Origin of the sequence: Streptococcus sp. SV2 (assembly GCF_030440175.1) — a bacterium.
GTDB lineage: Bacteria > Bacillota > Bacilli > Lactobacillales > Streptococcaceae > Streptococcus > Streptococcus raffinosi.
In genome coordinates, this window is record NZ_JAQFJQ010000018.1 from 1 (window position 1) to 40,820 (window position 40,820).

Annotated in this window: 36 protein-coding genes and 1 pseudogene; 30 read left to right on the forward strand and 7 right to left on the reverse strand. The window is 38.3% G+C overall.

The genetic code is table 11. The features are described 5' to 3' along the window. The 3 genes from PCY14_RS08465 to PCY14_RS08475 all read right to left on the reverse strand — a co-directional run. The coding region (locus PCY14_RS08465; RefSeq protein ID WP_301363417.1) for a zinc ABC transporter substrate-binding protein at positions 1–276 on the reverse strand (276 nt) is incomplete at its 3' end. Positions 277–296: 20 nt separating this feature from the next. After that, positions 297–1,136 carry a metal ABC transporter permease gene (locus tag PCY14_RS08470; protein WP_037608790.1) on the reverse strand — a complete coding sequence of 280 codons (840 nt, stop codon included), beginning with the start codon at positions 1,134–1,136 and terminating at the stop codon, positions 297–299. Next, complete coding sequence (locus PCY14_RS08475) at positions 1,126–1,854, reverse strand: metal ABC transporter ATP-binding protein (RefSeq protein ID WP_293930337.1); 729 nt, start codon at positions 1,852–1,854, stop codon at positions 1,126–1,128. The genes PCY14_RS08470 and PCY14_RS08475 overlap by 11 nt, the downstream gene beginning before the upstream one ends. A 291-nt stretch (positions 1,855–2,145) precedes the next feature. Here PCY14_RS08475 and PCY14_RS08480 point away from each other — a divergent pair, with 291 nt between their 5' ends. From PCY14_RS08480 to PCY14_RS08505, 6 genes are all read left to right on the forward strand, one after another. Further along, a complete protein-coding gene (locus PCY14_RS08480; protein ID WP_285955820.1) occupies positions 2,146–2,619 on the forward strand; it encodes a hypothetical protein in 474 nt (157 codons plus the stop codon). Beyond that, on the forward strand, positions 2,616–3,008 hold the full coding sequence (locus PCY14_RS08485) for a DUF4430 domain-containing protein (protein WP_008534264.1): 393 nt from the start codon (positions 2,616–2,618) through the stop codon (positions 3,006–3,008). The genes PCY14_RS08480 and PCY14_RS08485 overlap by 4 nt, the downstream gene beginning before the upstream one ends. A 176-nt stretch (positions 3,009–3,184) precedes the next feature. Beyond that, on the forward strand, positions 3,185–6,007 hold the full coding sequence (gene ppc, locus PCY14_RS08490) for a phosphoenolpyruvate carboxylase (protein WP_295591938.1): 2,823 nt from the start codon (positions 3,185–3,187) through the stop codon (positions 6,005–6,007). A gap of 76 nt (positions 6,008–6,083) precedes the next feature. After that, positions 6,084–7,118 carry a DNA polymerase III subunit delta gene (holA, locus tag PCY14_RS08495; RefSeq protein WP_164376440.1) on the forward strand — a complete coding sequence of 345 codons (1,035 nt, stop codon included), beginning with the start codon at positions 6,084–6,086 and terminating at the stop codon, positions 7,116–7,118. Between the two features lie 94 nt (positions 7,119–7,212). Next, complete coding sequence (sodA, locus tag PCY14_RS08500) at positions 7,213–7,818, forward strand: superoxide dismutase SodA (RefSeq protein ID WP_008534268.1); 606 nt, start codon at positions 7,213–7,215, stop codon at positions 7,816–7,818. Between the two features lie 97 nt (positions 7,819–7,915). Next, positions 7,916–9,331, forward strand: coding sequence for a serine hydrolase (locus PCY14_RS08505; protein ID WP_002887646.1), 1,416 nt, complete (start codon positions 7,916–7,918; stop codon positions 9,329–9,331). A 36-nt stretch (positions 9,332–9,367) separates the two neighbouring features. On the opposite strand, the gene PCY14_RS08510 is transcribed toward PCY14_RS08505, so the two are convergent. Further along, positions 9,368–10,018, reverse strand: coding sequence for an A24 family peptidase (locus tag PCY14_RS08510; RefSeq protein ID WP_164376418.1), 651 nt, complete (start codon positions 10,016–10,018; stop codon positions 9,368–9,370). 109 nt (positions 10,019–10,127) lie between these two features. Between PCY14_RS08510 and PCY14_RS08515 the strand changes: the two genes are divergently transcribed. The 18 genes and pseudogenes from PCY14_RS08515 (at position 10,128) to ileS (ending at position 27,787) form a co-directional block, all read left to right on the forward strand. Continuing rightward, positions 10,128–10,649, forward strand: a complete 522-nt coding sequence (locus PCY14_RS08515; protein ID WP_021152040.1) for a Dps family protein — start codon at positions 10,128–10,130, stop codon at positions 10,647–10,649. An 88-nt stretch (positions 10,650–10,737) separates the two neighbouring features. Then, the gene (locus tag PCY14_RS08520) at positions 10,738–11,175 is read left to right on the forward strand and encodes a Fur family transcriptional regulator (protein ID WP_002887639.1); all 438 of its coding nucleotides are present in this window, start codon (positions 10,738–10,740) and stop codon (positions 11,173–11,175) included. A gap of 108 nt (positions 11,176–11,283) precedes the next feature. Next, complete coding sequence (locus tag PCY14_RS08525) at positions 11,284–11,508, forward strand: YqgQ family protein (RefSeq protein ID WP_008534273.1); 225 nt, start codon at positions 11,284–11,286, stop codon at positions 11,506–11,508. Further along, on the forward strand, positions 11,483–12,451 hold the full coding sequence (locus tag PCY14_RS08530) for an ROK family glucokinase (RefSeq protein WP_164376417.1): 969 nt from the start codon (positions 11,483–11,485) through the stop codon (positions 12,449–12,451). Before PCY14_RS08525 ends, PCY14_RS08530 begins: the two co-directional genes overlap by 26 nt. A gap of 141 nt (positions 12,452–12,592) precedes the next feature. After that, positions 12,593–14,443: a translational GTPase TypA gene (typA, locus tag PCY14_RS08535; RefSeq protein ID WP_002887637.1), complete on the forward strand. Its 1,851-nt coding sequence runs from the start codon at positions 12,593–12,595 to the stop codon at positions 14,441–14,443. Between the two features lie 19 nt (positions 14,444–14,462). Next, positions 14,463–14,732 (forward strand): DUF3165 family protein, encoded by a 270-nt coding sequence (locus tag PCY14_RS08540; RefSeq protein WP_002887635.1) that lies wholly within the window; start codon positions 14,463–14,465, stop codon positions 14,730–14,732. Positions 14,733–14,861: 129 nt separating this feature from the next. Next, a complete protein-coding gene (gene murD / locus PCY14_RS08545) occupies positions 14,862–16,214 on the forward strand; it encodes a UDP-N-acetylmuramoyl-L-alanine--D-glutamate ligase (protein ID WP_164376416.1) in 1,353 nt (450 codons plus the stop codon). A gap of 3 nt (positions 16,215–16,217) precedes the next feature. Further along, positions 16,218–17,288, forward strand: coding sequence for a UDP-N-acetylglucosamine--N-acetylmuramyl-(pentapeptide) pyrophosphoryl-undecaprenol N-acetylglucosamine transferase (locus PCY14_RS08550; protein WP_008534279.1), 1,071 nt, complete (start codon positions 16,218–16,220; stop codon positions 17,286–17,288). Between the two features lie 9 nt (positions 17,289–17,297). Continuing rightward, entirely contained in the window at positions 17,298–18,425 is a 1,128-nt protein-coding gene (locus PCY14_RS08555) for an FtsQ-type POTRA domain-containing protein (RefSeq protein ID WP_164376414.1), read from the forward strand. Between the two features lie 126 nt (positions 18,426–18,551). After that, the gene (gene ftsA, locus PCY14_RS08560; protein ID WP_002887627.1) at positions 18,552–19,934 is read left to right on the forward strand and encodes a cell division protein FtsA; all 1,383 of its coding nucleotides are present in this window, start codon (positions 18,552–18,554) and stop codon (positions 19,932–19,934) included. Positions 19,935–19,962: 28 nt separating this feature from the next. Further along, positions 19,963–21,285, forward strand: coding sequence for a cell division protein FtsZ (ftsZ, locus tag PCY14_RS08565; protein ID WP_008534281.1), 1,323 nt, complete (start codon positions 19,963–19,965; stop codon positions 21,283–21,285). 2 nt (positions 21,286–21,287) lie between these two features. After that, a complete protein-coding gene (locus PCY14_RS08570) occupies positions 21,288–21,971 on the forward strand; it encodes a YggS family pyridoxal phosphate-dependent enzyme (RefSeq protein ID WP_008534282.1) in 684 nt (227 codons plus the stop codon). A gap of 4 nt (positions 21,972–21,975) precedes the next feature. Continuing rightward, positions 21,976–22,557 carry a cell division protein SepF gene (locus PCY14_RS08575; RefSeq protein ID WP_008534283.1) on the forward strand — a complete coding sequence of 194 codons (582 nt, stop codon included), beginning with the start codon at positions 21,976–21,978 and terminating at the stop codon, positions 22,555–22,557. Between the two features lie 3 nt (positions 22,558–22,560). Continuing rightward, entirely contained in the window at positions 22,561–22,818 is a 258-nt protein-coding gene (locus PCY14_RS08580; protein ID WP_008534285.1) for a YggT family protein, read from the forward strand. Next, a complete protein-coding gene (locus tag PCY14_RS08585) occupies positions 22,818–23,621 on the forward strand; it encodes a YlmH/Sll1252 family protein (protein ID WP_021152033.1) in 804 nt (267 codons plus the stop codon). The genes PCY14_RS08580 and PCY14_RS08585 overlap by 1 nt, the downstream gene beginning before the upstream one ends. 52 nt (positions 23,622–23,673) lie before the next feature. Next, positions 23,674–23,844, forward strand: a pseudogene (locus PCY14_RS08590) (DivIVA domain-containing protein); the annotation flags it as partial. Positions 23,845–23,865: 21 nt separating this feature from the next. Next, complete coding sequence (locus PCY14_RS08595) at positions 23,866–24,741, forward strand: DivIVA domain-containing protein (RefSeq protein ID WP_021145623.1); 876 nt, start codon at positions 23,866–23,868, stop codon at positions 24,739–24,741. Positions 24,742–24,988: 247 nt separating this feature from the next. Continuing rightward, the gene (gene ileS, locus PCY14_RS08600) at positions 24,989–27,787 is read left to right on the forward strand and encodes an isoleucine--tRNA ligase (protein ID WP_021145622.1); all 2,799 of its coding nucleotides are present in this window, start codon (positions 24,989–24,991) and stop codon (positions 27,785–27,787) included. A 90-nt stretch (positions 27,788–27,877) separates the two neighbouring features. On the opposite strand, the gene nrdF is transcribed toward ileS, so the two are convergent. The 3 genes from nrdF to nrdH form a co-directional block, all read right to left on the reverse strand. After that, positions 27,878–28,837, reverse strand: coding sequence for a class 1b ribonucleoside-diphosphate reductase subunit beta (gene nrdF / locus PCY14_RS08605; protein WP_301363420.1), 960 nt, complete (start codon positions 28,835–28,837; stop codon positions 27,878–27,880). A gap of 146 nt (positions 28,838–28,983) precedes the next feature. After that, complete coding sequence (gene nrdE, locus PCY14_RS08610) at positions 28,984–31,143, reverse strand: class 1b ribonucleoside-diphosphate reductase subunit alpha (protein WP_008534292.1); 2,160 nt, start codon at positions 31,141–31,143, stop codon at positions 28,984–28,986. Between the two features lie 91 nt (positions 31,144–31,234). Beyond that, complete coding sequence (nrdH, locus tag PCY14_RS08615; RefSeq protein WP_008534294.1) at positions 31,235–31,459, reverse strand: glutaredoxin-like protein NrdH; 225 nt, start codon at positions 31,457–31,459, stop codon at positions 31,235–31,237. Positions 31,460–31,780: 321 nt separating this feature from the next. On the opposite strand from nrdH, the gene acnA reads away from it, so the two are divergent. From acnA to PCY14_RS08645, 6 genes are all read left to right on the forward strand, one after another. Beyond that, on the forward strand, positions 31,781–34,444 hold the full coding sequence (acnA, locus tag PCY14_RS08620; protein ID WP_301363421.1) for an aconitate hydratase AcnA: 2,664 nt from the start codon (positions 31,781–31,783) through the stop codon (positions 34,442–34,444). 1 nt (position 34,445) lies between these two features. Beyond that, entirely contained in the window at positions 34,446–35,570 is a 1,125-nt protein-coding gene (locus tag PCY14_RS08625) for a citrate synthase (RefSeq protein WP_060933972.1), read from the forward strand. A gap of 13 nt (positions 35,571–35,583) precedes the next feature. Continuing rightward, on the forward strand, positions 35,584–36,759 hold the full coding sequence (gene icd, locus PCY14_RS08630) for an NADP-dependent isocitrate dehydrogenase (RefSeq protein ID WP_293931337.1): 1,176 nt from the start codon (positions 35,584–35,586) through the stop codon (positions 36,757–36,759). Between the two features lie 259 nt (positions 36,760–37,018). Continuing rightward, complete coding sequence (locus tag PCY14_RS08635; RefSeq protein WP_002884015.1) at positions 37,019–37,282, forward strand: phosphocarrier protein HPr; 264 nt, start codon at positions 37,019–37,021, stop codon at positions 37,280–37,282. A gap of 4 nt (positions 37,283–37,286) precedes the next feature. Then, positions 37,287–39,020, forward strand: a complete 1,734-nt coding sequence (gene ptsP, locus PCY14_RS08640; RefSeq protein WP_301363422.1) for a phosphoenolpyruvate--protein phosphotransferase — start codon at positions 37,287–37,289, stop codon at positions 39,018–39,020. 211 nt (positions 39,021–39,231) lie between these two features. Next, positions 39,232–40,665, forward strand: a complete 1,434-nt coding sequence (locus PCY14_RS08645; RefSeq protein ID WP_060933975.1) for an NADP-dependent glyceraldehyde-3-phosphate dehydrogenase — start codon at positions 39,232–39,234, stop codon at positions 40,663–40,665. The last annotated feature ends 155 nt before the right edge of the window (positions 40,666–40,820 follow it).

Genomic DNA, 40,820 nt, shown 5'->3' on the forward strand with positions numbered 1-40,820 from the left:
TTCTAAATTGATACCGTTATAAAAAATCAAGTCAGCTTGTGATGTTTTCTTTACATCATCAGGAAGAGGTTCGTATTCGTGAGGGTCCTTACCAACCGGGACAATACTGTGGAGAGTGATTTTATCTTCAGCAATGTTTTTGGTGATATCGGCAATAATGGAATTAGTTGTAACGACTCGTAATTTATCATTGCTACTGCCTTGTTTATTGCTACATGCTGCTAAAGCAACTACCGCTAAAAGTAATAGTGCCATTGTTGATAGTATTTTTTTCATAATATTTCCATCCTGTTATTTTATTGTTGATAAGTCTTATTCATGCCACTTTGTTTAGGGACGATGAAAAAGCTGATGAGAAAGAGAAGGGCAGATGTTAGTACAATACTTGAACCGGCCGCAATGTTAAAACTATAGCCGATAAAAAGACCTAGAACAGATGCTAGGGCCCCAAAACCTGATGAGAGGAGAATCATGGTTTTAAGGCTATTAGCATATAGATAGGCGGTGGCAGCCGGTGTGATTAAAAGAGCTACAATAAGAATAGTGCCAACACTTTGCATAGCAGTTACAGCAACCAAGGTTAGAATAACCATAAGTAAGTAATGGTAGAAAGTGACTTTAACTCCAATAGACTTAGCTAAGATTGGGTCAAAGGATGTCAGGAGTAGAGGGCGAAAGAAAATTGTTATAGTTGTTAGTACGAGAAGGGCAACGGCAATCGTTATCCACATATCCAAGTCTTGTACAGCCAGAATATTTCCAAAGAGAATATGAAAGAGATCTGTGGAACTATTTGCGATACCTATGAGAATAATACCAAGAGCTAGAAAGCTCGAAAAGGTAATACCGATTGCTGTGTCACTCTTAATAATGGAATTGCTTTTGATATAGGTAATTATAGTAGAAGCTAAAAGACCAAAGACGATAGCTCCTATGAAAAAATTAATACCTAAGATAAAGGAAATGGCTACTCCAGGTAAAACCGCATGTGAAATCGCATCACCCATAAGTGACATGCCTCTTAGAATAATAAAACAACCAACAGCCCCCCCGACAATTCCAACAACTAAAGCCGTTATAAGGGCGTTCTGCAAGAAGTGGAAATTAAGCAAACCATCAATAAATTCAGAAAACATTTGAATCTCCTTTATAAAATAAACTGTTTCCGTAGGTTTTACGGAGATTAGCCTCATTAAAAACAAGATTAGTAGGCCCGCTAGCAATCAATTTACGATTGAGAAGGATGACTTGGTCAAAATAATGAGGGACCTTGCTCAAATCATGGTGAACGATGAGAATAAGCTTGCCTTGTTTCCTAAGTTCTCTCAAGGTGTTCATGATAATATCTTCACTAACGGAATCAATCCCAACGAAGGGCTCATCCAATAGGAGGATATCTGCCTCTTGTAGAAGACAACGAGCGATCAGAACCCGTTGAAATTGGCCACCTGATAATTGGCTTATCTGGCGATGAGCCAGATCATTTAAACCGAGTAGAGCTAAAGCTTTTGTGACCTTAGACCAATCTCTTTTAGATAGACGTTTAAAGAACTTGGTTTTAGAATAGAGGCCTAGAGAGACGCACTCTCTGACAGTAATTGGAAAGTTAAAATCAATCTCCGCCTTTTGTGCAACATAGGAAAGATGATTCAATTGCTGACGAATAGGCTGTTTGTTGAATAGGAATTGCCCAGAGTGAGGGATAATACCAATAAGTGCTTTAATTAGGGTTGATTTGCCAGCACCATTAGGTCCAATAATCCCAGTGATACTTGGTCCGTCTAGGTTTAAGGTGATATTATCTAGAGCTAATGTCTGTTGGTAAGACACATTAATATTTTCAATTTGAATCATTAGTTGCCTCCTGTTAATTAATATATCTTAAAATAAAAATTAAGTCAAGTGAATATAATAAATTAAATCTGGTTAACTAAATCGTGTTAATTTAATCATCTTAGGGTAGTGAATGAGAGTACATTTTTATATCAACTATTCTAATCGGTCAGACTGTCTGATACTTTTGAGGAGGTAAAAAAGAACAGCATTTTCCACAATTTGTACTATTTCATTCTTTTTTTCAAGAAATCATTTAATTTTTATTTTCGAAAACTAGTCATCTTTCCATATTTTTGGCATAATAGAGGTATGGAATTTACAATTCAACGAATGACACGTATTGCCATTCTAACAGCACTGGCCATTGGATTACGGTCAGCTTTTATAGGGCTTCCCAATATTCAGCCTATAACAGCTATGTTTTTTGTCGCTGTGCTCTATTTAGGTTTGGTGGATGGCCTACTCATTATGGCTCTAACCATGGCTATCTCAGGCTTTCTATATGGCTTTGGCCCTTGGGTTTTTAATCAGATTTTGACTTTTGGAGTGTTGATGGCTCTTTGGAGTTTGATTGCCCCTCGGTTATCATTAGTTTGGCAGATTGTTTTGGTAACCATTTTGTCCTTTCTCTATGGTGTTTTAATGGATTATGGTTATGGTCTTCTGTTCAAGAGTGGCTTGACCTTCGTTATCTCAGGCTTACTTTATGACACTTACCATGCAGTATCAACACTGTTATTCTATCCATTTATCCAGTCTATTTTTAGGAGGTTTGTAAAATGAAAAAAATATTGTCATATATTGTTCTTGCCCTTTCTCTTGTCACCTTAGTTGCATGTGGTAAAAGCGAAGCAGCTAAGCTCACAAGAACAAGTAGCCAGCAGTCTCAGAGTCAAGGCAAGGTAACCTTGATTTTGAAAACAGAAAAAGAAAGTAAGAAGAAAGCAGTAAATATCCAAAAAGGTGATACTGTTCTTGATGTCTTGGAAGAAGTTTATCCAGTCCAAGAAAATGATGGTTTTATTACTGAGATTGACGGTATTTCTCAAGATAAAGACAAGGGCATCTATTGGATGTTTGATGTCAATGGCAAGTTAGGTGAGAAAGCCGCTAATCAACTTAAAGTTGAAAACGGTGATGAAATCAAATTCTACCAAGAGAAATATAATTAAGATTCTGGGCTCTGTTTCAGAGTCTTTTTTTAATAAAGTTCGGAAATAGGAGCAAGATGTTTTTCAAAAAAGTCCGAAGATTCCCAAAGAACTGACGATTTACAGAAAAAATAGTTTACTTTTGTTTTAAAAGTGATATGATAAAAGGGTACTACATAAAGTAAGGAGAATACGGTTTGGCTTTTAACAAATTGGAAAGCAGTAACAACCAGGAAATCATCTCTGAAGAAGTTGGTATCTTGAAAGAATTGTTGGATGATGCAACAAGAGGCATGGCTGGAGAGCAAGGCCTCACAACTATCCGACATTTGGTTGAACTTTATGATGAAGGTGACTATGTGGCCCTTACACAAGCCATTTCAAAAATGACAAATGACGATATGGTCGTGGCATCACGCTATTTCTCTTTGTTGCCTCTTTTGATTAACATCTCTGAGGACGTTGACTTGGCTTATGAAGTTAACCACAAAAATAATATTGACGAAACCTACCTTGGTAAGTTGTCTGAGACTTTTGATGTTGTCGCTGAAAGTGACAATGCGCGTGACATTCTTGAACATGTTAATGTCGTGCCAGTATTGACAGCTCACCCAACTCAGGTTCAACGTAAAACAATGCTTGAATTGACTAACCATATTCACGAACTTCTCCGTAAGCATCGTGATGTGAAGGCTGGTCTTATTAACAAGGATAAATGGTATGCGGATTTGCGTCGTTATGTGGAAATCATGATGCAAACTGATATCATTCGTGAAAAGAAACTTAAGGTTAAAAACGAAATCACTAACGTTATGGAGTATTACAACTCCTCATTGATTAAGGCGATTACAAACCTATCGCACGAATTCAAACGTTTAGCTGTTGAAAAAGGAATTGAACTTGATAATCCAACACCTATTACAATGGGGATGTGGATTGGTGGTGACCGTGATGGGAACCCATTTGTAACAGCAGAAACCCTCAAACTTTCTGCAACGGTTCAAAGTGAAGTTATCCTCAATTATTATATTGAAAAAGTTGATAACCTTTACCGTTCGTTCTCACTCTCATCACGTTTGACTGAAGTTTCAGAAACAGTAGCAGAAATGGCGAAACATTCTCCAGATACATCAGTTTATCGTGAAAATGAACCTTATCGTCGTGCTTTCAGTTACATTCAATCTAAACTGATTCAAACGCTTCTTTTCTTCAAAGAAGGTAACTTTAACAAGGAAAGAGTTTCTAAACGTCTTTCTGAAAAGGTTAGCCTCGGTTCAGTCTCAACTGGTGAAGTTGTAGCTGATTACGTGCAACAACGTCTCAGCCAAAGTCTTCAAGCTGTCTCTCAACAAACGACTGAATTTTATGAAACAGCTGAAGCTTTCCATGATGACCTTTTGGCAATTAAAAATTCACTTCTTGAAAATGACGATGCTGTCTTGATTTCAGGTGATTTCGAAGAGCTTCTTCAAGCAGTGGAAGTCTTTGGTTTCTATTTGGCTACAATTGATATGCGTCAAGACTCAAGTGTTCACGAAACTTGTGTTGCTGAGTTGCTTAAGTCAGCAAACATTGTTGATAACTATAGTGAGTTGACTGAGGTTGAAAAAGTTGCCGTTCTTCTTAAGGAATTGCAAGAAGATCCTCGTACTTTGTCATCAACTAATGTGCCTAAGTCTGAAATCCTTGAAAAAGAATTGTCTATCTTCCGCACAGCTCGTCTTTTGAAAGACCATATTGGTGAAGATGTGATCAAACAACATATCATTTCTCATACTGAAAGTGTATCTGATATGTTTGAATTGGCTATCTTGCTTAAAGAAGTTGGTTTGGTTGATACAGAACGTGCACGTGTCCAAATCGTTCCTCTCTTTGAAACTATCGAAGACTTGGAAAATTCTAACGATATTATGAAACAATATCTTGGTTATGATATTGTTAAACGTTGGATTAAAAATAGTAACAATTACCAAGAAATCATGTTGGGTTACTCAGACTCTAACAAAGATGGTGGTTACTTGTCATCTGGTTGGACCCTCTACAAGGCTCAAAATGAATTGACTAAGATTGGGGAAGAGCGTGGTATTAAGATTACCTTCTTCCATGGTCGTGGTGGTACTGTTGGTCGTGGTGGTGGCCCATCATATGATGCCATTACTTCTCAACCATTTGGTACAATCAAAGACCGTATCCGCTTGACTGAACAAGGTGAGGTTATCGGTAATAAATATGGTAACAAGGATGCTGCTTATTACAATCTTGAAATGCTTGTTTCAGCTGCTCTTGACCGTATGGTGACACGTCAAATTGCCGATCCAGAAGAATTGGTTGATTTCCGTGAGGTTATGGACGGAATTGTTCACGATTCAAATGTTATTTATCGTGACCTTGTCTTTGGAAATGAACATTTCTACGATTACTTCTTTGAAGCTAGTCCTATCAAAGAAGTGTCAAGTTTGAATATTGGTTCTCGTCCAGCTGCTCGTAAGACTATCACTGAAATTTCTGGTCTTCGTGCCATCCCTTGGGTATTCTCATGGTCACAAAACCGTATCATGTTCCCAGGTTGGTATGGGGTTGGTTCAGCCTTCAATCATTATATTCAAGCTGAAGAAGGTAACCTTGAAAAACTTCAACATATGTTTGAAACATGGCCATTCTTCCGTTCACTCTTGTCGAATGTTGACATGGTACTTTCAAAATCAGATATGAATATTGCCTTCCACTATGCACAATTGGCGAAAGATGAAGAAGTCCGTAGTGTCTTCGATATTATCTTGGATGAATGGCAATTGACTAAGAATGTTATTCTTGCTATTGAAAAACATGATGGTTTCCTTGATGAAAGCCCATCACTTAAAGCAAGTCTAGACTTCCGCTTGCCATACTTCAACGTTTTGAACTACATCCAAATTGAACTGATTAAACGTCTTCGTAACAATGATTTGACTGATGACGAAATTAGTCTTATCCATATTTCTATTAATGGTATTGCAACAGGACTTCGTAACTCAGGTTAATCAAACAGACAAACTATTGCTCATCACTATTGTGGTGGGCTTTTTGTTATGGCAAAATTTCTGTTATAATAAAACCATGATTGCTATGGAAACCATTGAAAAGCTGTCTAAAGAATCCCTACCAACGTTAACAGTCTTAGCTGGTGAAGATTTGGGGCAGTATAGTCAAGCTAAAGAAACATTTTTAAAACAAATCGGTTTTGATCCCAGTGACTTGACCTATTCCTATTTTGATATGTCTGAGACGACCTATCAGGAGGCTGAACTGGATTTAGAAAGTATGCCTTTTTTTGCGGATGAGAAGGTGGTCATTTTTGATCATTTCGCAGATATGACCACAGCGAAAAAATCCTATCTGGATGATAAGGAGCTAAAACGGCTTGAACGTTACCTTCAGTCGCCTGTGGAAACGACTCGACTTGTTTTAATGGCATCGGGTAAACTTGATGGTAAGCGTCGCTTAGTAAAACTATTAAAGCGTGATGCCTTGGTACTTGAAACCAGTCCTCTAAAGGATGCGGAACTTAAAACGTATTTTCAAAAAAAAGCGCATCAAGAGGGACTTATTTTTGATACAGGTGTTTTTGAGGAGCTCTTAATCAAGTCAAATTTTGACTTTTCAGATGTTCAAAAAAACATGGCCTTTTTAAAGGGCTACAAAGCGGAAGGAAATATCTCATCCAAGGATATTGCCGAAGCCATCCCAAAGAGCTTGCAGGATAATATCTTTGACATGACCCAACTCCTTTTACGAGGTGACATTAATGGGGTACGTGAACTGGTTCATGATTTGCGCCTCCAGGGAGAGGATGACATTAAGTTAATAGCGGTTATGTTGGGACAATTTCGCACCTATTTACAAGTGAAACTCCTATCTGCTCAAGGTAAAAGTGAACAGCAAATTATCGTAAGCCTTTCGGATTATCTAGGACGTAAAGTTAATCCATATCAGATTCGCTATGCTCTTAGAGACAGTCGTCCATTATCTATAGAATTTTTGAAGACGAGTATCAAGAGTTTGATTGAGACTGATTATCAGATTAAAACTGGTACTTACGATAAAGAGTATTTGTTTGATTTAGCACTTCTGAAGATAGGCTCACATCGTTAATATTTGAGATTTTTCGTGATTTAGTAAGCAAATTTTTTGAAAGCTCTATCATTTTAGGGTAAAATGAAGAAAAAATGAAATGAGGACCCTTAATATGGCTATTATCCTTCCAGACCTTCCTTACGCTTATGATGCATTGGAACCATACATTGATGCTGAAACAATGACCCTTCACCACGACAAACACCACGCAACTTATGTAGCAAACGCTAACGCTGCGCTTGAAAAACACCCTGAAATTGGTGAAGACCTTGAAGCGCTTTTGGCTGATGTCGAAAAAATTCCAGCAGATATCCGTCAAGCACTTATTAACAATGGTGGTGGACATCTTAATCACGCACTTTTCTGGGAACTTTTATCACCAGAAAAACAAGAACCAACTGCAGAAGTAGCAGCTGCTATTAACGAAGCTTTTGGTTCATTTGAAGCTTTCCAAGAAGCTTTTACTGCAGCAGCAACAACTCGTTTTGGTTCAGGTTGGGCATGGCTTGTGGTTAACGCAGAAGGTAAACTTGAAGTTGTTTCAACTGCCAACCAAGATACACCAATCTCAGACGGTAAAAAACCAATCTTGGCACTTGACGTTTGGGAACACGCTTACTACCTAAACTACCGTAACGTACGTCCAAACTACATCAAAGCCTTCTTTGAAATCATCAATTGGAATAAAGTTGCTGAGCTTTACGCAGCAGCTAAATAAGCCTAGAATCATCCTCATTCTTGAGGGTGATTTTTTTGTAATAGGGCTGTAAAATCTCCTTGCTTTTTAGGGCATTATAGCTTAAACTATTATTGTTATGAAAAAAAAGAAAAAACATTCAAGCAAAAAGTATAGTGGAAGTCGCCGAAAAACTAAAGACAAGAAGAAAGATTCGCTAGAACAAGACCTTCAAAACGATATCAAAAAAGATGGCAAAAATGATATCAAGGATGATAAGAAGGATGTCAAAAAAGATGCCAAAAAGTCCAAGAAGAAAGAAACGAAAAAAGAACATAAAAAGTCTTCTAAAAAATCTGTAGATAAGAAGCCTGCTAAGGAAACAGTCGTATCAGACGAACAAAAGGAAAAGGAACCAAAAACTGAACCTTTAGCATTAAGGAGCAAGCGTTCTAAGAAATCTAGATCTAAGTCAAAATCCAAGTCATCTCGAGATGATAAAAAAGCTTACCTTATTTTGGCTTTCCTAGGTGCTTTGGTGGTTCTTTTGTTTATTGCTATGCTTGCTCTAGCAGGGCGCGGTAAGCAAGCTGGTCACTCAGGTAACTTTGGAAATATTTTTGGATCCAGTTCAAAAGTGGCTAAAAAAGATGAGAAGGAAAAAGAGGAAAAGGTCACACCAACCAACAAGTCAGCTGAAGCTAAACAAGCTGTTATGGATGCTGATGCTAACACGATGGCGGCCAATGGTTTGACTTATGACTATGCCAATATGACTTTGAACCAAGTGGTCGAAGCTTATCTGGCTGATCAAGGTATTGATGCTAGCCAAATTGCTTTCTCATACAAGAATACCAAAACTAATGAGCATTATTCCATGAATGATACTCAACCAATGACTGCAGGCTCTACCTACAAATTGCCATTAAACATGCTTGTCATGGATGAGGTCAATAAAGGTAAACTTTCTTTAACGGAACGTTTTGATATTACGAACACTGAGTATGAGTATCAAGGTGAGCATGATAATTATGTTGCTGCCTTTGGTGGTTCAATGACCATTCCAGAAATGCAAGAATATTCTCTTGTATACTCTGAAAATACTCCAGCTTATGCTTTGGCAGAACGCCTAGGTGGTATAGAGAAATTCTATGGTATGCTTGATAAATATGGTAAGTCAAAAGGTGATGTTAAGACTATCCAAATGCATGGTAATAAGACAACAACAGATTATTACATTCAAGTTTTGGATTACCTTTGGAAACATCAGGACAACTACAAGGATATTCTCCATTACATTGGTGAATCATTCCCTAATGAGTACTATAAGACCTACCTTCCTGATTTAACGATTTATCAAAAACCAGGTTATGTCCGTGAAGCACTAAACGTTGATGCTATTGTTATGGAAGACACACCTTACATGGTAGCAATCTATACACGTTACCTCGGTGGTTCGACTGAAGACTCATCGGAAATTAGTGGTTGGGGTCTTCAACAACTGGGTATGCTCTGTTATGTGATTAACGAGTGGCACCGTGTTAATATGAATTAATAAATCAAAAAGCCGAAATCATCGGCTTTTTTTGCTTTATTTGATGAAAGTGAGAAATAAAATACTTACAAACAGAAAAGGTACAAATGCGATTTTTTGCTTGAGGTCTTTACTGACTAGGAAATAAATAAGTCCCAAAAGACAAGCTATTTCGATAGCCAGTAGTATTTGAGAAAATGGGAAAATGAGTGAGGCGCTTGCCAAGTAGAGAAAATCACCTTCTCCGATATTTAGGTGTTTGAGATAAGCTAGGATAGCAAGTGAGAGTCCTAAAGTAAAGGTTAGGTAAAAGTTTCCCAAAAAAATGAGAGGCGTAGTTCCAAGTAGCCAAATAACAAGTGGGTAAGATTGATGTTTTAAATCAAAGAGTGTTAGAAAGAGACTGAAAATAATAAAGTAGGCTTCAGCGAAATCTAGAAAGTGGTGTAAAAAGAGTAAACAGACTACTCCGCAGAACAGTTCAATAAAGAGATAACGATAAGGAATAGGTTTTTGACAAAAACGACACCTAGATTTTAGAATAAGTTGGGAGAAGACAGGAACCATCTCAAAAAATCGCAATGAGTGCTTACAAAAGCTGCAGTGGCTACTAGGAGTCACTATGGATTCTTCGGGGAAACGGTCACAAACCAAGCCAATGAATGAGCCTAAGGAAGCTCCTAGAAAAAAATAAATGATACTTAACATACCTATGTATTCGAAAAAGAGTCAAAAAAATCATTATATTTGACTCTTATTTAGAAATGTTCTAAAATAAAGACGTAAACAATAGTAATTCTAAATAAGGAGAAAAAATATGGTACATACAATTAAAGAAACTATCACTGAAACAGTTAATGATCATGTTACAGCATCAACAAACACTAAAACTAAAGCAGTCTTGAATCAAGCAGTTGCTGATTTGTCTGTGGCAGCTTCAATTGTCCACCAAGTACACTGGTATATGCGTGGTTCTGGTTTCCTTTATCTTCATCCAAAAATGGATGAATTAATGGATAGCTTGAACGGTCATCTTGATGTTATTAGCGAACGTTTGATTACTATTGGTGGGGAACCATTTTCAACACTCGTTGAGTTTTCATCTAATTCAGGATTGACAGAAACTACAGGTACTTTTGATAAATCAATGACTGATCAAATCCAGTTGTTGGTTGATACATATAAATACTTGTCAGTTTTGTTCCAAGTTGGTTTGGATATTACAGATGAAGAAGGAGATGCTCCTTCAAATGATATCTTTACAGCAGCTAAGTCAGAAATTGATAAAACAGTATGGATGTTGACTGCTGAACTTGGTAAAGAACCTGGCTTGAAATAAGCATTTTTCTGAGTTAAGATGATTGTCAAGAGTTCCTTTAAAAGTGTATAATATTAACAAAATACTTTTAGAAGAAGGGATGGACGATATGTCTCAACATCGACGTAGTTTAAGCGTTTATGAAGATGTCTTGAATCAGTTAAAGGCGAAGGGAATTCGATTGACGGAGTCTCGCAAAGCTGTTATCCGTTATTTGATGATGTCTGATCAGCACCCTAGTGCAGATGTGATATATTATGATCTCCTCCCTGACAACCCAGGTATGAGTCTTGCGACTGTTTATAACAATCTAAAAGTTTTGGTTGAAGAGGGAATCGTCTCAGAAATTAAAGTAAACAATGATAATACGACCTACTATGATTTTATGGGACATGATCATTTGAATATTGTTTGTGAAAAATGTGGTCATATCACTGACTTAGACTTGCCAATTCCTTCTTTCAAGGAAGAAGTTGAATCGCAGACAGGATTCCGTATCACTCGAGAACAGATGATTTTCCATGGCATTTGCCCGAATTGCCAATAGATTAAAACCTGAGTCTTATCGGCTTGGGTTTTAAATTTTGCATTGATAATTTGTAAAGGTTTTCAATAGTCTCTTGTCATGACTGAAGCTTTTTGCTAAAATATTGCTATGAGAACTTTATATGATGTTCAACAGTTGTTGAAGCAATTTGGCATAATAGTTTATCTAGGTAAAAGACTTTATGATATTGAGATGATGAAAATTGAGTTAGAGGCTCTTTACCAGAATGGCTTAATTGATAAAGACAATTATCTATCTGCTGAAATGATTTTACGACATGAGCATCGCATTGAAATGGAGAAAGAAAATGAGCAAAAAACTCTTGGGTATTGACCTTGGTGGAACAACTGTCAAATTTGGTATTTTGACTGCAGAAGGTAGCGTTCAGGAAAAATGGGCTATTGAAACAAATACGCTTGAAGATGGACGTCACATCGTTCCAAATATTATTGAGTCCTTGAAACACCGTTTGACAATGTACGGACTCACTGCAGACGACTTCATTGGAATTGGAATGGGCTCTCCAGGTGCTGTTGACCGTAAAAATAAAACAGTAACAGGTGCCTTCAACCTAAACTGGGCAGATACTCAAGAAGTTGGATCTGTCATTGAAAAAGAATTAGGTATTCCATTCGCTATTGATAATGATGCAAATGTGGCTGCCTTAGGTGAACGATGGGTTGGTGCTGGTGCCAACAATCCAGATGTTGTTTTTGTAACACTTGGAACAGGTGTAGGTGGCGGTGTTATCGCTGATGGTAATTTGATTCATGGTGTTGCTGGTGCCGGTGGCGAAATCGGTCATATTATCGTTGAGCCTGAAACAGGTTTTGAATGTACATGTGGCAATAATGGTTGTTTAGAAACTGTAGCCTCAGCAACTGGTGTGGTTCGTTTGGCACGTCATATGGCCGAGGAATATGAAGGCGATTCAGCCATTAAGGCTGCTGTAGATAATGGTGAACAAGTAACAAGTAAAGATATCTTTATGGCTGCTGCTGAGGGAGATAAATTCGCAGATAGCATTGTTGACAAGGTGTCAGAATACCTTGGACTTGCCACAGCAAACATTTCAAACATCCTTAACCCTGATTCTGTAGTTATCGGTGGTGGTGTTTCAGCTGCTGGAGAATTCTTACGTAGTAGAGTAGAAAGCTATTTTGTACGTTATGCTTTCCCACAAGTACGTCGTACAACAAAAGTGAAATTGGCTGAGCTTGGTAATGATGCTGGTATCATTGGAGCTGCAAGTCTGGCTCTTACAATTCAAAAATAATGCGAAAAGGTGTATCTGACCAACTGGGGTCTTATTACACCTTTTTCTTATTGAAAAACGTTTACAATTGGTCTGGGTTCTGCCATTTTCTTAAAATTGTGGTATACTTGAAAAGTTGAAATAAAAATTAAAGAGGAAAAAATGACTAAATATAGAGAAGACATCCGTAACGTTGCCATTATTGCGCACGTTGACCACGGGAAAACAACACTTGTAGATGAATTGTTGAAACAATCACATACCCTTGATGAACGTAAGGAACTTGATGAGCGTGCAATGGACTCTAACGATCTTGAAAAAGAACGTGGTATTACTATCCTTGCTAAGAATACAGCCGTTGCTTACAAAGGTACTCGTATCAATATCATGGACACACCGGGGCACGCAGACTTTGGTGGAGAAGTTGAACGTATCATGAAAATGGTTGATGGGGTTGTCCTTGTTGTTGATGCCTACGAAGGAACTATGCCTCAAACACGTTTTGTGTTGAAAAAAGCGCTTGAGCAAAATTTGACACCAATTGTTGTTGTTAACAAGATTGATAAACCATCAGCTCGCCCTGAAGAAGTTGTTGATGAAGTCCTAGAACTCTTCATCGAACTTGGCGCCGATGATGATCAGTTGGAATTCCCAGTTGTATATGCATCAGCGATTAATGGTACATCATCATTGTCAGATAATCCTGCTGATCAAGAGCACACTATGGCTCCAATCTTTGACACGATTATTGATCACATCCCAGCTCCTGTAGATAACTCAGATGAGCCACTTCAATTTCAAGTGTCACTTCTTGACTACAACGACTTTGTTGGACGTATTGGTATTGGACGTGTCTTCCGTGGAACTGTAAAAGTTGGTGACCAAGTTACTCTTTCAAAACTTGACGGAACAACTAAAAACTTCCGTGTTACGAAACTTTTTGGTTTCTTTGGTTTGGAGCGTCGTGAAATTGATGAAGCTAAAGCTGGTGACTTGATTGCCATCTCAGGTATGGAAGACATCTTCGTTGGTGAAACAATCACACCAACAGATGCTGTTGAACCATTGCCAGTACTTCGTATTGATGAACCAACTCTTCAAATGACTTTCTTGGCCAACAACTCACCATTTGCCGGTCGTGAAGGTAAACACGTAACATCACGTAAGGTTGAAGAACGTCTTTTGGCAGAATTGCAAACGGACGTTTCTCTTCGTGTAGATCCGACTGATTCACCTGATAAATGGACGGTTTCAGGTCGTGGTGAATTGCACTTGTCAATTCTTATTGAAACAATGCGTCGTGAAGGATATGAACTTCAAGTATCTCGTCCAGAGGTAATCATTAAAGAAATTGATGGTGTAAAATGCGAACCATTTGAACGTGTTCAAATTGATACTCCTGAAGAGTACCAAGGTTCTATTATTCAAGCCCTTTCAGAACGTAAAGGTGATATGCTTGATATGCAAATGGTTGGTAATGGTCAAACACGTATTATTTTCCTTGTACCAGCACGTGGTCTTATCGGATTCTCTACTGAATTCTTGTCTATGACACGTGGTTACGGTATCATGAACCATACCTTTGACCAATACATGCCAGTTGTAGCGGGAGAAATCGGTGGACGTCACCGTGGTGCCCTTGTTTCTATTGATACAGGTAAGGCGACAACTTATTCAATTATGCGTATTGAAGAGCGTGGTACAATCTTTGTTAACCCAGGTACAGAAGTATATGAAGGTATGATTGTCGGTGAAAATGCTCGTGAAAATGACCTTGGTGTTAATATCACTACAGCAAAACAAATGACAAATGTTCGTTCAGCTACGAAGGACCAAACAGCCGTAATCAAGACTCCACGTATCTTGACACTTGAAGAATCCCTTGAATTCTTGGATGATGATGAGTACATGGAAGTAACACCTGAATCTATCCGCTTGCGTAAACAAATTTTGAATAAAGCAGAGCGTGATAAAGCTAACAAACGTAAGAAGAAAGCAGCAGAAGCTGAATAATTTATAGGGAGGAGAAGGGATGTTTTATCTGATTGTTGCTATATTGATTTCGTCATTTTATTTCTTTATTGCACCCAAGTCGGTAAAAAACACCATGAATCTCCTCTTTGTCATGGTTACCTCAGCATTGCTATTACTTTTAGCAGTGTTATCAATCATCAAATTTTTTAGTTTACCTGGTGAGTTTTTTGTCACGGTGGGAATGCTTGTATTGAGTTATTTTACCTTAAAAGATTTCTTTTCCATGTCAGAGCTAAATCATGAAAAAACTGAACAAAAAGAAAATTAAGTACCATGAACCTTAAAAAGTCAATCATTCAGGTTGGCTTTTTTCTGTACTTAGAAGAGGTAACTTCTTGAAATAGGTTGGGATAAAAGGTAAAATGGTTATGATACAATTTGAGAGAATGGACGAATTATGAAATCAATAACACAATTTGAAAATAAAAAAGTTTTGGTCCTTGGCTTGGCAAAATCTGGTGAAGCAGCTGCTCGTCTCTTGGCTAAGTTGGGAGCTATCGTCACTGTTAATGACGGAAAACCTTTTGAGGAAAACCCTTCGGCTCAGGCTCTTCTTGAAGAAGGAATTAAGGTTGTTTGTGGTGGACATCCTCTTGAGCTTTTGGATGAAAATTTTGAACTAATGGTCAAGAATCCTGGGATTCGTTACGACAATCCAATGGTAGCCCGTGCACTTGAAAAAGGAATTCCAGTCTGGACTGAAGTTGAATTGGCTTACCTAGTGTCAGAAGCACCGATTATTGGTATAACTGGCTCAAACGGTAAGACGACAACGACAACTATGATTGCTGATGTCCTAAATCATGGTGGTAAGTCTGGCGTCTTGTCAGGAAATATCGGCTTCCCTGCATCAGAAGTTGCCCAATCAGTGACCGCTCAAGACACCTTAGTTATGGAATTGTCTTCTTTCCAATTGATGGGAATTAACAGTTTCCATCCCCACATTGCGGTTATTACCAATTTGATGCCAACACATATTGATTATCACGGTAGTTTTGAAGCATATGTGGCAGCCAAATGGAATATTCAAAATCGAATGACCTCAGATGATTTCATTATTTTGAACTTTAACCAAGATCTTGCTAAGGAGTTGGCTACTAAGACGAAAGCACAAGTCGTTCCATTCTCAACTGTGGAAAAAGTAGATGGAGCCTATCTTGAAAACGGGGGTCTTTACTATAAAGGTGAGTTGATTATGCAAGCCGATGAGATTGGTGTTCCTGGTAGTCACAATGTTGAAAATGCTTTGGCTACAATTGCGGTTTCTAAGCTGTCAGGTGTTTCAAACCAGGCTATCAAAGAAACTTTAGCAAGTTTTGGAGGAGTTAAGCATCGTCTTCAATTCGTTGATACCATTAACGACGTGAAATTCTATAATGATAGTAAGTCAACAAACATTTTGGCGACTCAAAAAGCACTTTCTGGATTTGATAATAGTAAAGTCATTTTGATTGCTGGTGGTTTAGATCGTGGTAATGAATTTGATGAACTCGTTCCTGATATTACAGGAGTCAAGAAAATGATTATTTTGGGAGAATCCGCTCCTCGTGTCAAACGTGCCGCTGAGAAAGCAGGTGTATCTTATCTTGATGCTAAAGATGTAGCTGATGCGACACGTATTGCTTTTGATCAAGCCAATGCAGGAGATGTTGTTTTATTGAGTCCTGCTAACGCCAGCTGGGATATGTACAAGAATTTTGAAGTGCGTGGTGATGAATTTATCGCAACGGTTGAGCAATTGAAGGGATAAGCTATGGCAAAATCGAAAAAGATTGTTTTTACCGGTGGTGGAACAGTTGGACATGTGACCCTAAATCTTATCTTAATTCCAAAGTTCATCAAAGATGGATGGGAGGTTCACTATATTGGTGATAAGCATGGCATCGAACATGAACAAATCTCTAAATCTGGTTTAGATGTTACCTTCCACAGTATTGCTACAGGGAAGTTACGTCGATATTTTTCATGGCAAAACATGCTTGACGTTTTTAAAGTTGGTTGGGGAATCCTTCAATCTATTGCGATTATTGCAAAGATTCGGCCACAAGCACTTTTTTCTAAGGGCGGATTTGTCTCTGTACCGCCAGTGATTGCTTCTAAATTATTAGGAGTTCCTGTTTATGTGCATGAGTCTGATCTTTCTATGGGGTTAGCCAATAAAATTGCCTACAAGTTTGCGACTACGATGTTTACGACTTTTGAGCAACCAAAAGCTTTGACAAAGACAAAACATGTTGGCGCTATTACTAAGGTTGGTGTGGCACAAACAGGACAAAAAGATATCCTCGATAATATTAAGAAACAGTTTGATGCCAATTTGAAAACCGTTCTTTTTATCGGTGGATCAGCTGGTGCAAAGGTTTTTAATGATTTTATTAGCAATACTCCACAACTGACTGAACACTACAATGTCATTAATATTTCTGGTGATTCTTCATTAAATACCTTACAACCTCATCTATACCGAATTGATTATGTAACAGATTTGTACCAACCTCTTATGGATTTGGCTGATTTAGTAGTAACTCGGGGTGGTTCAAATACCATTTTTGAATTATTGGCGATGAAAAAACTGCATGTAATCATTCCTTTGGGGAAAGAAGCTAGCCGTGGAGATCAACTTGAAAATGCTGCTTATTTTGAACGAAAAGGTTATGCCCGCCAATTACAGGAACCTGATTTAAGTTGGGCAACTTTGAATGATGAGCTAGAACAACTTGTTGAAAATGCAAAGACTTACAAAGAAGCTATGGCAAAATCTGAGGAAATCACATCTCCTGATGATTTTTACCACCTATTAGTAACTAGTATTTCAAATAAATAAAGGAATTTCATGGCAAAAAAGGAACAAAATTCACAAGAAAAACAAGTTCTGACGGAGTGGCAGAAGCGAAACTTGGAATTTTTAAGAAAAAAAGAGAGCGAAGATTCTGAAGGTATAGAGAAAGAGAATACTCCAATCGAAAACAAGGTACCGGAAAAGAAGAAGGTTAAAAAGAAAAAAAAGGCCAAGAAGAAAAAAAAGAATAAGTTGAAATCAAGCAGTAACATTCCTATTGCACAACAAAATCTTGCTGGTCTCATTGTCTTCTCAGCTGCTATTTTAATTGTGTTTTCACTCTTCTATATCTCGCCTTGGTCTAAGCAAAAGATTATCACTGTCTCAGGAACAAAAAATGCTTTGCCAGAAGATGTGAAAGTGGCAAGTGGTATTCTTGATACAGATTATATTAGTTATGTCTTTTTAAATCAGAACAAAGTTGCGAGAACTGTTGAAAAAACAAATGTCTGGATTAAAAAAGCGAATGTGACCTATGACTTTCCAAATCAATTTAACATTGCAGTAAAAGAATACCCGATAGTGGCTTATCGTCAAACTGGCAATGGTTATATGTCAATTCTCGAGAGTGGTAAAACTGGTGGAACGGTTTCAACAGGAAATCTTCCAGATAAATTTATTACTTTAAAAATAGATGATGACAAGAAAATTGAAGAACTTGTAAAAGAGCTAAATCAACTGGATGCTAAAATCAAAAATAACATTCAGATTATTAATTTAACGCCTACCAAGGCAACTTCAGATTTGTTGACTATTGAGTTGTATGATGGCAATACCATCCGTGTCCCACTATCTCAATTAACAACCAAGTTACCATATTACCAAAAAATTAAAAAACATCTTTCAGATGGGACTATTGTTGATATGGAAGTTGGTATTTATACGACGACTCCGGAAGTTGAAGCATCAAAATCTGAAAAATCCGATAAGGATAAAAAGAAAGATAAAGACAAGACTGATAGTAAAGAAACCAGTGCTACTTCTGAAGAAGGGCAAGAGTCAGAATCGTCTGTACAAAGTTCTGGAGAGGATACTAATACCGAAAGTTCAAGTGACCAAGGAGAAAGTATTCCTGCAGTAGGGCAAGAAAACTCACATCAAACTTCCCTAGCTCAGGGTTAATATTGAATAATAAAAAACGTAAAATGCTGACATTTTACGTTTTTTTATGGTACAATAGTATCCGAATAATTCTGTTTTTATACAGTTTACAAAGATATTGAATGGAAAGATTGAGAGGTCGAGTGAATGGCTAGAGATGGCTTTTTTACAGGATTAGATATAGGAACTAGCTCGATTAAGGTTCTTGTTGCTGAATTTATTGATGGATCAATGAATGTCATCGGAGTAAGTAATGTTAAGAGTTCTGGTGTGAAAGATGGTATCATTGTTGACATTGACGCTGCAGCGAAATCCATCAAAACAGCTATTGAACAAGCAGAAGAAAAAGCTGGTATTGTTATTGAGCAAGTTAATGTTGGGCTTCCAGCTAATCTTCTTCAAATTGAGCCTACCCAAGGGATGATTCCTGTAACAAGTGAATCAAAAGAAATCAAAGATGAAGATGTTGAAAGTGTTGTTCGCTCAGCCTTGACTAAGAGCATTACACCTGAGCGTGAGGTTATTTCGCTAGTTCCTGAAGAGTTTATCGTTGATGGCTTCCAAGGAATTCGTGATCCTCGTGGAATGATGGGAATTCGTCTTGAAATGAGGGGTCTCATTTATACAGGACCAACAACAATCCTTCACAATCTTCGAAAGACGGTTGAACGTGCAGGTATTAAGGTTGAGAATATTATTATCTCACCTCTTGCGATGACACGTGCGGTCTTAAATGAAGGTGAACGTGAGTTTGGTGCTACAGTCATTGATTTGGGTGGCGGTCAAACTACCGTTGCAAGTATGCGTGCGCAAGAACTTCAGTTTACCAATATTTATTCTGAAGGTGGCGAATACATCACAAAGGATATTTCAAAGGTTTTGAAGACTTCCATGCAGATTGCAGAAGCGCTTAAGTTTAATTTTGGTAATGCTGATATTGACGAAGCAAGTGAATCTGAAACTGTTCAAGTTGAAGTTGTAGGTGAAAATTCACCTGTTGAAATCACTGAAAAATACCTTGCTGAAATTATCTCAGCTCGTGTGAAACATATCTTGGACAGAGTGAAACAAGATTTGACTCGTGGTCGTCTACTTGATTTACCTGGTGGTATCGTCCTTGTAGGTGGTACAGCTATTATGCCTGGTGTAGTTGAAGTTGCTCAAGAGCTTTTTGAGACAAATGTCAAACTTTACGTACCAAATCAAGTAGGCATTCGTAATCCGATGTTTGCAAATGTGATTAGTCTTGTTGAGTATGTTGGCCTTCTTACAGAAGTTGATATTATTGCTCAACGAGCAGTATCTGGTGAAGAGTATCTCCGTCGTAAACCTATCGACAATGAGGCTCCTGCATTGAGTTTTGACAGAACTCCAGCACCATCACCAGCGCCACGAGTGGCTCCACAACCTAACCCTATTCCAGTTGAGAATACAATCGAAGTGCCTTTGCCAGTTGAAGAAGGAAATCATGAACCAAAACAAAAACTTGGAGATCGTGTTCGTGGTATCTTTGGTAGTATGTTCGATTAATTTAATCTAGAAAAAGCGAGGAAATAAAATGAGTTTTTCATTTGATAGCGCATCTGTTCAAGGTGCTGTCATTAAAGTTATCGGTGTCGGTGGAGGTGGCGGAAACGCCATCAACCGAATGATTGAAGAAGGTCTTTCTGGTGTTGAATTTATCGCAGCTAATACTGATATTCAAGCGCTCAGCTCTTCAAAAGCAGAAACAGTTATCCAATTGGGCCCTAAATTGACCCGTGGACTTGGTGCCGGAGGTCAACCTGAAGTTGGTCGTAAGGCGGCTGAAGAAAGTGAAGAAACACTTACAGAAGCACTTACAGGATCTGACATGGTATTTATCACTGCCGGTATGGGTGGAGGTTCTGGTACAGGAGCAGCTCCAGTAATTGCACGTATTGCCAAAAGCTTAGGTGCATTGACAGTTGCAGTTGTAACACGTCCGTTCGGATTTGAAGGTAACAAACGTGGTGCTTATGCGGTTGAAGGTATTCAAGAGTTGCGTGAGCAAGTTGATACACTTCTTATTATCTCAAACAACAATCTTCTTGAAATTGTTGATAAGAAAACTCCACTTCTTGAAGCCCTTAGCGAAGCAGATAATGTTCTCCGCCAAGGTGTCCAAGGTATTACGGATCTTATCACTAATCCAGGCTTGATTAACCTCGACTTTGCTGATGTGAAAACAGTTATGGCAAACAAAGGTAATGCGCTTATGGGTATTGGTATTGGTTCTGGTGAGGAACGTATTGTTGAAGCTGCACGCAAAGCAATCTTCTCGCCACTTCTTGAAACTACTATTGATGGTGCAGAAGACGTAATTGTTAACGTAACTGGTGGTCTTGATATGACTCTTACAGAGGCTGAAGAAGCTTCTGAAATTGTTGGCCAAGCAGCTGGTAACGGTGTTAACATTTGGTTGGGTACATCAATTGATGATACATTGAAAGATGAGATTCGCGTAACTGTTGTTGCTACAGGAGTTCGTCAAGATCGTGCTGATAAAGTAGCGGGAGTGAAAGCTCAACCTCGCAAAGTGACATCAGTACCGTCACAACCAGCAGCACCTGTTCAGCAAGCAATTCAAGAAGAACAACGTCCAGTTTCTCAACCTTCATTTGAACGTCAACCAAATTTTGACTATAATGAAACACCTTCAATGCCTCAAGCAGGGGTTCGTCCTGCAGCGGCAGCATCTCAACAAGAGCAGTCTGCTTTTGGAAACTGGGACTTAAGACGTGATAATATCTCACGTCCTGAAACTGGCCAATTAGATAGTCAGTTGACTATGTCTACATTTTCAAGTGAAGTTGAGGATGATGATGAGTTGGAAACACCACCATTCTTTAAAAATCGTTAATAATGACTATAGAAGAAAATAAAAATAATGTTTATCAAGCGGTAAAGGCAGCTTGTGAGAAGGCTAATCGCTCTAGTGATGAAGTCAATATTATTGCCGTAACCAAATATGTCTCTAGTGATATTGCTGAAGAATTGGTTAAAACAGGAATTAAACACATTGCTGAAAATCGCGTGGATAAATTCTTAGATAAGTATCAAGCTTTAAACAATTATGATTTGACCTGGCACCTTATCGGTACCTTACAGCGTCGAAAAGTAAAGGATGTTATTAATTTAGTTGATTATTTTCACGCCTTGGATTCTGTAAAATTAGCAGAGGAAATTCAAAAGCGTGCCAATCATACGATTAAATGTTTCCTTCAAGTTAACGTTTCAGGTGAGGAATCAAAACATGGTTTTTCGCCTGAAGAACTTGATACAGTTCTAGACCAAATTAAAAATCTTGATAACATTTGTATTGTTGGACTAATGACAATGGCACCAATTGATGCAGATAATCAAGAACTTGATGAGATTTTCTCACAGACAAATGAACTTAGAAAATCAATTCAAGAGAAAAAAATAAAGAATGTTCCTTGTGATCAATTAAGCATGGGGATGAGTCGAGATTTTGATGAGGCAATTCAAAATGGATCAACCTTTGTCAGAATCGGCAGTGCATTCTTTAAAGAGAACGGAGATTAACCTTATGGCATTAAAAGACACAATTGATAAAATTGTTTCATATTTTGATACCGACGAAGTAACCGATTATGAAGATGCTGCAAAAGAAGAAGAGAAAAAACGTCCTGTAAAAGTGCAGAGACCAGTGCAGACACAACCTCGTCAGCAACGTCAACCTGAGCGTTCACAGGCAACAGTTCCTCCTCGTCGTCAACATGTTAACGCAGACTTGCAGGAGACACAAGTTCTTCGTAGTTTACCTTTGAGTCGTTCACAAGCAAATCAGGGACCACATCAAATGAGTACAACAAAAACAACAATTGCAATTAAATATCCTAAGAAATATGAAGATGCTCAGGAAATTGTAGAACTTTTGATCGAAAATGAATGTGTTTTGATTGATTTTCAGTATATGTTAGAGGCACAAGCTCGTCGTTGTCTTGATTTCATTGATGGTGCAAGTAAAGTACTTACCGGGAATCTTCAAAAAGTTGGCTCTTCAATGTACTTGCTTACACCAATCAATGTCGTTGTTGACATTGAAGAGATTGGCTTGGCACACGGTAATCAAGAAGCCAACTTTGACTTTGATATGAAGAGACGTTAAGCAATGTCTATATTACTATATGTTATTTGGGCACGTGTCGTTAACGTTGCAGAGATACTTCTTGTTGTCTACGCTTTGTTATCTTGGTTTCCAGGAGCCTATGACACTAGCCTTGGAAGAATCATTAGACAAATTGTTAATCCGATTCTTGCGCCATTTCGTCGTCTGAATTTGGTCTTTGCTGGTGTTGACTTTTCAATCATCGTAATCGTTCTTTTGTTGAATTTTTCTCTCACTATTCTTAGGAATATTCTATTCTGATGTCAGAAAATAAAAATATTGAACAGCATTATTCGTTAGATGAACGTCCTTTTTTAGAAAAGGTTAGGGGATTTTGCCAATTGGTTGAAGATAGGTATAGTCCTTATTTGACTGATTTCTTAAATCCCCGTGAGATTCAAATTGTTGAAGATTTAGCAAATTACTATCATTTAAAATTCTTTGTAAGTTCAAATCTTGAGACGGAGGAGTATAGAAGAGTTATTATAGCTCCGGATTATTATGAGCTCTCTGATGATGACTTTGAGATTAAGCGGTTAGAGGTTTCTTATGCAAGACAGTTTAACACCTTGACTCATCCAAAAGTTTTGGGGACTTTGATTAATCAACTTGGACTTGAACGACAAGTATTTGGTGACATCATTATCAATGACGATGGACGTATTCAATTTTCGATAGCATCTCACCTAGCAAACTATGCTATAATGACTATCAAAAAGATTGGTAATGTTTCCGTTACACTTAAGGATGTTAGTGAAGGGAATTGGATTACAAATCAAGAAAACTACTCACATTCTTTTGTTTTACTTTCTAGCATGCGTCTTGACAATGTGTTAGCAACCGTGTTAAATTTATCACGCTCTAGGGCCTTGAAGCTGATTTCATCTGGTAAAGTCAAATTAAATTATAGACAAGTTGAGAAGGCTGACCAGTTGATTACTATTGGTGATATGATTTCGGTTCGGGGTTTCGGTCGATTTCGATTGGCCGAACAAGAAGGATTTTCAAAATCTGGTAAAGCTAAAGTCACTATTAATAGCATGTTGAGACGAAGAAAAAAGTAGGTATTTAATTTAAAATCATCAGAGATGGTAATGTAAATAGAGGGGATCTGTAATGGCAATTACAGTACTTGAGATTATCGAAAAACAGTTTACAACTAAATTTCGTGGCTACAATCAAGAAGAAGTAGATGAATTTCTTGATATTATCGTAGATGGTTATGAAGAATTAGTTCATGAAAATCGTGAACTTGCTGCTCGTGTAAAAGAGCTTGAAGAAATGGTAAAAAAATAAAGGAGGCCTGTAATGGCAATCACAGCACTTGATATTAAAGATAAACAGTTTACAACTAAATTTCGTGGATACAATGAACAAGAAGTAGATGAATTTCTTGATATTATCGTTGATGATTATGAAGATTTAGTTCGTGATAATCGTGAGCTTGCTTCTCGTGTAAAAGAGCTTGAAGAAAAATTGGCTTATTTTGATGAAATGAAAGAATCACTAAGCCAATCAGTTATCTTGGCTCAAGAAACAGCTGAAAAAGTTAAAGCTTCAGCAGCTGACGAATCAGCTAACTTGATTAATAAAGCTAACTTCAATGCAACGCATTTGGTTGAAGAAGCTAAATCTAAAGCATCTGAAATTCTTCGTGATGCTACTGATGAAGCGAAACGTGTTGCTATTGAGACAGAAGAGCTTAAACGTCAAAGTCGTGTTTTCCATCAACGTCTTTTGGCTGCAGTTGAAGGTCAACTTAGCTTAGCAAGTGCTCCAGAGTGGGGTGAATTGTTGCAACCAACAGCTATTTATCTTCAAAACTCAGATGCTGCCTTTAAAGAAGTTGTTGAAAAAGTTTTGGACGAACATGTCCCAGATTCAAATGATGCAGCTTCATTTGATGCAACGCGTCAATTTACTCCTGATGAAATGGCTGAACTTCAACGTCGTGTTGCTGAAAGTAACAAGAAAGTCGAAGATTTCTCTAATCAAGAATTTGAAGAAACTAATGAAACTGTTTCGACCCCAGTTGATTTAGGTAACTCAGATTCTTTCGATAGCGAAGCAGCAGACTTTCCAACTTCTGCACCAGTAGATGAAGATTTTGATTTTCAACCTGAAACAACAGGTGAAGTAAACCTTAACGAAACACAAACTTTTAAATTGAATATTGGCGAATAAGAAAAATAAAACTTACCAAGTATATTTTCAGCGAGTGGGAGATGGTGTGAGTCCCACATTCCCTATTTGGCCGGTTATCATTTTCTTTGGTTCTGACTGAATCAAGTAAGTTAGAAGGATGGTCCTCCTTACGGACATATGAGGGAGCAATTTTATATTTGCTCTAAACAAAGGTGGTACCACGAGCTTTCGTCCTTTTTGATGAAGGCTCTTTTTATTTTGTAAATTATATTGAAGAGGAGATAGAATGAAACTTAAAGAAACCCTAAATCTTGGTAAGACAGCTTTTCCTATGCGTGCTGGACTTCCTAATAAAGAACCTCTCTGGCAAAAAGAGTGGGAAGATGCTAATATGTATCAACGTCGTCAAGAATTGAACCAAGGAAAATCGCACTTCACCCTTCATGATGGCCCTCCGTATGCCAATGGTAATATTCACGTTGGACATGCCATGAATAAAATTTCCAAGGATATTATCGTTCGTTCTAAATCAATGTCTGGTTTCTATGCACCTTATATTCCTGGATGGGATACTCATGGGCTTCCAATCGAACAGGTTTTGGCTAAAAAAGGTGTGAAACGTAAAGAAATCGAACGCTCTGAATACCTTAAAATGTGTCGTGACTATGCGCTTTCACAAGTTGACAAGCAACGTGAAGATTTCAAACGACTTGGTGTCTCAGCTGATTGGGATAACCCATATGTAACTTTGACACCTGACTATGAAGCTGCACAAATTCGTGTCTTCGGTGAGATGGCTAAAAAAGGTTACATCTACCAAGGTGCGAAACCAGTTTACTGGTCATGGTCATCAGAATCAGCGCTTGCTGAAGCAGAAATCGAATACCATGATTTAGTTTCTACATCTCTTTACTATGCTAATAAAGTTAAGGATGGTAAAGGCGTATTGGATACCGATACCTATATCGTTGTATGGACAACTACACCATTCACTATTACAGCGTCTCGAGGCTTGACAATGGGAGCTGATTTTGATTATGTAGTTGTTAAGTCCGCTGGATCTGACCGTAAATATGTTGTGGCTTCTGAGCTATTGCCAAGTCTTTCTGAAAAATTTGGTTGGCAAGATGTTGAAGTACTTGCAACTTACCAAGGGAAAGAATTGGATCAAATTGTAACCGAACACCCATGGGACTCAGAAGTTGATGAATTGGTTATCCTTGGTGATCACGTTACACTGGATTCTGGTACTGGTATCGTCCATACAGCGCCCGGTTTTGGTGAAGATGACTATAACGTAGGTGTTGCCAATGGCTTAGAAGTTGCTGTAACGGTCAATGAACGTGGTATCATGATGGAAAATGCAGGTCCTGATTTTGCAGGTCAGTTCTATGATAAAGTTGTACCAACAGTCATTGATAAACTTGGTGATCTCCTTCTTGCCAAAGAAGAAATCTCTCACTCATACCCATTTGACTGGCGTACCAAAAAACCAATTATCTGGCGTGCAGTCCCTCAATGGTTTGCATCTGTATCTAAATTCCGTCAAGAAATTTTGGATGAAATTGAAAAAGTTAAATTCCATTCAGAATGGGGTAAAGTTCGTCTTTACAACATGATTCGTGACCGTGGAGACTGGGTCATATCTCGTCAACGTGCTTGGGGTGTTCCACTCCCAATCTTCTATGCTGAAGATAAGACACCAATCATGACTGAGGAAACGATTGAACATGTGGCTAAACTTTTTGAAGAGCATGGATCGGTTATTTGGTGGGAACGTGATGCTAAAGATCTTCTTCCAGAAGGTTTCACACATCCTGGTTCACCAAACGGTGAGTTCACTAAAGAAAATGATATTATGGATGTGTGGTTTGACTCAGGTTCATCATGGAATGGTGTTGTCGTTAATCGACCTGAATTGACTTATCCAGCTGACCTTTATCTTGAAGGTTCTGACCAATACCGTGGTTGGTTTAACTCATCACTTATCACATCAGTTGCCAATCATGGTGTCGCACCATATAAACAACTCTTGTCTCAAGGTTTTGCCCTCGATGGTAAGGGTGAAAAGATGTCTAAATCACTTGGAAATACGATTGCTCCTAGTGATGTTGAAAAGCAATTTGGTGCAGAAATTCTCCGTCTTTGGGTAACAAGTGTTGATACGACCAATGATGTCCGTATCTCAATGGATATCCTTAGCCAAGTATCTGAATCTTACCGTAAAATCCGTAACACGCTCCGTTTCTTGATTGCTAATACATCAGACTTCAATCCAACAACTGATGCTGTGGCCTTTGAAGAATTGCGATCTGTGGATCAGTACATGACTATCCGATTCAACCAATTGGTTAAGACCATTCGTGACGCTTATGCAAACTTTGAGTTCTTGACTATCTACAAAGCTTTGGTTAACTTTATTAATGTAGAGTTGTCAGCTTTCTATCTTGATTTTGCTAAAGATGTGGTTTACATTGAGAGTGCAGATTCTCTTGAACGTCGTCAAATGCAAACAGTCTTCTACGATATTCTTGTTAAGATCACAAAACTCTTGACTCCAATTCTTCCTCACACTGCTGAAGAAATCTGGTCATATCTTGAATTTGAAACTGAAGAGTTTGTTCAATTGTCAGAGTTGCCAGAAGCAGAAGCTTTCGAAAATCAAGAAGCAATCCTTGAAAAATGGAAAGCATTCATGGATTTCCGTGGTCAAGCTCAAAAAGCTTTGGAAGAAGCTCGTAATGAGAAGGTTATCGGTAAATCACTAGAAGCTCATTTGACTATTTATCCCGATGCTGAAGTTAAAGAACTTCTTGAAGGTTTGAATACAAATCTTGCTCAACTTTTGATTGTTTCAGCATTGACTATTGCTGAAGGAGATGCTCCTGAATCAGCTGTGAGCTTTGAAAATGTTGCCTTCACTGTAGAACGTGCTTCAGGTGAAGTTTGTGATCGTTGTCGTCGTATTGATCCAACTACCAAGGAACGTAGCTATAATGCAACAATCTGTGATTACTGTGCTAGCATTGTTGAAGAAAACTTTGCTGAAGGTGTAGCAGAAGGCTTTGAAGTTAAAGCAAAATAAGCTAAAAAGAGTTCAGATTGAACTCTTTTTCTATTTGTTTTTCGAATATAGTATTGAAGACAAGAAAAAACTAGCTCAGCTAGTTTTTTCTTATAGTCCGTAGTTATAATCATCGTCTTGCATAGCTTCCACAGTACCTAGAAGGTAACCATTACCAACTTGAGAGAAGAAGTCGTGGTTGGAAGTTCCTGTAGAAATACCATTCATAACGATTGGGTTAACATCGTTTGCACTATCTGGGAAAAGTGGATCTTGTCCTAAGTTCATGAGGGCCTTGTTGGCGTTGTAACGAAGGAAAGTCATGACTTCTTCAGTCCACCCAACACCATCATAGAGAGACTTGGTATAGAGCTCTTCATTTTCATACAATTCATAGAGAAGGTCATACATCCATTCACGGAAGCTTTCTTGCTCTTCTTCAGGTAATTCATTGAATCCAAGTTGAAATTTATAGCCAATATAGGTTCCGTGAACAGATTCGTCACGGATAATCAATTTAATGATTTCAGCGACATTGGCAAGCTTATTATTACCCAGATAATATAGAGGTGTGAAGAAGCCTGAGTAGAAAAGGAAGGTTTCAAGAAAAGTTGATGCAACCTTTTTCTGAAGTGGTGTTCCATTCTCATAGATGTCGTTTATGATTTTTGCTTTGGTCTGCAAGTATTCGTTACTATTGGTCCACTCGAAAATATCTTCAATTTCAGATTTAGTGTTCAAAGTTGAGAAAATAGAAGAGTAGGATTTTGCGTGAACAGATTCCATGAACTGAATGTTGTTCAAAACAGCTTCTTCATGGGGTGTACGAACATCGGCACGAATAGCTTCAACACCTGTTTGTGATTGCATAGTATCTAGTAAGGTCAAGCCACCGAAGACTTTTCCGACCAAATCTTTTTCTTCAGCTGAAAGTCTACGCCAATCATCAAGGTCATTTGAAAGTGGAATACGTGTATCTAACCAGAATTGTTCAGTCAATTTTTCCCAGGTAGATTTATCAATCGCATCTTCGATTTCATTCCAGTTAATGGCTTTATAGTAAGTTTCCATTAGAAACCTCTTTCTTTATTGATATCGTTTCTATTTTATCATAATTCAAAATCATGACATAGCTTTTTGAGTTTATCTATTAAAAAAGTCGGCGAACCGACCTTTTTAATGCCCTTTATGAATAAGAACAGTGATTTTTTAGAGTGTTAGATAACACAACTTTCACACTGGTTAGAGCCAACTTCCTCACCGTCGTCTGTATAAGTACGAATGTAGTAAATTGACTTGATACCTTTGTTAAAGGCATAGTTACGAAGGATAGAAAGGTCACGAGTTGTTTGTTTATTTTCTGTTTTCCATTCGTAAATTTCTTTTGGTAGTTCACTACGCAAGAAAAGTGTTAATGACAAACCTTGGTCCACATGTTCAGTAGCAGCAGCATAGACATCAATCACTTTACGCATATCCATGTCGTAAGCTGAAGTGTAGAAAGGAATAGTGTCTGTTGAGAGTCCGTTAGCTGGATAGTAGATTTTACCAATTTTCTTCTCTTGACGTTCTTCAATACGTTGTGTGATTGGGTGGATAGAAGCAGAACAGTCGTTAATATAAGAAATTGATCCATTTGGTGCAACTGCCAAGCGGTTTTGATGATAGAGACCATCTTTCTTAACTAACTCACGAAGCTCTTCCCAATCTTTTGCTTGCGGAATGAAGTGGCCATCGAACAGTTCCTTAACACGGTCAGATTTAGGAACATACTGTCCTGTAACGTATTTATCAAAGTAAGAACCATCGGCATATTTGGATTTTTCAAAACCAACAAAGGTTTCTTGACGTTCACGGGCAATATTGTTAGATTCAACCAAAGTCCAGTAGTTCATAAGCATGAAGTAGATATTAGTGAATTCAACAGATTCAGGGCTACCGTATTCAATGTGGTTTTTAGCAAGGTAAGAATGGAGCCCCATGGCACCTAAACCAAAGGTATGAGCTTGTTGGTTACCATTTTTTATAGATGGTACAGCTTCGATGCTAGAGCTATCTGTAACAAAAGTAAGTGCTCTCGTCATAGCCTTGATAGAACGTCCAAAGTCAGGCGATGTCATCATGTTAAGGATGTTAGTAGATCCAAGGTTACATGAAATGTCTGTACCAAGTTTCACAAATTCTTGTGCATCGTTCAGTTCACTTGGTGTTTGAACTTGGAGAATCTCAGAACAAAGGTTGGACATGACAATTTTACCATCAATTGGATTATGTCTGTTAGCTGTATCAACATTGACGATATATGGGTAACCAGATTCTTGTTGGAGTTTAGAAATTTCAGTTTCTAACTCACGCGCATTAATCTTAGTTTTTGTGATATTGGGATTGGCAACCAATTCGTCGTACATAGCTGTGATGTCGATGTAGTTAAATGGTTTCCCGTATTCTTTTTCGACAGAGTAAGGGCTGAAGAGATACATTTCTTCATTCTTACGTGCCAATTCGTAAAACTTATCAGGTACGGTAACGCCTAGTGATAATGTTTTGACACGAACTTTTTCATCGGCATTTTCTTTTTTAGTAGAAAGAAAAGCTAAGATATCTGGATGGAAGACGCTAAGATAAACAACTCCAGCACCTTGACGTTGACCAAGTTGGTTTGAGTAAGAGAAACTATCTTCAAAGAGTTTCATTACTGGTACGACACCAGAAGCTGCACCAGCATACCCCTTAATAGGAGCACCAGCTTCACGTAGGTTAGAGAGACTAATACCTACCCCACCACCAATACGTGACAACTGTAGGGCTGAGTTAATAGAACGTCCGATAGAATTCATGTCATCCGTTACTTGAATAAGGAAACATGAAACAAGTTCTCCACGACGGCTACGCCCAGCATTCAAGAAGGAAGGAGTAGCAGGTTGATAACGTTGGTGAATCATCTCATTAGCAAGATCACTGGCTAGATGTTCATCGCCATCAGCAAAGTAGAGGGCATTAAAAAGAACACGGTCCTCAATACTTTCAAGATAAGCCTGGCCATCATTAGTTTTTAAAGCGTATTGTTGATAGAACTTGTAAGCCGACATAAATGATTGAAAACGAAAATTTTGAGAGTAAATTTCCGCAGACAATTTCTCAATGAAGGCAGGTTCGTATTTCCCAATGAATTCAGACTCGATATAGTCATTTTCAATCAAGTAATTAATTTTTTCTGTGATGCTGTTGAATGCCATTGAATTTGGCTTAACATTTTCAAGGAAAAAGGCATGAAGGGCTTCTTTATCCTTGTGCAAAGGTATTTGACCGTTAATTGGACGGTTGATTTCATTATTGAGGCGGAAATAAGAAACATCGCCAAGATTTTTTAAAGACATAATACTGATACCAAACTTAGTTTAATGGTTTATTAAGATTTATTCCTTAAACTAAGCAAACAAGTTCCTTTCTATAATGAAAACTTGAGAGTTAGAGAATTTCTTTAAGTTTTGCAGGTTGAAATCCTGAAAAGACGATATCACCGGATTCAATAACTGGAGCAGCTGTGAAACCAAGGCTTTTTACATAATCAATTTTCTCTGGATGCTCATCAATGTTGATTTCTTCGAAATCAGCATTCTCCTTTTCTAAGAATTTTTTTGTCATTTTGCATTGCATGCAGTTGTTTTTTGAAAACAATGTAATCTTTGCCATTGCAAATACTCCTTTTAATAATGAATTTAAGTGACTAAAGGTCACTTTTGGAACTCTAATAGAATACCCAAAATATAGGGAAAAATCAAGAGGTTGAACCGACAAAAATACAATATTTTGTGTTTAGTATTCAAACACAACCCCATATATTGTGTTTTTAAGCCTTTTTAAAGTTTTTTGACACCAGTCAATATTTATTGGAAAAAGGAGTCAACTAACTAATTATGTGAGATTTTATGACATAAAAATGCCAATTTCATTTGTATTTTAGAAGGAATAGGTATAAAATAAGAAAAACTTTTAACTAATGGAGGTTCTAGTATGCAAGAATATTGCTCAAATCTGACTGTAAAAGATCAAGACTTTACGTTTTATGATATTGAAAAAGTTGCGACAAAGCAGGGGGTTACGGTAGAAAAACTACCCTATACGATTAGAATATTATTTGAAAGTCTTTTAAGAAAAAAGGACGGTGTTGATGTTACAGAATCTCACATTAGTAGTATCTTGAAATTTCCGAATATTTCGATAAATTCGGAAGTTCCTTTTAAACCAAGTCGTGTTATTCTTCAAGACTTTACCGGAGTTCCTGTTGTTGTTGATTTGGCATCCATGCGTGATGCAATCGTAGCGAATGGAGGAAAGGCAGAACTTATTAATCCAGAGATTCCTGTGGACTTGGTGATTGACCACTCTGTTCAGGTAGATTCTTATGGTTGTAGCACGTCTCTTGAAGATAACATTAATTTGGAGTTTAAGCGTAACAATGAGCGTTACGAATTTCTTAAGTGGGCTGAACAATCCTTTGAAAATTATCGTGCCGTTCCACCTGCAACAGGTATCATCCACCAAGTTAATATTGAATTTTTAAGTGACGTTATTATTGAAAAAGATGGGCTTCTGTATCCAGATTCTATGTTTGGTACAGATAGTCACACAACTATGATCAATGGTATCGGTGTTCTTGGTTGGGGTGTCGGAGGAATTGAAGCCGAAGCAGCAATGCTTGGTGAAGCATCTTATTTCCCAATCCCAGAGGTTATAGGTGTTCGTTTGACAGGAGAACTACCTAAAATTGCGACGGCAACCGATTTGGCCCTCAAGATTACTCAGGTGCTTCGTTCTGAAAATGTTGTTGGTAAATTCGTTGAGTATTTTGGTCCTGGATTGAAGAGTTTATCTCTAGCTGACCGTGCTACGGTCGCTAATATGGCACCTGAATATGGTGCGACCTGTGGTTATTTTCCTATTGATGACGAAACTCTTAACTACATGCGTTTAACTAACCGTGATGAGGAACATATCCAGGTCACTGAAGCCTACGCAAAAGCTAGCCATCTTTTCTATGATCCTAGCAAAGAAGCTACCTATACCAAGGTTGTTGAAATTGATTTGTCATCCATTAAACCTTCGATTTCAGGTCCAAAACGCCCACAAGACTTGATTCTCTTATCCGATGCTAAACAAGAATTCCAGGATGCCGTAGTTCGAGAAGCAGGTGTCCGTGGTTTTGGCCTTGATCGTGAGGAATTAGAAAGGACGGCTCAGGTTGATTTTGAGGGTCATTCAGAGACGATTCAGACTGGTCATGTGGCAATAGCAGCGATTACGTCATGTACCAACACTTCAAATCCTTACGTTCTTATGGCTGCGGGTCTTTTAGCTAAAAAGGCTGTTGAAAAGGGGCTCAAAGTCTCTCCAACAGTCAAGACCTCTTTGGCGCCAGGATCTAAAGTGGTTACAGGTTATCTCAAAGCTTCAGGCTTGCAAACATATTTGGATAAACTTGGCTTTAATTTAGTTGGTTATGGTTGTACGACATGTATTGGTAACTCAGGAGATCTACGACCAGAAGTGGCTAAAGCTATTTCTGACAATGACTTGTTGGCAAGTGCTGTTTTATCAGGAAACCGTAACTTTGAAGGACGTATCAATCCTCTGGTTAAAGCGAATTTTTTAGCTAGCCCACCTTTGGTTGTTGCTTATGCCTTGGCTGGCAACACCAATATTGATTTGACTACTGAAGCTCTTGGGGTTGATGAAAATGGCAAAGCTGTCTATCTGGAAGATATCATGCCATCTCGTGATGAAATTGAGTCATATGTTGATAAATTTGTGACTCGTCAACTCTTCCAAGATGAATATGCCAATGTCTTTTCAGACAGTGCGAAGTGGAATGCTATTCCAACTGAGCAAGGTCAGAATTATAAATGGAATCTAGAATCAACCTATATCCAAAACCCACCTTATTTTGATTGCTTGGGAGACGACTTGTCCATTAAACCACTGACTGATTTGAAAGTTTTAGCGAAATTTGGAGATACAGTAACAACTGACCATATTTCTCCAGCTGGTAATATTGCCCGAAATAGTCCTGCAGCGAATTATCTCTCTGAACACGGAGTGGATTATCAGGACTTTAATTCCTATGGTAGTCGTCGTGGAAACCATGAAGTGATGATGAGAGGAACTTTTGCTAATATTCGTATCAAAAATGAGTTGGCAGAGGGTAAAATTGGTGGATATACTAAATATGATGGTGAAATCATTCCTATTTATGATGCGGCTATGAAATACAAGGAAGCTAATCAAGACACGCTTGTGATTGCTGGTAAAGACTATGGAATGGGTTCAAGCCGTGACTGGGCAGCCAAAGGCGCAAATCTCCTTGGTGTAAAAGTAGTGCTTGCTGAGAGCTTTGAACGTATCCACCGTTCAAACTTAGTAATGATGGGCATTTTACCAGTTCAATTTATGGAAGGAGAATCAGCTGAGTCTCTTGGTTTGACAGGACAGGAGACATTTAGCTTGGATCTTTCGGAAAATCCTGGTGTCCACGATGTTATCACCGTAACAGCTAGAACGTCTTCTGAAACAAAAACATTTAAGGTACTAGTCCGTTTTGATGCAGACGCCGATATTCGCTACTATAAGAATGGTGGTATTCTACCAATGGTTGTTCGGAAAAAATTGAAGGGAGCATAATATGACAACAGTTGAAACAAATGGTCTGAAGGATATGATTGCTTGTAATACACGTATTTCGTCTATTATTGATGATCATTTATCCTACGCAGGCTATGATATTTCAGAATTTATGGATAATAAAGCTTCTTTTGAGGAAATCATATATCTCTTGTGGAATGGGCATCTACCAACTCAAATGGAACTTAAATATTTTGAAGCGGAATTGCGTAAGAATTATGATATTTCGGATGCGGTTGAGCAATGTATTCTCATACAATCAAGGCCTCATTTGCATCCCATGAGTGTTTTGCGTTCTACAGTCTCATTATTAGGGGTATATAATGTCCATGCTGAGGAGCGCTCCCTGGAAGCCATCTATCAACAAAGTATTGAATTGATGGCTAAGTTACCAACAATTATTACAACATTCGCTCGTTTAAGGACGGGTCAGATGCCTGTGAAACCACGTGAAGATTTAGGCTTTGCGGCAAATTTTCTTTACATGCTGAATGGGGTTGAACCATCTACTATTGAAGTTGAAGCTATGAATAAGGCTTTAATTCTTCATGCAGATCATGAGTTGAACGCCTCAACCTTTGCAGCGCGTGTTTGTGCTTCAACCCTTACAGATATTTATTCTTGTGTTACGACAGCTATTGGAGCGTTAAAAGGCCCTCTCCATGGTGGTGCTAATGAGCGCGTCTTTGATATGCTAAATGAAATCCATGAATCTGGTGATGTTAGTGCCTATCTGCAAGAAAAGCTGGACTCTAAAGAAAAAATCATGGGATTTGGACATCGTGTTTATAAAAAACAGGATCCTCGAGAAATATTCTTGAGAGATATGGCTAAGAAGTTGACTGAGAATACGGACAATCAAGAGTTCTTTAATATGTCGCAAGAGATTGAGGAATTCATGAAAATTAAGAAAGGTTTGATTCCCAATGTCGATTTCTATTCAGCGACGGTTTACCATTCTTTGGGTATCGATAGTGATATCTTCACGCTCATCTTTGCAATGAGTCGTGTCGCAGGATGGATTGCACATATTCAGGAGCAACAAAAAAATAATAAATTGATTCGTCCACGTTCTCAATATATTGGACAAGAAAACTTAACTTATATTCCTTTAGAAAAACGTTAGTGAGGAAAAATCTATGGCAGAAAAAATCAAAATGGGAAATGGTCACCTAGAGGTTACTGATAATCCTATTATTCCTTATATTGAAGGAGATGGTGTTGGTCGTGATATTTGGAAAAATGCTCAAGCCATCTTCAATAAGGCTGTAGAGGTAGCCTATGATGGTAAGCGTCAGATTGAGTGGCAAGAGCTTCTAGCAGGAAAAAAGGCTTTTGACAAAACAGTAGAATGGTTACCTCAAGCTACTTTAGAAGCTATTCGAGACAGTTTGGTAGCTATTAAAGGTCCTCTTGAAACGCCAGTTGGTGGTGGAATCCGTTCTTTAAATGTTGCTCTACGTCAGGAACTTGACCTCTATGCCTGCGTTCGTCCAGTTCGTTACTTTAAAGGAGTGGTAAGCCCTCTTAAAGAACCAGAAAAAACGGATATTACTATTTTTCGTGAAAATACCGAAGATATCTATGCAGGTATTGAATGGGAAGCAGGAACGGAAGAGGTAAAGAAAGTCATTGATTTTCTGCAGAAAGAAATGGGTGTGACTAAAATTCGTTTCCCAGAGTCAAGTAGTATCGGTATTAAACCAATTTCAATTGAAGGAAGTAAACGATTAATTCGTTCAGCAATTGACTATGCACTCAAGAATAATCTCAAAAAAGTAACCCTAGTCCACAAAGGCAATATTCAAAAATTTACTGAGGGCGGTTTCCGTAAATGGGGTTACGAGGTGGCACAGGAAGAGTATAAAGAGGAGCTACTTGCTGGCCGTTTAGAGATTAACGATATCATCGCAGATAACTTCCTACAACAAATTCTTCTAAATCCAGGAAAATTTGATGTGGTTGCCTTGACCAACTTGAATGGTGATTATGCCAGTGATGCCTTGGCCGCACAGGTTGGTGGTATCGGAATTTCCCCTGGAGCCAACATTAACTATCAAACTGGCCATGCTATTTTTGAAGCGACACATGGAACGGCTCCTGATATTGCAGATCAAGACAAGGCAAATCCATGTTCGGTACTATTATCTGGGTGCATGCTCTTAGATTATATCGGTTGGTCAGAAGCTGCTCAATTAATCACTGCTGCTATTGAAAAAACATTTCAAGAGGGTATCTTTACAGCTGACCTTGCATTTGAAAAAACAGCTTTTTCAACAAGTGATTTTAGTCAAAACATCTTAAATCGTATCTAAACGCTAACTTAGCCTTTATGAAAACATTCCATGAAAATATAATGAAAAACTTTTCGGATTTATCTTTATTTCTGTAACAAATGGTTAAAAGAGAGAATAAAATCTTGAAAGGACATGACTAAATGAGAAGAAACCCTTAGGAAATTTTTCATAAAGTATGTTTTAACCTTGATAATATGAATTAGCTATGTTATAATTCTAAATTGTAAGGGTTATCATCGATAACTCAAATATTCCAAATGAAGAAGGAGAATCCATTATGGCTTCTAAAGATTTCCACATTGTTGCAGAAACAGGTATCCACGCACGTCCAGCTACTTTGCTTGTTCAAACAGCTAGCAAATTTGCTTCAGATATCACTCTTGACTACAAAGGTAAAGCAGTTAACCTTAAATCTATCATGGGTGTTATGAGCCTTGGTGTTGGTCAAGGTGCTGACGTAACTATCTCTGCAGAAGGTGCTGATGCTGATGACGCAATCGCAGCAATCGCAGAAACAATGACAAAAGAAGGATTGGCATAAGAATATGACAGAAATGCTTAAAGGAATCGCAGCATCTGATGGTGTTGCAGTTGCTAAGGCATATCTGCTTGTTCAACCGGACTTGTCATTTGAAACTGTAACAGTTGAAGATACAAGTGCAGAAGAGGCTCGTCTAGATGCTGCTCTAGCGGCGTCACAAGACGAGCTTTCTGTTATCCGTGAAAAAGCAGTTGAAAGCCTTGGTGAAGAAGCGGCAGCCGTTTTTGATGCTCACTTGATGGTTCTTGCTGACCCAGAAATGACTGGTCAAATTAAAGAAACTATCCGTGCTAAACAAGTTAATGCTGAAGCTGCTTTGACAGAAGTAGCAGACATGTTTATCGCTATTTTTGAAGGTATGGAAGACAACCCATACATGCAAGAACGTGCAGCGGATATTCGTGACGTTACAAAACGTGTGCTTGCTAACTTGCTTGGTAAGAAATTGCCTAACCCAGCAACAATCAACGAAGAATCAATCGTTGTTGCTCATGACTTGACACCATCTGATACAGCTCAGTTGAACAAAAAGTACGTAAAAGCTTTTGTTACTAATATCGGTGGACGTACAAGTCACTCTGCAATCATGGCTCGTACCCTTGAAATCGCAGCCGTTCTTGGTACAAATAACATCACAGAACTTGTTAAAGATGGCGACATTTTGGCGGTTTCAGGTATTACTGGTGAAGTTGTTATCAACCCAACTGAAGAGCAAATTGCTGAGTTTAAAGCAGCTGGTGAAGCTTACGCTAAACAAAAAGCTGAATGGGCTCTCCTTAAAGATGCTCAAACAGTTACTGCTGATGGAAAACATTTCGAATTGGCTGCTAACATCGGTACACCTAAAGACGTTGAAGGTGTAAATGATAACGGTGCAGAAGCTGTTGGTCTCTATCGTACAGAATTCTTGTATATGGATTCTCAAGATTTCCCAACTGAAGATGACCAATATGAAGCATATAAAGCCGTTCTTGAAGGTATGAACGGTAAACCTGTTGTCGTTCGTACAATGGATATCGGTGGGGATAAAGAACTTCCTTACTTCGACCTTCCTAAAGAAATGAACCCATTCTTAGGTTTCCGTGCTTTGCGTATTTCTATCTCTGAAACTGGTAATCAAATGTTCCGTACACAATTACGTGCCTTGCTTCGTGCATCTGTTCACGGTAAATTGCGTATCATGTTCCCAATGGTTGCTTTGTTGAATGAGTTCCGTACTGCTAAAGGTATTCTCGAAGAAGAAAAAGCTAAATTGATTGCTGAAGGTGTTGCTGTTGCAGACAACATTGAAGTAGGTATCATGATTGAAATCCCAGCTGCAGCTATGCTTGCTGATCAATTTGCTAAAGAAGTTGATTTCTTCTCAATTGGTACAAATGACCTTATCCAATACACAATGGCTGCTGACCGTATGAATGAACAAGTTTCATACCTTTACCAACCATATAACCCATCAATTCTTCGTTTGATTAACAATGTTATCAAAGCTGCGCATGCTGAAGGTAAATGGGCTGGTATGTGTGGTGAAATGGCTGGTGACCAAACAGCTGTTCCTCTTCTTGTCGGAATGGGCTTGGATGAGTTCTCTATGTCAGCTACATCTGTTCTTCGTACACGTAGCTTGATGAAGAAACTTGACACAGCTAAAATGGAAGAATACGCTAACCGTGCACTTACTGAATGTTCAACAATGGAAGAAGTTCTTGAACTTTCAAAAGAATACGTTAACGTAGACTAATAAGAAAAAAGTGAAAGCTTGTGCTTTCGCTTTTTTTACATAGACAAAATAATTGACTCATTGTCTTTTTAGGAGTAGAATACGTCTAACCTAGGTTAAGAACTTTAATTATTTTTTGTCAAAATTTTCTGAATAATCCTTGTTTTAATCTTGGAATATTTGGAAAAAAATGATAGAATAGGTTTTATAATAGATAAAAGGAGTTACTATCTTGGCTAAACAATACAAAAACTATGTCAATGGTGAGTGGAAAACATCTGAAAATTCAATTACTATCTACGCACCTGCAAACGGTGAGGAACTTGGATCAGTTCCAGCTATGAGCCAAGCTGATGTAGACGAAGTCTACGCAGCAGCTAAAGCAGCACTCCCAGCATGGCGTGCGCTTTCATACGCTGAACGTGCAGCTTACCTTCATAAAGCAGCTGATATCTTGGAACGTGATGCTGATAAGATCGGTCGAGTTCTTTCTAAAGAAATTTCTAAAGGTTTGAAATCTGCAATTGGTGAAGTTGTTCGTACTGCTGAAATTATCCACTATGCAGCTGAAGAAGGTTTGCGTTTGGAAGGTGAAGTACTTGAAGGTGGTGCCTTTGATGCTGGTAGCAAGAAAAAAATCGCTGTTGTTCGTCGTGAACCAGTAGGTCTTGTCCTTGCTATTTCACCATTCAACTATCCAGTAAACTTGGCTGGTTCTAAAATTGCTCCTGCCTTGATCGCTGGTGACGTTGTTGCCTTCAAACCACCAACACAAGGTTCTATCTCAGGTCTTCTTTTGGTTGAAGCATTTGTTGAAGCTGGTATCCCTGCTGGTGTCTTGAACTCAATCACAGGTCGTGGTTCTGTTATCGGTGACTACATCGTTGAACATAAAGCAGTTGACTTTATCAACTTTACAGGTTCAACTCCAGTTGGTGAAAACATTGGTCGTTTGGCAGCAATGCGTCCAATCATGCTTGAGCTTGGTGGTAAAGACTCAGCTATCGTTCTTGAAGATGCTGACCTTGACTTGACTGCTAAAAACATCGTGGCAGGTGCCTTTGACTACTCAGGTCAACGTTGTACAGCTATCAAACGTGTTCTTGTAATGGATAGCGTTGCTGATGCATTGGTAGAAAAAGTAACTGCTTTGGTTGCAAATATCACTGTTGGTATGCCTGAAGAAAGTGCAAGTGTTACACCACTTATCGATACTAAATCAGCTGACTTTGTACAAAGTTTGATTGATGATGCTGTTGAAAAAGGTGCTACTGCTAAAACTGAATTGAAACGTGAAGGAAACCTTATCTATCCAACAGTCTTTGACCATGTAACAACAGATATGCGTGTTGCTTGGGAAGAACCATTTGGTCCTGTATTGCCATTCATCCGTGTATCTTCAGTTGAAGAAGCAATCAAGATTTCTAACCAATCTGAATATGGACTTCAAGGTGCTGTCTTTACACAAGATTACCCACGTGCATTTGCTATTGCTGAACAACTTGAAGTTGGTACAGTTCACATCAATAATAAAACACAACGTGGTACAGATAACTTCCCATTCCTTGGTGTTAAAGGATCTGGTGCCGGTACTCAAGGTGTGAAATACTCTATTGAAGCTATGACTCGTGTGAAATCAACAGTATTTGATATTGCAAAATACTAAGTGTTAAGCTAGTCAATAATTGTAAAAAAGTGGCTCTTTGTCAACTGTAGTGGGTGACGAAAAGCTAACATCTAGAGAGAACCTGATAGGTTTTCTCTTTTTGTATGTTCAGAGTGATGAAAACACGCTTCCTAAAGTTAATAAAGTTTCTAAAA

Excerpts from the sequence above, each read along its gene's own strand:
- PCY14_RS08470 (WP_037608790.1), bottom strand. The coding sequence starts at position 1,136 with ATGTTTTCTGAATTTATTGATGGTTTGCTTAATTTCCACTTCTTGCAG.
- PCY14_RS08475 (WP_293930337.1), bottom strand. The coding sequence starts at position 1,854 with ATGATTCAAATTGAAAATATTAATGTGTCTTACCAACAGACATTAGCT.
- PCY14_RS08480 (WP_285955820.1), top strand. The coding sequence starts at position 2,146 with ATGGAATTTACAATTCAACGAATGACACGTATTGCCATTCTAACAGCA.
- PCY14_RS08485 (WP_008534264.1), top strand. The coding sequence starts at position 2,616 with ATGAAAAAAATATTGTCATATATTGTTCTTGCCCTTTCTCTTGTCACC.
- holA (WP_164376440.1), top strand. The coding sequence starts at position 6,084 with ATGATTGCTATGGAAACCATTGAAAAGCTGTCTAAAGAATCCCTACCA.
- sodA (WP_008534268.1), top strand. The coding sequence starts at position 7,213 with ATGGCTATTATCCTTCCAGACCTTCCTTACGCTTATGATGCATTGGAA.
- PCY14_RS08505 (WP_002887646.1), top strand. The coding sequence starts at position 7,916 with ATGAAAAAAAAGAAAAAACATTCAAGCAAAAAGTATAGTGGAAGTCGC.
- PCY14_RS08510 (WP_164376418.1), bottom strand. The coding sequence starts at position 10,018 with ATGTTAAGTATCATTTATTTTTTTCTAGGAGCTTCCTTAGGCTCATTC.
- PCY14_RS08515 (WP_021152040.1), top strand. The coding sequence starts at position 10,128 with ATGGTACATACAATTAAAGAAACTATCACTGAAACAGTTAATGATCAT.
- PCY14_RS08520 (WP_002887639.1), top strand. The coding sequence starts at position 10,738 with ATGTCTCAACATCGACGTAGTTTAAGCGTTTATGAAGATGTCTTGAAT.
- PCY14_RS08525 (WP_008534273.1), top strand. The coding sequence starts at position 11,284 with ATGAGAACTTTATATGATGTTCAACAGTTGTTGAAGCAATTTGGCATA.
- PCY14_RS08530 (WP_164376417.1), top strand. The coding sequence starts at position 11,483 with ATGAGCAAAAAACTCTTGGGTATTGACCTTGGTGGAACAACTGTCAAA.
- typA (WP_002887637.1), top strand. The coding sequence starts at position 12,593 with ATGACTAAATATAGAGAAGACATCCGTAACGTTGCCATTATTGCGCAC.
- PCY14_RS08540 (WP_002887635.1), top strand. The coding sequence starts at position 14,463 with ATGTTTTATCTGATTGTTGCTATATTGATTTCGTCATTTTATTTCTTT.
- murD (WP_164376416.1), top strand. The coding sequence starts at position 14,862 with ATGAAATCAATAACACAATTTGAAAATAAAAAAGTTTTGGTCCTTGGC.
- PCY14_RS08550 (WP_008534279.1), top strand. The coding sequence starts at position 16,218 with ATGGCAAAATCGAAAAAGATTGTTTTTACCGGTGGTGGAACAGTTGGA.
- PCY14_RS08555 (WP_164376414.1), top strand. The coding sequence starts at position 17,298 with ATGGCAAAAAAGGAACAAAATTCACAAGAAAAACAAGTTCTGACGGAG.
- ftsA (WP_002887627.1), top strand. The coding sequence starts at position 18,552 with ATGGCTAGAGATGGCTTTTTTACAGGATTAGATATAGGAACTAGCTCG.
- ftsZ (WP_008534281.1), top strand. The coding sequence starts at position 19,963 with ATGAGTTTTTCATTTGATAGCGCATCTGTTCAAGGTGCTGTCATTAAA.
- PCY14_RS08570 (WP_008534282.1), top strand. The coding sequence starts at position 21,288 with ATGACTATAGAAGAAAATAAAAATAATGTTTATCAAGCGGTAAAGGCA.
- PCY14_RS08575 (WP_008534283.1), top strand. The coding sequence starts at position 21,976 with ATGGCATTAAAAGACACAATTGATAAAATTGTTTCATATTTTGATACC.
- PCY14_RS08580 (WP_008534285.1), top strand. The coding sequence starts at position 22,561 with ATGTCTATATTACTATATGTTATTTGGGCACGTGTCGTTAACGTTGCA.
- PCY14_RS08585 (WP_021152033.1), top strand. The coding sequence starts at position 22,818 with ATGTCAGAAAATAAAAATATTGAACAGCATTATTCGTTAGATGAACGT.
- PCY14_RS08595 (WP_021145623.1), top strand. The coding sequence starts at position 23,866 with ATGGCAATCACAGCACTTGATATTAAAGATAAACAGTTTACAACTAAA.
- ileS (WP_021145622.1), top strand. The coding sequence starts at position 24,989 with ATGAAACTTAAAGAAACCCTAAATCTTGGTAAGACAGCTTTTCCTATG.
- nrdF (WP_301363420.1), bottom strand. The coding sequence starts at position 28,837 with ATGGAAACTTACTATAAAGCCATTAACTGGAATGAAATCGAAGATGCG.
- nrdE (WP_008534292.1), bottom strand. The coding sequence starts at position 31,143 with ATGTCTTTAAAAAATCTTGGCGATGTTTCTTATTTCCGCCTCAATAAT.
- nrdH (WP_008534294.1), bottom strand. The coding sequence starts at position 31,459 with ATGGCAAAGATTACATTGTTTTCAAAAAACAACTGCATGCAATGCAAA.
- acnA (WP_301363421.1), top strand. The coding sequence starts at position 31,781 with ATGCAAGAATATTGCTCAAATCTGACTGTAAAAGATCAAGACTTTACG.
- PCY14_RS08625 (WP_060933972.1), top strand. The coding sequence starts at position 34,446 with ATGACAACAGTTGAAACAAATGGTCTGAAGGATATGATTGCTTGTAAT.
- icd (WP_293931337.1), top strand. The coding sequence starts at position 35,584 with ATGGCAGAAAAAATCAAAATGGGAAATGGTCACCTAGAGGTTACTGAT.
- PCY14_RS08635 (WP_002884015.1), top strand. The coding sequence starts at position 37,019 with ATGGCTTCTAAAGATTTCCACATTGTTGCAGAAACAGGTATCCACGCA.
- ptsP (WP_301363422.1), top strand. The coding sequence starts at position 37,287 with ATGACAGAAATGCTTAAAGGAATCGCAGCATCTGATGGTGTTGCAGTT.